The following is a 57,671-nucleotide window of genomic DNA, read 5'->3' on the forward strand; positions in this document are numbered from 1 at the left end:
CAATCTACGCCACGCCCGCACGCAGGAAATCGTGCAGGTGCACGATGCCGACCGGCTTGCCGGCATCCGTCACGATCAGCGTCGTGATCTTCGAGGAGTTGAGGATCTCCAGCGCCTCGCCGGCCAGCACGTCGCGGTCGATCGTCTTCGGGTTTTCTGTCATCACCTCGTCGACGGTAGCCGTCATCAGATCGGGCCCCATATGGCGGCGCAAATCGCCGTCGGTGACGATGCCGGCGAGGTATCCGCGCGCGTCGACGATGCCGACGCAGCCAAAGCCTTTCGACGTCATCTCGACCAGCGCCTCGGACATCTTGGTGCCGAGCGGCTTCAGCGGCACGGCGTCGCCGGAATGCATGAGGTCGCGGGTGTATTTCAAGAGCGCGCCGAGCTTGCCGCCCGGATGCAGCACGCTGAAATCGACGGACGTAAATCCGCGGCCTTCCAAGAGCGCGATCGCCAGTGCATCGCCAAGCGCCAGCATCATCAGCGAGGAGGTGGTGGGCGCGAGATTATGCGGGCAGGCCTCGCGCGCCTTCGGCAGCGTCAGCGCGACATCCGCGGCCTTGGCGAGCGAGGATTCCCGCTCCGCCGTCATCGCGATCACGGGAATGCGGAACCGCTTGGCATAGGTGATGAGGTTCTTCATCTCCGGTTGCTCGCCGGACCAGGACAGCGCCAGGATGACGTCATCAGGTGTGATCATGCCGAGGTCGCCATGGCTCGCTTCGGCGGCATGCACGAAGAACGCCGGTGTGCCGGTGGAGGCAAAGGTCGCGGCGATCTTGCGGCCGATATGGCCTGATTTACCGAGCCCGGTGACGATCAGGCGTCCCTTGGCATTCCGGATCAGGTCGGCGGCGGCGACGAAGGGCGCCCGGAGATCGGATTGCAGCGCCGCCGACAGCGCGGCGATCCCGCCGCCCTCTGCATCGAGCGTACGCAGGGCCGACTGAACGGCAGCGTCAGCGGAATCGGTGCCAGATGATTTTGCGATCAGCGGGTTCGGATTAGGCATGTCTGTCCCAGGAAGGAGCGCGCTTCGCGCCGAAGCCGTCCATAGCATGGCCGGCCCGAGGATGCGACGTGCGCGGCACGGCCCTCAACGGCTCATTAACCATAATTGTTTTAACTCCATTAACGACGTGCTCCCGCGAGCGCTCGGTGCGTATCAATCAAGTATCTGTTTTTGTTGAGGTATTTTCCAAGGTGGGGGCGGGGCAAGTAACGGGGCGGAACAGCCGCGCGCGCGTCTTTCGCGCAGCCTTGCCGTGCCTTGCGCTGATCGTGCTGACAGGAACCGCGGCACAGGCGCAAACCATCACGCCGGACCTGTTCAGCTCAAGGCGTACCAGCCGGATGACGTCGCCGGATTCGCCACTGCGCCGGACTGCGGCGGAGGCGAACGATCCGCTCAACAGCCCGAAGCTGCAGGACAACGACACGAACAAGCCTGCGCCGTCGCGGATCGGACAGATCCCGAAATACGGCCTGCCGGCCGCGAGCGGCGCAGCCGATTCCGGCTACGACTCGCTTAACCGCAAGCGCAAGAAACCGAGATACTATCCGGGGCAGGCGAAGCCGAAGCCGCCGGTCGGTCCCGGCAGTCCACCGCCGATTGCATCGAACACGCGGCTGCGGCTGTCGATTCCCCCATCGGACTCGGCGCACAAGACGCCTATCCCGCCGGCGATGGCCGGCACGGTGGTGGGACAGCCACCGCGCAAGCGCCTCAGGGTCGACGACGATCCGTTCGGCGCGGTCGGCGATTACGCCGGCAGTTTTCTGATCAAATCCGCGGTCGAATTTTCGGGTGGCTACGACACCAATCCCGGCCGGCTCGCAGCAGCGCAAGCCAAGCCGTTCTACGTGATCGCGCCGGAGTTCGTCGCGTTCTCCGACTGGGAACGCCACGCGCTGGTTGCCGAGCTTCGCGGCTCCTTTACCGGTTACGGCAGCAACCTCACGCCGAACGACGGCACGCCGCTGTCGGCACCGCTCGACATCGATCGGCCCAGCTTCATCGGCCATGTCGACGGCCGGCTCGACGTCAGCCGCGACACCAGGCTGACAGGGCAGGGGCGGTTGTTCGTCTCGACCGACAATCCCGGCAGCCCGAACGTGCAGGCGGGTCTCGCCAGATATCCGATCTACACCACGGTGGGTGCTACCCTCGGCGTCGATCAGAATTTCAACCGACTGCAGGTTTCCGCCGGCGCGACCGTCGACCGCACCGACTATACCAATTCGAAACTCACCGACGGCACTTCAACCACCAACGACGACCGCAACTTCAGCCAGTACGGCGGTGTCGGCCGGGTCAGCTATGACTTGAGGCCCGGCCTGAAGCCGTTCGTGGAAGTGCAGGGCGACAGCCGAGTGCACGACGTCAGGCTCGACCGCGCCGGCTTTGCGCGCGATTCCGCCGGCGGCTACGTCAAGGGCGGCACCAGCTTCGAATTCTCGCGGCTGTTGACCGGCGAAATCGGCGGCGGCTACGCCGCGCGCGACTATTCCGATCCGAGGCTCAATCGCCTCGAAGGCCTGCTGGTCTCGTCCTCGTTGGTCTGGACCGCGACGCCGCTGACCACGGCAAAATTCTATTCCGACACCACGATCACAGAAACCACGCTGCCGGGCACGTCGGGCGTGCTGACGCACATCTACACCGTCGAGGTCGACCACGACTTCCGCCGCTGGCTGACCGCGATCGGCAAGTTCACCTGGGGGGAGCTCGACTATCAGGGCAATCCCAGGCGCGACAAGATCTACACGGTGTCGGGCGAGGCGATCTACAAGATGAACCGCAACGTCTGGCTCAGGGGCACGCTGCGGCGCGACTGGCTGGATTCGAATTTGCCGGGGAATAGCACGGCATCGACGGTGGTGATGCTGGGGGTGAGGCTGCAGAATTGATGCTGCCGACACCCAAGCTCGTCATTGCCGGGCTTGACCGGCTTGACCGGCAATCCATCCCCTAGCTGATGGATGCCTGGATCAAGTCCGGGCATGACAGTGGGAACGCGGCCCGTTCCGCGTCTCACTACCGCGGCAGCGTCGTCGTCCCCATCAGGTACTGATCGATCGCACGAGCACACAGCCGCCCTTCGCGGATCGCCCACACCACCAGCGACTGCCCGCGGCGCATGTCGCCGGCGGAGAAGACGTTGGGCAGCGAGGTCTTGTAGTCGGACATGTTGGCGCGGACGTTGCCGCGCTGGTCGAGGTCGACGCCGAGCGTCTTCAGCATGCCCTCGTGCACGGGATGCACGAAGCCCATGGCAAGCAGCACGAGCTGGGCGTCGAGCTCGAATTCGGTGCCGGCGATCGGCTTGAACTTGTCGTCGACGTGCACGCAATGCAGCTTCTGCACCTTGCCGTCGACGCCGGAGAATTTCTGCGTCAGCACCGCGAATTCACGTTTGGCGCCTTCGGCCTGGCTCGACGAGGTCCGCATCTTCAAGGGCCAGTTCGGCCAGGTTAGCCCCTTGTTCTCGTGCTCGGGCGGCGCCGGCATGATTTCAAGCTGCGTGACAGATTTTGCGCCCTGCCGGAACGAGGTGCCGATGCAGTCGGAGCCGGTGTCGCCACCGCCGATCACGACGACATGCTTGCCTTCGGCGAGAATGTCCTTGTCATCGCCGAGCGGCTCGGAGGAGACACGGCGATTTTGTTGCGGCAGGAAATCCATCGCAAAATGGATGCCGTCGAGATCGCGGCCGGGGATCGGCAGGTCGCGGCCGGCTTCGGCGCCGCCGGTCAATGCCACCGCGTCATACTGGCTGAGCAGTTCGCGCGGATCGATCGCGCCCTCGGAAGTGCCGCCGACATGGACGCCGTAATGGAACGTCACGCCCTCGGCTTCCATCTGTGCCACCCGGCGGTCGATGATGTGCTTTTCCATCTTGAAGTCGGGAATGCCGTAGCGAAGCAAGCCGCCGGCCTTGGCGAATTTTTCGAAGACATGGACGTCGTGGCCGGCGCGGGCGAGCTGCTGCGCGGCTGCAAGGCCCGCGGGGCCGGAGCCGATGACCGCGACCTTCTTGCCGGTCTTGGCCGGGGCGATCTCGGGCTTCAGCCAGCCGTTTTCCCAGGCGCGATCCACGATGGCGCATTCGATGGTCTTGATGGTGACCGGATTGTTGTCGATGTTGAGCGTGCAGGAGGCCTCGCATGGCGCAGGGCAAATCCGGCCGGTGAATTCCGGAAAGTTGTTGGTCGAGTGCAGATTGCGCGAGGCTTCTTCCCAGTTGCCCTGGTAGACGAGGTCATTGAAGTCGGGGATCTGGTTGTTGACCGGGCAGCCCGGCGTGCCCGGCGCCACCGAGCCGGTGCCGTGGCAATAGGGAATGCCGCAGTTCATGCAGCGCGCGGCCTGGTCGCGCGTGTCCTTCTCGCTGAGCGGAATGACGAATTCGCGAAAATGCTTCACCCGCTCGGCGACCGGCGCATACTTGCGTTCATTCCGGTCGATCTCGAGAAAACCTGTGATCTTGCCCATTTAACCTGATGCCCCTGCATCTCTCATTCGTATCTGTCTGTTTCCGTCACCCTCCGTCATTGCGAGGAGCGTGAGCCGCGAAGCAATCCATGGTTCGGCTTGTGGCGCTATGGATTGCTTCGCTGCGCTCGCAATGACGGGCTCGTGTAACTAAGCCCCGATCGCGATTTTTGGTTCGGCGTCGGCGTTCGCCTTCATTTCCTTCAGTGCGCGGCGGTATTCCACCGGCATCACCTTGCGGAACTTCGGCAGCCAGGCCTTCCAGTCGGCGAGGATCACGGCGGCCTTTTTCGAGCCGGTCAGCTTGGCGTGGCGCGTGATCAGCACGTGCAGCCGCTCGACGTCGGAATCGAGCAGGTTCTGGAATACGTCGACCCGGCCATGCTGCTCGAGATCGCCGGCGTGGTGGTAGGTATTCTGGTTGATCATCTCTTCCGAGAGCACCGGCTCCAACTCCACCATCGCCATATTGCACAGCTTCTCGAAGTCGCCGGCCTCGTCCAGCACATAGGCGATGCCGCCCGACATGCCGGCCGCGAAGTTGCGCCCGGTCTTGCCCAGCACCACCACGATGCCGCCGGTCATGTATTCGCAGCAATGGTCGCCGGCGCCTTCGACGACGGCGATCGCGCCGGAGTTACGCACCGCAAAGCGCTCGCCGGCGATGCCGCGGAAATAGCATTCGCCCTCGATCGCGCCATACATCACCGTGTTGCCGACGATGATGGATTCTTCCGGCACGATGCCGGAATTCCTCGGCGGCTTGACGATGATGCGGCCGCCGGACAGGCCCTTGCCGACATAGTCGTTGCCTTCACCTTCGAGATCGAAGGTGACGCCGCGCGCCAGCCACGCGCCGAATGCCTGGCCCGCAGTGCCCTTCAGGCTGACGTGGATGGTGTCATGCGGCAGCCCGGCATGGCCGTAGATCTTGGCGACCTGACCCGACAGCATCGCGCCGGCGGAACGGTCGGTGTTGTTGATCTCCTCCTCGATCTTGACCGGCGCGCCGCGATCGAGCGCAGCCTGCGCCTTTTCGATCAGGCGGCGGTCGAGCACTTTCTCCAGATGATGGTTCTGGGCTTCGGCGTGATAGATCTTCTGGCCCTTCTCTTCCTTCTGCCGCACGAACAGCTTTGAGAAATCGAGCCCCCTGGCCTTCCAGTGCGCCACCAGCGTGGACTGGTCGAGCATCTGGGTCTGGCCGACCATCTCGTCGAACTTCTTGTAGCCGAGCTGCGCCATGATCTCGCGCACTTCCTCGGCAACGAAGAAGAAGTAGTTGATGACGTGCTCGGGCTGGCCGGTGAAGCGCTTGCGCAGCACCGGATCCTGCGTCGCGACGCCGACAGGGCAGGTGTTGAGATGGCACTTGCGCATCATGATGCAACCGGCCGCGATCAAAGGCGCGGTGGCGAACCCGAACTCGTCGGCGCCGAGCAGCGCGCCGATCACGACGTCCCGTCCGGTGCGGAAGCCGCCGTCGACCTGGACCACGATGCGGCTGCGCAGCCGCTCGCGCACCAGCGTCTGATGGGTTTCGGCAAGGCCGATTTCCCAAGGGCTGCCTGCATGCTTGATCGAGGTGAGGGGGGAGGCACCGGTGCCGCCCTCAAAACCTGCAATCGTCACGTGGTCGGCGCGCGCTTTCGCGACGCCCGCGGCCACCGTGCCGACGCCGATTTCGGAGACCAGCTTGACCGAGACCTGACCGTCCGGATTGACGTTCTTGAGGTCGTAGATGAGCTGCGCCAGATCCTCGATCGAATAGATGTCGTGATGCGGCGGCGGCGAAATCAGACCGACACCGGGCGTCGAATGCCGCACGCGCGCAATGGTCGCGTCGACCTTGTGGCCGGGCAACTGGCCGCCTTCGCCGGGCTTGGCGCCCTGCGCCATCTTGATCTGCATCATGTCGGAGTTGACGAGATATTCCGTCGTCACGCCGAAACGGCCCGAGGCGACCTGCTTAATCGCCGAGCGCATCGAATCGCCGTTCGGCATCGGCTTGAAGCGGTCGGCCTCTTCGCCGCCTTCGCCGGTGTTCGACTTGCCGCCGATCCGGTTCATCGCGATCGCCAGCGTGGTATGCGCTTCGCGCGAGATCGAGCCGAAGCTCATCGCGCCGGTGGCGAAACGCTTGACGATTTCGGCGGCCGGCTCGACCTGATCGAGCTTCACCGGCTTGCGCTTCTCGTCCTCGGCGGTCTTGAGACGGAACAACCCGCGCAGCGTCAATAGCCGCTCGGACTGCTCGTTGAGGATCTTGGCAAACGCGCGGTAGCGCTCCTGCGAGTTGCCGCGCACGGCATGCTGCAGCGCCGAGACGGACTCGGCCGTCCAGGCGTGGTCCTCGCCGCGGGTGCGGTAGGCGTATTCGCCGCCGACATCGAGCGCGGTCTTGTAGACCTGAGCGTCGCCGAACGCATCCGTATGGCGGCGCGCGGTTTCCTCGGCGATTTCGGCCAGTCCCACGCCTTCGATGCGGGTGTGGGTGCCGGCGAAATACTTCGCGACAAAGTCGGCCTTCAATCCGACGGCGTCGAAAATCTGCGCGCCGCAATAGGACTGATAGGTCGAGATGCCCATCTTGGACATCACCTTCAGCAGGCCCTTGCCGATCGACTTGATGTAGCGCTTGACGATCTCGTAGTCGTCGAGCGCGCCCGGCAGGCGGTCCTTCATCGCGATGATGGTTTCGAACGCCAGATATGGATTGATCGCCTCGGCGCCGTAACCGGCCAAGCACGCGAAATGATGCACTTCGCGCGGTTCGCCGGACTCGACCACGATGCCGACCGAGGTCCGCAAGCCCGTGCGGATCAGATGATGATGCACGGCGGCACAGGCGAGCAGCGAGGGGATCGGAATCCGATCCGTACCCGCCATGCGGTCCGACAGGATGATGATGTTGACGCCTTCGCGCACCGCACCTTCGGCACGCGCGCAGAGCTCATCGAGCACCTGCTCCATTCCCGCCGCGCCGAAGCCGGCATGGAAGGTGGTGTCGAGCGTGCGCGACTTGAAATGCGTGTCTGCGACGTCGGAGATCGAGCGGATCTTTTCCAGATCCGCATCGGTCAGGATCGGCTGGCGCACTTCGAGCCGCTTGGTCGAGGCCATGCCCTGCAGGTCGAACAGGTTCGGCCGCGGCCCGATGATCGAGACGAGGCTCATCACCAGTTCTTCGCGGATCGGATCGATCGGCGGGTTGGTGACCTGCGCAAAGTTCTGCTTGAAGTAGGTGAACAGCGGCTTCGGCCGGTCCGACAGCGCCGAGATCGGCGTGTCGTTGCCCATCGAGCCGGCAGCTTCCTCGCCGGTCGCCGCCATCGGCGTCATCAGGATGGTAATGTCTTCTTGGCTATAGCCGAACGCCTGCTGCCGGTCGAGCAGCGGCAGGTTCGAGCGGATGCCCTTGGTGGGCGCGTCAGGCAATTCCTCCAGCACCAGCTGGGTGCGATGCAGCCAGTCGCTGTAGGGATGGCTCTTGGCCAGCGTCGCCTTGATCTCGTCGTCGGGAATCAGGCGTCCCTGTTCGAGATCGACCAGCAGCATCTTGCCGGGCTGCAGCCGCCACTTGGTGACGATCTGGTCCTCGGGGATCTTCAGCACGCCCATTTCGGACGCCATCACGATGCGGTCGTCCTTGGTGACGAGATAGCGCGCCGGGCGAAGCCCGTTGCGGTCGAGGGTAGCGCCGATCTGACGGCCGTCGGTAAAGGCGATCGCGGCGGGGCCGTCCCACGGCTCCATCAGGGCGGCGTGATATTCGTAGAAGGCGCGGCGCTGCTCATCCATCAGGGGATTGCCGGCCCACGCTTCCGGAATCATCATCATCACCGCGTGCGGCAGCGAGTAGCCGCCCTGGACCAGGAATTCGAGCGCGTTGTCGAAGCAGGCGGTGTCGCTCTGGCCCTCGTAGGAGATCGGCCAGAGACGGCTGATGTCCTTGCCGTAGAGCTCCGAATGCACGGAAGCCTGGCGTGCGGCCATCCAGTTGACGTTGCCGCGCAGCGTGTTGATTTCGCCGTTGTGGGCGATCATCCGGTATGGATGCGCCAGCGACCAGGTCGGGAAGGTATTGGTCGAGAAGCGCTGATGCACCAGCGCCAGCGCGCTGTCGAAATCCGCTTCATGCAGGTCGGGATAGTACTTGCCGAGCTGGTCGGCGAGGAACATGCCCTTGTAGATCACGGTGCGGCACGACAGCGAAACCGGGTAATAGCCAGCAAGGCCGCGATCACGGCGCTGATAGATCGCCTGCGAGATCGACTTGCGCAGGATGTAGAGCCTGCGCTCGAACTCGTCCTCGGTCTTCGCCGTGCCGTTGCGGCCGATGAATACCTGCATGTGATAGGGCTCGGTCGGCTTGACGGTTTCGCCGAGCGAGGAGTTGTCGGACGGCACATCGCGCCAGCCGAGCAGCACGAGACCTTCTTCCTTGATCTGTTCGGCGATGATGCTCTGGATCACCTTCCGCCACGCCGTCTCCTTCGGCATGAACAGCGCGCCGATCGCATACTGGCCGGGCTCGGGCAGCTTGAAGCCGAGTGCGGCGGCCTTGCGGGCGAAGAAGGCATGCGGGATCTGCACCAGAATGCCGGCGCCGTCGCCGGCGCGCGGATCGGCGCCGACCGCGCCGCGATGCTCGAGGTTGCAGAGAATGTTGATCGCGTCGGAGACGATCTGATGCGACTTCTTGCCCTTGATGTTGGCGATGAAGCCGACGCCGCAGGAATCCTTCTCCATGCTGAGGTCGTACAGGCCCTCGGCCGGCGGGCGCCAGTCGTGCTCGCGCGCCGAATCTTCAAGCAAAGCGTCGGCCGGTTTCGAAGCCGCGGTCGCCGACAGGGTTTCTGCCACGAAATTTTCGCGCTCGAATTCCGAACCGCTCATCGCATTCCTCTCAAAAAGGCTAAGGGCCTCACCGCATCGTCGGCGCACCTTGGACGCTTGCGGCACCCACCGGGCCACCGCTCGTCCTCCGCGAGCCGCAATTTCTTAAATTCAGGCTTTCCCGTTCAACGTCCCTGAGGAACGGCCTTGCCTGCACTGCCCTGGAGCTCGTGGCGCCACGGTTTCGTTGCAATCCCCGTGCCGGGACAGCTCCGCAATTGAGACAGTGATACTGTCCTAACCTCGACCATGCCAAATTTTTCTTTACCACACAAGCGCGTGAAAGTCCTCGCCCGCATGCGGATCGGCCGCTCGGCGACGGGGAAAAAACCCGCGAGCCGGGCTTTGCGGCAGCGGCGCCCCGATCCGGCCCAAGGACTGCCGGATTTCGCCGTGAAATTCCAGTCTGGCTTGGCAGGCGAGAGCGTAAAAATGCTCCCGCCCAGGCCCGGTGGCTGCAGGGCTTACAGGAGCTTTCGGTGATGAAGTTGTTCACGGGATCTTTGGCGGCGGGAGTGGTCCTTCTGGCGGGCAGCGCGCAGGCGCAGATGCCCGGGCGTTACACGGCAGCATCGGATTTCGATACGCCTTATGCGGTGGCACCGCCCCCGGCTCCCGGACCGCAGTACGGATACGGCGCTGGCCCCGGCCTGTTGCCGTCGACAGAAGTCTATTCCGTGCTGCGCGACAACGGGTTCTCGCCGCTCGGCATCCCCAGGCTCCGCGGCTTCGTCTACACGATTGCGGTCATCGACCGCGGCGGCGAGGATGGCCGGCTGATGATCGACGCGCGCAACGGCCGGATTATCCGTTTCATGCCGGCCTACCGGATGGGTGACAATTACGACGAAGACCAGAGCGCGCTCGGCGGACCCTCCGCAGCTCCGCCGCCGCAGGCTCAAGCGCCCGACCAGGTCCAGGGCGCGCCGCGGCCGTCGCGGCCCGCCCGCGTTGCGAGCCGCACCGTGCCGATGCCGAAGGCCAATCCGCTCGCCTCCAAACCCTCTGCCGCGCCGCTCAAACAGGCGGCAGCGCCTGCGTCGAAGCCGGCCGAGGTGCCGGCAGCGCCCGCCCCGGTGACAACCGGATCCGTTGCAGCGAACCCCGCTCCGCAGATTGCGCCGACCCAGGATATGCCGAACGTACAGGGGCTCGAATGAAACACCGGTAGTCCGGATCGCGCTGCGCTCCATCCGGCTACCAACCTACGAACCGAAAACGCCCCGGTTTACCGGGGCGTTTCATTGCGGCGAGCTATTCGCGCTGGCCGGCGGCGGCCAGGATCAGGTCGGCGACCTTGTCGGGCTGCGAGACCAGCGACAGGTGGCCGGCCTCCAGCTCGACCGTCGTGGCATTCATCCGCTTGGCCAGAAACCGTTCGAGGTCGGGGTTGATCGTGTAGTCCTGCTTCGACACGGCGTACCAGCTCGGCTTGCTGCGCCAGGCGGCAGCGGTGGTGCGGCCGGCGAAGATGGAAGCCGCGGTCGGCCACTGCACGGCGTAGAGGACTTTGGCGGTCGTCGGATCGACCCCGTTGGCGAAATATTTCAGGAAGGCGTCCTCGGACAATTTGGTGAAGCCGTCATGCTCCTGCACGCCGGCGCGCGCGGGGCCTGCCGGAAACTTCTGCGAAAGCGCGACGAAATCCTCGCCCGCATCGGGCGCGCGCGCCGCGACGTAGACCAGCCCGGTGACCTTCGGGTCGGTGCCGACTTCACTGATCACGGTGCCACCCCAGGAATGCGCGACCAGCACCGTCGGGCCGTCCTGTTGCGCCAAAACGCGGCGTGTCTCGGCAACGGAATCTGCCAGCGAGGTCAGCGGATTCTGTACTGCGGTGACGTGAAGGCCCGCCGCCTGAAGCTTTGGGATGACCTGTGCCCAGCTCGATCCGTCGGCCCACGCACCGTGCACCAGTACGACGTTCTGCGCCTTGACGGGATCAGCGGCCAGCGCCGGCGCGGCTTGCGCGCCGAGCGATGCCGCAAGGACGCCGGCAACGATTGTCAGTGTTCGTAAGATGCTCATTGGTCTGCTCCATGATCGGCTTGATAAGCGGCTCGCCCGCTCCAGTTCGAAATTCGAGGAGAGCGACGGCATCGTTACACAACCTCACGGTGACGTGAGCCGTGCGAGGCCTGCAAAATTGCGGATCAGGGGTGCGCGCAAAAAAACGCCCCGGTTTCCCGGGGCGTTTTCGCGTTCAGCCAATACCGGCCGAAGCTTGAGATGCGTTATGCGGCGACCGAAGCGTCGACCACCTGCGGGGCCTTCGCACCCGAATTGATCGGAATGCTGCGCGGCTTCTTTGCCTCGGGAATCTCGCGGACGAGATCAACGTGGAGCAGGCCGTTCTCGAGCGAGGCATTCTTCACCTGCACGAAATCGGCAAGCTGGAAGATGCGCTCGAAGGCGCGCGCGGCGATGCCGCGGTAAAGCACTTCGGAAGTGTCCTTGCCGTTCTCGTTGGCGGATTTCTCGCCCTTGATCGTCAGCGTGTTTTCCTTCGCAACGATCGAAAGCTCGCCTTGCGAGAAGCCGGAGACCGCAACGCTGATGCGGTAGGCGTTCTCACCGGTGCGCTCGATATTGTAGGGCGGATAACCGGGGCTGCCGTCTGAGGTCACCTGATCGAGCAGGTTGAAGAAGCGGTCGAAGCCGACGGTGGAACGATAAAACGGGGTGAGATCGTAGGTACGCATAGATAGTCCTCCATTGAGCGACTGTTTCAGTTAACCCGCCCGCCATCGGGCCGGGCTTTAGTCTTCGTGCAGCCTGAGAGTTTTGGAGCCGTGGGTTTCGGTTCCGAAACACTGGTAGCGGCCTGCACAGAAATGATATGGGAGGGGTGAAACGGCGTTCAAGAGGGGTGAAATCAGCCTCTTTTCGGTGCCCCCCGCCTTGATTTCAAGCCCTTTTCACCTAGCCGGTTCCTCCTCATGACGCTTGTCTCGATCCCTGCCAACCCGGTTCCGGAGGACGTCGTCTCAGGCACCATCAAGACGCCCGACGGCGCGGAACTGCGGTTCGCGCGTTGGTCGCCGCCGGCTGGGCGCAAGGGCACGGTCTGCGTCTTCACCGGGCGCAGCGAGCCGATCGAGAAATATTTCGAGACGGTGCGGGATTTGCGCGATCGCGGATTCGCGGTGGCGATGATCGACTGGCGCGGCCAGGGGCATTCCTCGCGCCGCCTGCGCGACCCGCGCAAGGGCTATGTCCGCGACTTCTCCGATTTCGAGGTCGACGTCGAAACCTTCGTGCAGCAGGTGGTGCTGCCGGATTGCCCGCCGCCCTTTTTCGCGCTGGCGCATTCGATGGGCGGCGCGGTCATGCTGCGGATCGCGCATGCGGGCAAACGCTGGTTTGACCGCATGGTGCTGTCGGCGCCGATGATCGACCTGCCGGGGCGCAGGACCTCGTTTCCGACGCGGGCGTTGCTGCGGGGGATGCGGCTGATGGGGCAGGGCGGCCGCTACGTTCCCGGCGGCAGCGACGCGCTGACCGGAACGGAATCCTTCATCAACAACCCCTTCACCAGCGATCCCGTGCGCTACGCCCGCAACGCCGCGATCCTGGAAGAAGATCCGACGCTGGGCATCGGTTCGCCGACGGTGGCCTGGGCCGATACCGCGTTCAGGGCGATGCATACCTTCCGCGGCGTGAATTACCCGTCCGAAATCCGCCAGCCGATCCTGATGCTGGCCGCTAGCAACGACAGCATTGTTTCCACGGCCGCGATCGAGGAGTTCGCCTACCATCTGCGCGCCGGCTCGCATCTGGTGATCGCGGGCTCCAAGCACGAGATCCTGCAGGAACAGGACCGCTACCGCTCGCAATTCTGGGCGGCGTTCGACGCCTTCGTACCGGGCACGCCGCTGTTCAAATAGCGCAGCCGAAACTGTCATTGCCGGGCTTGACCCGGCAACCCATCGCCGCTTCGAACAAATCGGGGGTGTCCGCTGACGCGGACGATGGATACGCGGGTCAAGCCCGCGTATGAGACCGTTGTCTAGGCCGAGGCAGGCTTCGGCAACCGTGCCGTAATCCGCTCGGGCAGCCGCCGCTCGACGAACAGTGTTCGGACCTCGGCGACGCTGAGGTAGCGCGCCTCGCCTTCGCCCTTGCCGAGGATCTTCAGCAGCACAGGCCATTCGCCCTTCATCAGGAGTGGGTAGTACCAGTGCGCCGCACCGCCGTCGCGCTTGATATTGTCAGCCATGAAGGCGTTGATCTCTTTCGCCGTCAGCCCGCGCTCGATGCCCCCTGAAGGGTCCTTGCAGTCCTTGCCGAAGCTCGCGAGCCGTTCGACCTGCTCTTCGTGAACCTTCGCGTCGGCATCGAGAATGCGCGAACCGCCGCCATGCTTGTCGAGCGGGCCATTGCGCAGTTCGTCGAGCACGGCGCCCGAGGTCGCGCTCTTCAACACGCGCAGCGGTCCGAGCCCGTTGGCAATCACGGCAACCATCCAGGTTGCCAGCCGCACTTTCTTTTCGCCAAGGCCGGTTTGCCCGCTCGCGTCCCCGACGATTTCGGACAGTTTCGAAAGCGGCACGACGTGGCCGCCGACGTAACCATTGGCGACCAGCGCGCGCAAAAACGGACAGGGATTATTGGATGAAACGGTAATCTGCCCGGCAGGCGCAGCACCTAGGGCGGTGGCAATGCGATCGTCTGACATGGTTCAATCCTTAAAAGGGCGCCGAATATGAAAATGGCCCGTCCCCGACGTGGGGCGGATGACAGTTCTGAAAAGGGAATTCGGTGACGAACTACTTCAGCGTGTAGGAAAGTTTTGGCGGAATCCGACGCGGTGTCAACCGACCGGCTCACACACGCTCAGGAATCTGCGGCGAGCCTTGGCGAGGATTCGACCAGCGTCAATTTACCGAAGGGAAGGCCGGCCTTCACGAGGCCGTCGCGGAAATGGGCAATGTCGGCCGCCAGCTTCCAGTGAAAATTCCGCAAGTAGCGTTCGACGGTCAGGGTCGGGTAGTTGCTCAGCACAACGCCGGCCGCATTTGCCGCCTCGTCGGCGCGTCCCAATTGGGCGAGCGCTGCGGTCCGTATCGTGAGCGCCTGCAGATGATTGGGATTGGCGTACAGGGCCTCGCGCGCCCATGACAGCGAAGCGTCATATTGGCCGAGCAGGTAATGGCTGAACGCGTTGAACGTCTCAAATTGGTATCGGGGATCGCTGTTGCCGCGCTGTGCTGCCATCGTAAACAATTCGACGGCGGCCCGATGTTCGCCGCTGTAGAGATGACACGCGCCAAGTACGCCGCGGGCGCCCATGTCGTAGGGGTTGAGCCCGACCGCCCGTTTGGCGGCATCCATCGCCGCCTCGTAATGTCCTTCCAGCGCGTGCAGATAGGCGAGAATCTGAAACGCAAAGGACGAACGGGGATCGAGCCGGACGCTGCTCTCCGCGAGGCTCATTGCGCTGTCCCACACTTCGCGCGTGCCCTTGATCCACCCGAAATGGATAGCTTGGGTCAGGATGGTGGCGAGATAGGCGCGCGCAATCGACAGCGTCGGATCAAGCGCGATGGCTTCCTTGAACAGGCCGATCGAGGTTTCGAAATCGGCCTTGTTCTGCAGGTAATAGTGGGACAGACCCTTGAGGAACCGATCCCAGGCGGTGAGATCGTTCGATGTGGAGCGTGGCGGAGCGGACGCTTCCGCCCGGTAGATCTCGGCCGCGATCGCCGCGGACAGGCTGGTGGTCAGCTCGTCCTGCATGGCGAACAGGTCGCCGATGTCGCGGTCGAACCGGCCGGTCCATAATTGCTCGCCGGTCTCGGGCGCGATCAACTCGGCGGTGACGCGAATCTTGTTGGCGGCGCGGCGCACGGAGCCCTGGATCAGGTAGCTCGCGTCGATCTCGCGCGCGATCAGGCGCGTGCTCACATTCCTGCCTTTGAAGGAGAATGTCGAGTTGCGGCTCAGCACCCGATAGAAGGATTGCAGTGAAAGCGCGTGGATCAGGTCCTCGGTCAGCCCGTCAGAAAAATACTCGTCCGCGCTTTCGCTCAGATTCGCAAACGGCAGCACGCCCACGATCGCCGTCCGGTACTGGGCCGGAAGATTGGTGACCGATGTTTCGCTCGAGGCTTTGGGCGCAGCGCCGCTAGCGTCGGAGCCAGCGGGTTGCCAGGTCCAGACGTGGATCGGCTCGTCGATGTTCTTGAACCGGTGCGGGCCGGCGTCGACCAGCACGACGTTGAGGCGTTTGCCGGCCTCATGGCAGGCCTTGCCCGAAACCGCCACGCCGCCGGGGGCGGCGACCGATTCGAGGCGGACGGCGATGTTGACGTCGTCGCCGAACACCTCGTCCTCGTCGGCCATCACGTCGCCCATGTGGATGCCCATGCGGAACTGCATGGATCGATCGGCGGGCAGATGCTCGTTTCGCTCGGCCATCACCATCTGCATCGCGATCGCAGCCTCGATGGCGCCGACGATTGAGGGAAATTCAAGGAGGAAACCGTCGCCGGTGTTCTTCACCAGGCGGCCGCCATGATTGAGGATGATCGGGTAGATCGCGGTGCGATGGGCCTTGAACGTGGCGTGCGTCCCCGCCTCGTCGGCCCCCATCATGCGGGAATAGCCGGCGACGTCAGCGCAGACGATGGCTGCCAGGCGTCTCTCCATCTCCCCACTATATCCCCAACGGCGCCGGAGTGCGCAGGATAACCACTACGCGGTCATTCGAACGATTCCAATGTTTATAAAATATGCGCGATCTGGTGGAAGCCCGATTTGCTCATGACAGTACTGCAATCCTCCAAAGATCGGCGTATGTGCAAACAGGGCTGAGGGGACAGCAGGGGAACCGGTCAGACGATGGCAGCGACGCTCGGCATTCACGAACTCTGGCTGTTTATCCTTTCCGGGCTGCTGCTCAACGTCACCCCGGGGCCGGATACGGCCTATATTATCGGCCGCAGCATCCAGTTCGGATGGCGCGGCGGGGCAGCGGCGGCGACCGGGATCAGCGTCGGCTGCCTCGTTCACGTGTTCGGCGCCGCCATCGGCCTGTCGGCGCTGTTGATGGCGTCATCTGCTGCCTTCACGGTGCTGAAATGGGCCGGGGCCGCCTATCTGTTGTTCACAGGCGTCCAGATGCTGCTGTCGCGCGTGCACCCGCTGGTGGAGGCGGCCGTGGAGGGCAACGAGACGTCGCTTTCCCGCGTGTTCTGGCAGGGCGCGCTGACTAACGTGCTCAATCCGAAAGTGGCGCTGTTCTTTCTGGCCTTCCTGCCGCAATTCGTGGCCGCGGACTCTGGCCACAAGACGCTGGCCTTCCTGGTACTGGGCCTGATCTTCATCACCAGCGGCACGTTGTGGTGCTTCGGCATCGCGGCCTTCGCGGCCAGGGCCGCCGGCCGCATCCGCCAATCGGCCGGCGCGATGGCCTGGGTCAACCGGGCTCTCGGCGGCCTGTTCGTCTATCTCGGCATCCGCGTCGCGATGCTGGAGGCCCGCTAGGTTCGGCTATCCGCCTGTCCAGGGAATTCCTTCACAGGGAATTTGCTGGCTTTTCCTGCTTGGCTTCGAGGGAAGTTACGACATCAGTTTCACAAGCGCATTGCTGGCGAGGTAGAGGCCGAGAACAATCATGCCGATCTGGAACCAGCGCCGAAAGATATCCGGCTGCAGCCGGGTCCGCAGCGCCTGTCCGATAAACATGCCGGCAAAGGACGCCGCCATGGCGACGGCGCCCGGCAGTGCGGTTGCGGCCGTCACTAGACCGGCGCCGGTGAGGTTGAGGCCGAGCGCCAGGGTCGCGACCGTGAAGAACACGCCCAACGCCTGGATCAGTTCTTCCTTTTCCATCCCGATCGCCTGCAGGAACGGCACCGACGGAATGACCTGCACGCCGGTTGCCGCCGAAATCATGCCGGTGATCAGCCCGACGATGCCGCCGACCCATTTTTCGTTTTGCCGGGCAACAGTGAGATTAAATTTACTCAGGCCGATAATGGCATTGATCGCCAGCAGCAGGCCGAGCGCGATCGTGGCGTAGCGCGCATAGGGTCCGGTCAGCGACCCCGCGTTCAGCCAGACGCCCGCGGCCGTACCAGTCAGCAACGGCCATAGCCGTCGGAAAATATCCCGCAAGTAAGGACCGCCGAAAGTTTGCCAGATGTTGGTGACGATCGCCGGCACGATGACGATGGCGATCGCCTGGGCCGGCGGCATCGACACCGCAAGCAGGCCCATCGACACCGTCGGCAGGCCGAGCCCGAGTGCACCCTTCACGAAGCCCGCGAGCAGGAAGGTGGCGGTGACGAGGAGAAGCAGGGAATCCAACATGGCCGGACCTTGACCCATCGACGCATCGGGCACAATCTGGAGGTTACGGAGACAGCCTTCGGTCCAAACGAAGGCTGAGCGCTCCTCGTCATTGCGAGGAGCGAAGCGACGAAGCAATCCATTCTTTCTTGCTGTGGCGGCATGGATTGCTTCGCTTCGCTCGCAATGACGATCTCAGCGCAGATCACGTCCAAGGAACCCCGATGCGTTTCGATCTGGTCGATCTTCAGCTCTTCGTCGCCGTGGCCGAGACGCGCAGCATCACCAATGGCGCGCAGCGGGTTCATCTGGCGCTGGCGTCGGCGAGCGCGCGGATCAAGGGGCTGGAAGAAGCACTTGGGGTTGCGCTGCTGACGCGCGGCCGGCGCGGCGTCGATCTGACGCCGGCCGGCGAGAGCCTGCTCGATCATGCGAGGGTCGTGCTTCACAATGTCGAGGCAATGCGCGGCGATCTGGCCGCCTTTGCCCGCGGCGCGAAGGCCACCGTCCGCTTCCTCGCCAACACGTCGGGGCTTTCGGAATACCTGCCGAAGGCATTGGCTGCCTTCCTGGCCGCACATCCTAACATTTCCATCGACGTCGAGGAGCGCGAAAGCGCCGAAATCGCCCGCGCCATCGTAACTGGCGCTGCCGATCTCGGGCTCGCCGCCGAGCACGCGCTTGCAGACAATATCGAACGGAGCCCGTTCAGCGAAGACCGTCTGGTGCTGGTCGCCGCGCGGGACGACGAACTTGCGAACCGGCGGCAGGTCGATTTCAGCGAAGTGGTGGAACGCGAATTCGTCGGCCTGATCGGTTCGATCGCGCTGCACGCCCATATTAGCGGACATGCGGCCCGTCTCGGCGCGCGCCTGCGCTTTCGTGCACGGCTGAACAGCTTCGATGCGATCGGCCAGATGGTCGCCGCCGGCATCGGGATTGGCGTGATGCCTGAAGTGGCGGCAAAACGATGCGCGCGATCAATGAAGATCAATGTCATCAGGATCAGGGATTCCTGGGCCAACCGGAAACTCGTGATCTGCGCGCGGAGTTTTCGCGCGCTGCCCAAGCCCGCGCAGCAACTGGCGGAGCACCTCCGCAAATCTACGCCACGCTGAACATGTGAGGGAGAGCGAAAATGCTGAAGGTCTGGCGACGCCGCAGGTGTGCTTTAAAGCGAACTACGAGTCTGGCGGAGCATGAAGGCCAATACTTTCAAGTCGGCCTGACAAACGGATTGGAGTCTAGTTTAAGTAGATTACGAGTCCCCGGCGTCCGACGTCGTCGAATTCTGAGTCCCGTCAGTGCGGTCGGTTTTGCCGCATTCCGGACAAAGGGACTCGCAGGTCACTGAAGTGCGAATAGGCGACATCGCCCTTCCGCGATCTCAGGAATAGGAATAGGCTATTTGCGCCCGTTCGCATCGGATTACCGCCGCGGAGGGACTGCAATGAAACTTCCCCACCGAAGGCAGTTTCTGCATTTGGCTGCGGCCACTGCCGCGCTACCGGCGCTCTCGACCATCGCGCGAGCGCAAGCCTATCCGACGCGGCCGGTGCGCATCATCGTCGGCTTTCCCGCTGGCGGCTCGGGGGACTTTCACGCTCGTCTAATGGGTCAGTGGTTATCGGAGCGGCTCGGCCAGCAATTCGTCGTCGACAACCGGCCGGGTGCCGGCGGCAATATTGGCACAGAGGCAGTCGTCCGTGCACCGGCCGACGGCTATACGCTCCTCTTGGCCTTAACACCGAACGCAATCAACGCAACGCTCTACGACAGGCTTAACTTCAACTTCATCCGGGACATTGCACCGGTTGCCGGGATCGTGCATGGGCCCCAAGTCATGGTGATGCATCCTGCTCATCCCACCAGAACCGTTCCGGACTTCATCGCCTACGCCAAGGCCAATCCCGGCAAGATCAACATGGCGTCGGGCGGCGTCGGGACGCCGGGCCATCTGGCCGGCGAGCTGTTCAAGATCATGACTGGCGTCAACTTAATTCACGTGCCCTATCGCGGCGAAGGACCTGCCCTTACCGACGCGATTAGTGGGCAGTTCGAGCTAATGTTCGTCAGCGGGAGCCCATCGCTTGAGTTCATCCGGGCTGGTAAACTGCGAGCCCTTGCGGTGACCACCGCAACGCGGTCGCCGGCGCTGCCGGACGTGCCGACCATTGCCGAAACGGTCCCCGGATATGAGGTGACCGTGTGGGCGGGGATGGGTGCGCCGAAGGGCACACCGTCCGAGATCATTCACAAGCTCAACGATCATATCAATGCGGGACTAGCAAGCCCCGGTATCAAGGCGCGATACGCCGATCTGGGCCTTACGCCTCTTGTTTTCTCGCCATCTGACTTCGGAAAATTCGTCGCTGACGACACGCAAAGGTGGGCGAAGGTGATCCGCGCGGCCAACATCAAGCTGGAGTAATTTCGACCCGCCGATATTTCATAGCGGCCAACAACGGAAGTCGCGCTTATTCGATCATCTTGTCCCAACGGGCGAGCATCTTTCTGCGATGGTCATTCGGGCAGCCCGGCTTGCCGCAATCCTTCTTCATATCGCGCGACATCGTCGGCCGGCCAAGGGCCCAGCACGGCTTTAAGAGTGGAAACACGTAGCGCAGGATTCAGTTGCCGCAGCCGAGCCATTGCCTGATGTGCTTGCTCCGGCCGCCCGGCCATTGCATTGCTTGCGGCGGCGACCCGCAATCCAGGTTGATGGTCCGGATTGTCCTGCAATACCATTGCCGCCCACGATGCCGCTTCGTCATAGCGGCCCAGGAGGAAATGGGCAAACGCGGTCCCGGCCCGCATTCCGCTCACCCGCGGATCAAGTGGGCTCAGGCGCATGGCACGTGCGAAGCGCCCGATCGCCGGTTCCTGCTCGCCAAGAAAGGTTTTTACCCAGCCGCCGCAAAACCATGCCTCGGCCGAATTGGAATTGAGCACAAGCGCGCGATCGATTAAGCCGGCCCCTGCCTCGAGATCGCGAACAACAAACGCCAACGCCCATCCGCTCGCGGCGAGCGCGATCGCGTCATCCTTGCCCAACTCAACCGCCCGCTGGGCGAGCCTCTTCACTTCGGCAATCTCGTTCGCTGTGTCTGAAAACCAGCCATTGGTCTTGGCTATGACGTAGCAAAGGGCGGCACGACCGTAGGCCGACGCAAAATCCGGATCGAGCTCGATCGCGCGGTTGAACAGGCGCAATGCCTCGTCGTTCGCTTGCCGGTTGGCAGACTGATAAAACCTGGCCAAACCGCGCAAATAGAGCGTATAGGCGTCGAGGCTCTCGGTCGGCTTGCGCTTGGCACGCTCGATCTCGGCTTTTTCCATCGCGGGCGCGATCGCCCCGACAACGCTCTCGGTCACCTGGTCCTGCAGATCGAAGACGTCGCCGAGCCCACCATCAAACCGTTCTGCCCAAAGATGTGCCCCGGTGGCGGTATCGACAAGCTGTCCTGTGATGCGGACTCGGTTTGCCGCTTTGCGGACGCTCCCTTCCAACACGTAGCGCACCCCAAGCTCGCGCCCGACCTGCTTCACGTCGACGGCGCGCCCCTTGTAGGTGAAGCTCGAGTTGCGGGCGATGACGAACAGCGCCTTGAAATGAGACAGCGCCGTGATGATGTCATCGACCATGCCGTCGGCAAAATATTCCTGTTCCGGATCGGAGCTGAGGTTGGTGAAGGGGAGAACGGCGATCGAGGGTTTATTGGGCAGAGCAAGGGTCTCATCAACAGGCCAGCGGTTCGGCACGGCTGGCACGGCGCGACCGTATGGGACGCGCCAGACCCGCATCGGTTCGGCGATATTCTTCAAGGATTGCGAACCCAAATCCTCAAACGTTACATCTACCTTGCCACGAATTTGCCGACGTGCGTCGTCCGAAATGCTGATACCGCCCGGCTCTGCGATCCCTTCTAGACGCACCGCAATATTGACGCCGTCGCCAAAGATATCGTTCTCTTCGATAATGATATCACCGACGTGAATGCCAATGCGGAGTTCGATCCGCTTGTCCTGCGGCACGTCGATATTTTGTTCGGCCATGCCGCGTTGAATTTCGTCGGCACATCGGACCGCGTCGACCACGCTGGCGAACTCGGCAATAGCGCCGTCCCCGGTATTCTTGACGACACGACCGTGATGCTGCGCGATTTTGGGATCGAAAAGCGTCCTTCTAAGCGCTTTCAGTCGCGCCAGCGTGCCTTCTTCGTCTATCCCTATTAAGCGGCAAGAGCCTGCGACATCCGCCGCCAGAATAGCCGCCAGTCGTCGCTCTACGTGCGCGCTGCTCAAGATGGTCCCCCGTACTGGGGAAATCGAATGGTTATATAGCACGATTGTGGGTCGATGTCCGGCTACGCCCAAGGTCCGAAATGGGTCAAAACGCGACTTGCGTTCTACGTCGGCTTCCTGGGCGGGACCGGACGTTCGCGGCGAGCGGGCGGGTGACGCCGGCGCCGCAACGTTCTGGTGGACTCGTTATTGCCTTAAACCGACTCGTTTCTGCTCTTAGGGCACAGCAGGGGAATTGCGTGGACGCCTGCTTGATGCCTGACAGGGACGCCGGGCGTCATTTGCCCGTGGCAAGGCCGGCGGCCTTGATGACGCGCGCCCACTTCTGGGTCTCCGCTCCGATGTAGTTGCGAAAATGCCCCGGCGTGTCGCCGGCGACCGTCAGGCCCTGATCGGCGAGCTTCTGCTTCACCTGCGGGTCGTTCATCGCCTCGTTGGCGAGGCGGTTCAGGGTGGCGACGATCGGCTCGGGCGTCCCGCCCGGCGCGACCATGCCGTACCAGTTTTCGATCAGCAACTCCGGCATGCCGACCTCCGCGGTGGTCGGCACGTCAGGCGAGGTGGGCGCGCGTTTCGGAGCACCAAGCGCAATCGGGCGCAGGGTGCCGGCCTTGATATGCGGCAGCAGCACCGGCAAATCGAGGAAGGCCATCTGCACCTGCTGGCCGAGCAGATCGTTCACTGCTGGCGCAGCGCCCCGGTAGGGCACGTGCACAATGTCGATGCTGGCCGTCAGCTTGAGCAGTTCACCGGCAAGATGCGGCAAGCCACCGACGCCGGCGGATGCGAAATTGAGTTTCCCCGGCTGGGCCTTGGCGAGCGCGATCAACTCCTTCATGTCGCGGGCGGGCACGTTGCTGGCGACGACAAGCATTTCCGGCACCGTGGTCACCAGCGTGACGGGCGCGAAATCTTTCGTCACGTCGTAGGGCACCTTTTCCATCGTCGGGTTGATGACCAGCGCGCTCGCGCTCACGATGCCGATCGTGTAGCCGTCGGCGGCTGCCTTTGCGACCGCATCGGTACCGAGCACGCCGGCCTGGCCGCCGCGATTGTCGATCACGACCGGCTGCTTTGCGATTTCCGACATGCGCTGGCCGACCAGGCGCGCGATGATGTCGTTGGGGCCGCCGGGTGGGAACGGCACAATCAGCTTGATCGGTTTGCTTGGGAAATCCTGCGCTGCCGCCACGGCGGGCAGCAGCACGGACAATCCGGTAAGAAGCACGCGAAGAGCCTTCATCAAAGCCTCCGGTAACTTTTGTCACGGCCGGGCCAGCGCGATATCGCGCTGGATGTTTCGGTTATTTCACGGCTTTAGAGCGTGATGACTTTTCTTCGAATCGTCATCCCGCTCTACTTCTTTGATTTGAGCATGATCTTTCCGGAAAACCGGTACCCACTTTTCCGGATCATGCTCTGGTGCAGCAATAGACAGGGACGCGGCGGTCCGCGCCGTGATGCTCACTTCGTCGTCACGACGCCCGCGTCCTTGATCACCTTCGCCCACTTCTTGATTTCGCTGTCGATGAAGCCGCGGAAATGTTCCGGCGTGTCGCCGACCAGCGTCGCGCCCTGGGCTGCGAGCTTTTCCTTCACCGTCGGATCGGCCATCGCTTCTGTCGTGATCTTGTGCAAGGCCGCGACGATCGCCGGCGGGGTGGCGGCGGGCGCCACCATGCCGTACCAGTTCTCGATGATCATGCCGGGCATTCCGGCTTCGGCGGTGGTCGGTACCTCGATTGCGGTCGGCGCCCGCTCGGGGGCGCCGACCGCGATCGGCCGCAGGGCGCCGGCCTTGATCTGCGGCAGCAGCACCGGCAGATCGAGGAACGTCATCTGCACCTGCTGTCCGAGCAGATCGTTCACCGCCGGCGCGGCGCCGCGATAGGGAACGTGCACGATGTCGATGTTGGCCGTCAGCTTGAGCAGTTCGCCCGCCAAATGCGGCAGGCTGCCGGGACCGGACGAGGCGAAATTCAGTTTCCCCGGCTGCGCCCTGGCGAGCGCGATCAGTTCTTTCATGTCCTTGGCGGGGACGTTGGTCGCGACCACCAGCATCTCGGGGACGGTGGCGACCAGCGTCACCGGCGCGAAATCCCTAAGCGTATCGTAGGCGACCCTTTCCATGCTCGGGCTGATGGCGAGCGCGCCCGCGCTCGAAATCGCGATGGTGTAACCGTCGGGGGCTGCCTTTGCGACCGCGTCGGTGCCGAGCACGCCGCCCTGGCCGCCACGGTTGTCGATCAGCACCGGCTGCTTGGTAATCTCGGACATGCGCTGGCCGATCACGCGCGCGATGATATCATTGGGGCCGCCGGCCGGGAAAGGCACGATCAGCTTGATCGGTTTTGCGGGGAAATCCTGCGCCGAGGCCAAGGCTGGCAACAATACCGGTAACAACAGTAGCGTCAGTCCGGCAAGCAGCCTGCTCAGAAGTCTCATGAATACTCCCCAGATCCGCATCTACGGTGCGCGTTGGCGGTCATCGTACGCGATGAACCGCTCGATGCAAGATCCGGTCGGTCGGCTGCAGCGGAAGCCAAGCCTCGTCAAAGCAGCAGTTCGTCGGTACGCGCGAGCCTGACCGATCGCTGCGTGATCAAATGGCTCCAGACCCAATTGTGGTGACGAATGACGCTCGCGGCGTCGAGGTGGGGGCGGTCATTCAAGGTGTGGGCATCGGTCACCACGACGACGTCGTGATGATTTGAAACGGCCGATCGGACGGTCGCGTCGACGCAAAGGTCGGTTGCCCATCCCGTGATGAATACGCGCTCCGGCGCAATTTCCTTCAGGCGCGCCGCGAGGTCGGTGCCGACGAAGGGATCGTTCAGGGTCTTGCGTATGACGATGTCGGCAGGCGCGCGATTGAGCTCTGGCAGAAGCGCCCAGCCCGGCGTGCCCGGCACGAAATCGTCTTCCGCACCACTGCAATGCTGCAGGAAAATCACCAGGCCGGACTGTTTGCGTACCTTCACGGCGAGCCGGTTGATGCGTTCGATGACGCCGCGCAGATCGTACTTTGGCTTCCCATTGAGGAGCCCGACCTGCATATCGACGACGATCAATGCATCCATCGGGGCTCCTTGTGGCTGCGCCTCTAGCCGTTCAAGAGCTTCAGCGCCGCCTCGTGCACGCGGGCATCGCCGGCGGCGATGATGCGGCCGCCGCTCTGGGCCGGCTTGCCTTCCCAATTGGTGACGATGCCGCCGGCGCCGGTGACGATCGGGATCAATGCCGCGATGTCATAGGGCTTGAGCTCGGTCTCGACCACGAGGTCGAGATGGCCGGCCGCCAGCATGCAGTAGGAATAGCAGTCGCCGCCATAGCGCGACAGCTTTACCGAACTCTCGACCCGGCCGAAGATCTCGCGGTCGGCGGCGTTCATCAGCAGCGGACTGGTGGTGAAAGAGGTCGCTTCCTTCAGCGAAGCGCAGCGCCGCGCCGTCAGCCGCCGCTCACCGGACGGCCCAGAATAATGCGCCGAGCCGCTATCGCCGGAAAAGCGCTCGCCGATATAGGGCTGGTGCATCATGCCGAATACCGGCGTGCCCTTGTGCAACAGCGCGATCAGGGTGCCCCAGATCGGAAATCCCGCGATGAAGGATTTGGTGCCGTCGATCGGATCGAGCACCCAGACATATTCGGCATCCTCGCGCTCGTTGCCGAATTCCTCGCCGACGATGCCGTGCTGGGGAAAGTTCGCCTTGATCAGGCGGCGCATCACAGCTTCGGCGGCACGGTCGGCTTCGGTGACTGGATCGAAATCGCTCGCGCTCTTGTTGTCGATGGAGAGCGAGGTCCGGAAGAACGGCAGGATGGTCTCGCCAGACGCGGTCGCGAGGCGGCCGATGAAGGCTGTGAAATCGATGACCGTCACGGCTATCCCTTACCGGAATGAAAATACCGCCTCTTGCCTAGCTCAATCCGCGCTGCCGCGCACGACCAGCGGCGCGTTATCCCATTCGTCCTGAGGTATCGGCTTTCGAATCGGCTTTCGACTAGGCTTCGTTTAAGGGTGGATTTTTGGTTAGTCCCGCTATCACGAAGTTGCGAGTTTTGGCATACCAGCACTGCACGAAGGCGGTGGCTTAGCGGGGGCTTCCATATAAGTCATTGATTTTACTTTACTTAAACCTCATCCGTTGGAAGTGTTGCCGATCTGCCAGCTTGTTCCACTTTGGACGGCAGCGAACCAAAAACCCTTGCGTTTTGTGCAGCGCGGCCGCATATTGTTGCGGTGCGGTAGCGCCTCGCGCTATCGCTGCCCTCCTTGGGCGTTTCCTCCCTAGACTTGGGCCGCTTGTTCATTCAAGCGGCCCTTTTTTCTTTTGCCCCCGCTGAGCATGTTCAGTCCCGATGCGATTCAGGACAGCGCATCATTAGCATCAGGCGGTGGCTTCTTTGCATGGGGTTGATTTCGAGATTTTTCATTTGGCCCTGCAGTCCTCCGCCCGTGGCGCGTCCAGGACGCGCGTGAACGCGTTGGCGGAGACGTTGCGGCTGATCGGTCTGGCCTCTACTCCGCGGCCGCCTGGAATGGGCCGAGATCGCCGAGCGGCACCTGTGCCAGCGCTTCCGCCAGCGCGGCAAAATCGGTGGCCATTTGCGCAAAGCGCGGGCCGCGCTCGCGCCGCCGCTCGTCCATATAGATCGCGCGGTTGAGCTCGAGCTGCACGGTGTGCAATCCGCTGGCCGGGTTGCCGTAATGCTCGGTAATGAAGCCGCCGGCATAGGGCTTGTTGCGGCCGATCGAATAGCCGAGCCCGCTCATGATTTCCTCGACGACATCGGCCAAAAGGCTCGCGCAACTGGTGCCGTAGCGGTCGCCGATCACGATGTCGGGCCGCCGCGGCTCGTCGCGCGAGACGCCCACCGACGGCATCGAATGGCAATCCACCAGGATCACGGTCCCGAACGCCTGATGGGCCTTATTGATCAGCCGCCGCAGCGCCCGATGATACGGCTTGTAAAGCGCCTCGATCCGCCCCAGCGCGTCGTCGACGGAAAGCCGCTCGCGGTAGATCTCCTGCCCGTCGCCGACCACGCGCGGAATGGTGCCGAGGCCGCCGGCAACCCGCATCGAGCGCGTATTGGCAAAGCTCGGCAGGCGTCCGGTGAACATCCGCGGATCGAGCTCATAGGGCTCGCGGTTCACGTCGACATAGGAGCGGGGGAAATTGACCCGCACCGTCGGAAAGCCGCGTTCGCTCAGGTCCCCGATCAACTCGTCCATGAACGAATCCTCGGAACGGCGCAGCGCGGCGAGGTCGATCCGGCAGGCGTTGAGGAATTCGAGCGGATAGACCGAGCCGGAATGAGGCGAGTTGAAGATGATCGGCGCCCGCCAGTGCGCCGGCTCCACGATCTCGAACGGGGGCGACAGCTCGCCATCAAACTGGGTCATCGTCGGGCGCCGTCCCTTGAATGTCCGCTTTCCCTTGGGCCGATCGATCATGCGACCGATTCTGCCGAAGGGCAGGGCTTTGTAAGGATGTATTGTCCGTAATCGTAATCATTCTGCCAAGCGAAAAAAGCCGCCATTCTCCTGGAAGGTGTCGCAAACGCCTGAAAAGCGCCGCCTTGATCGATCCTGGTACATACCGCTACATAAATAGCGCTGCCCGCGATCGCCAAGACGCCGTTACCTTTCACCCGAAATTTACCCTCTGTCGGGCTTAGTGGGCGGAATGATCCTCCAAGCCGGAAGCGACGACCGACCGCCATGCACAAGATCCTGCTCGCCGAAGACGACAACGACATGCGACGCTTCCTGGTCAAGGCGCTGGAAAACGCCGGATTTCAGGTCTCACCCCACGACAACGGCATGTCGGCCTATCAGCGGCTGCGCGAGGAGCCGTTCGAGATGCTGCTGACCGACATCGTGATGCCGGAAATGGACGGCATCGAGCTGGCGCGCCGCGCCTCGGAACTCGACCCCGACATCAAGATCATGTTCATCACCGGGTTTGCCGCCGTGGCGCTGAACTCCGATTCGGAAGCCCCGAAGAACGCCAAGGTGCTGGCCAAGCCCGTTCACCTCCGCGAACTGGTCAGCGAAGTGAACAAGATGCTGGCGGCCTGATTCGGCCGCCTTTTTGGTCCGAAACACTCCGGAAATTACGTCCAAGCATCCTTGCGGGGGCGCTTTGGAGCCGATATACGGACCCCACCCAATACGAATAAAGCTGGAGCGGGATGACTGGTCATTCCATTTCCAGGGCGCGTAGCTCAGCGGGAGAGCACTACCTTGACATGGTAGGGGTCACAGGTTCGATCCCTGTCGCGCCCACCAGCCTTCGCTTGCTTCGCAAGCTACGGCTCGGCAAGCCACACTCAGTCCTATCGTAGCGAAGCAAGCGAAGGCTGCCGCGGCGTAGCCCGAAGGGCGGAGCCGGGCTCCATCGGTAATGCTCATTCGCAAGCTACGGCTCGGCAAGCCACACTCAGCGCTATCGTAGCGAAGCAGGCGAAGGCTGCCGCGGCGTAGCCCGAAGGGCGGAGCCGGGCTCGCGCCGCAAATCCCGCATCGCTCACACCGGCAACCCGGCCCCGAGCAGGCCGGCCTGATGACGCGCGCGGTCAGCTTCGTGCTTATAGTGCTGGGTGGCGAGATAGGCGGCCACCGAGAAACCCGGTTCGAGCTTGACGACCTCTGCGGCATGGGCCGCGGCGGCAACGGCGTCGCCCATCTGCGCGAAGATGGCGGCGAGGAAGGCGTGATGCGTGAAGTCGGGCCGCGTGATCCGCGCGAAGGCTTCGGCGGCCTCCGCGTATTTTTCAGCGCAGTAGAGGGCGCGGCCGAGGTGATTCCAAAAGCGCTCGGGGTGGTAGGGGTTGAGGCGCATCGCCTTCCTGATCCAGTCGATGCCTTCCTCGGGCCGGCCCAGCCAGGTCAGAAACTCGCCTTGCTGGACCACGACAAGGTCGTAATTGGGATTGAGGGCCAGCGCGCGCTCCTGGTGGTAGGCGGCGCTATCGTGATCGTCGCGGGTCAGGTTCACCGCGGCCAGGATGCGGTGAACGTCGCTGTCATTGTCATCGAGCGCCAGCGCAAGCTGCAACTCGGCAGCTACCTGCTGGAAGGTAGCGTCGCGATCTTCGCACCATCCGTAGACCCAGGTCTGGCCCAGCACGCACGCCTTCCAGGCATGGGCATGCGCATAGTTCGGATCGAGCGCGATGGCGCGGTCGAGCAGAATCTGTGCCTCGGCGTTGGCTTCCCGCTGCGAGCGGTGATGCAGCACCTTGGCGGCCAGGACGCATTCATAGGCCGCCATGTTGTCGGTCCGCTTGCGCTTCGCGCGTTCATGCGTGGCCGCCTCGACGCGGCCGGGCAGGGTGGCAACGATCGCGCCGGTCACCTCGTCCTGGATCGCGAAGATATCCTCGAGCTTGCGGTCGTAGCGTTCGGCCCAGACGTGCCGGTCGGTTTGCGCGTCGATCAGCTGTACGGTGACGCGGACGCGATCACCGACCTTGCGCACGCTTCCCTCGAGCACATATTCGACGTCAAGCTCGCGGGCAATTTCCTGTACCTTCACCGCCTTGCCCTTGTGCACGAAGGTCGAGTTGCGCGAGATGACGAGAAGGTCGCGGAAGCGCGACAGCTCGGTGATGATGTCCTCGGTAAGGCCGTCGGCAAAGAATTCCTGCTCCGGATCGCCGCTCATATTGACCAGCGGCAGCACCGCGATGGACGGCTTTCTGGTCGTGATTGTCGCCGCCGCGCCGTCATCGGCGCTCATTGGCGTCTTGGCTGCTTCTGACTCGAATCGCACCCGAAACACGTGGATCGGGCGGGTGATGTTCTTGACGTTCTGGTTGCCGAGATCCTCGAAGGCGATGTCGTCGAGCCGGTCGCCGACCTGATCGCGCACGGCGCCGGAGACGCAGATGCCGCCGGGATCGGCGAGCACCTCGAGACGCGCCGCGACGTTGACGCCGTCGCCGAAGATGTCGTTCTCCTCGATGATGATGTCGCCCAGATTGATGCCGATGCGGAACTGGATCCACCTGGCCGGCGACACGTCGGCATTGCGCCGCGCCATCCGGCGTTGGATCTCGGCGGCGCACGACACCGCGTCCACAACGCTGTGGAATTCCACCAGCATGCCATCGCCGGTGGTCTTGATGATGCGGCCGCGGTTCTTGGCAATCGAGGGATCGATCAGCTCGAGCCGATGGGTCTTGAGGCGTGCGAGTGTCCCCGCCTCGTCGACCTCCATCAGCCGGCTGTAGCCGACCATGTCGGCGGCAAGGACCGCAGCGAGTCTTCGCTCGGGTGAGGACGCTTCCATTTTCGCCTCGCTGACAGGCAGTCTAGCAGATTTGCCGCGCCGGCCAAGGTTGCTTATCGGATGACCGCAGAGCCGCGGTTCAATCTGAAGCAGTAAAGGTCTCAGTCCGGCAACTACCCGTCTCCGGCAGGACGAATAGCGTTGCGAGAACGGCAGGCGAATTAAGCGCCGCGAACTTTTCCCGCGTACTGAGAAAGCCCGTCGCATCCTCGAACGTTTCCGCATCTTCGATTCTGGCGCGAGCGATCGCCAGATTCGCATCGACCTCACCGCGCTTCCTGGGTTTTGGAGCGGACAGGTTGTTCAGATGGGCCTCGCGCAAGCCGGCGTTGTGGCGCAGTTCGTGCAGCGGGCAGGCGAGGGGCGAATGCGGCGCGTTGGCGAGCTCATTGGCCCTCTGCAGGACGCGCGGCGGCGCAGTCTGCTCGGGCGTTTTGAACAGTCGCGAAGCTCGGTGCGAGCCAGCGGATGACGACAGCATGGCAATCGGAACAGCCAGCAGCAGGCCGAGGATCACCGGCGTCATCCAGAGCAGCAGCGGCAGCGACACGGCATAGGCACTGATGGCCATGACGACGCCAATCAACGTCGGCACCGAATAGGTGCTGACGATGTCGCGGTGCGAGACCGCGCCGTCGTCGCGACGCTGAACCTGCCATCCCGCATCGCGCCCGAACAGGATCTCGGCAACGGCGGACGACTGGAAGATCATCATGATGGGCGCGGTCAGGCCCGAAAGGACGGTCTCGGCGATGATGCCCGCGAACACAACGAGGCTGCCGCCGAACTTCCTTCGCGCGTCGCCATTCCCAAGCAGCGCGATGAAGGCCAGCAGCTTTGGCGCGATCAGCATGCCCATCGTGCCGACGAATACCCATGCCGCCAGGATCGGGTCCTGCGCCGGCCAGGTCGGAAACAGCGAATATCCTTTCGGGAAGTATTCGGGCCGGACGAATTGCGCCTGCAGCGATACCAGAATTCCAAACACCAGAAAGATCAGCCAGAGCGGCGCGGTGAGATATGATCCAATTCCGGTAAGCAAATGAAGCCGCGATACCCAGTGAAAGCCGCGGGTCGGCAACAGCGCCAGATGCTGCAGATTGCCCTGGCACCAGCGCCGGTCGCGTGCGGCAAAATCCGAAAGCGTGGGCGGAGATTCTTCGTAACTGCCTGAAAGCGTCGGCGCCATGTGAATCGCCCAGCCGCCGCGCCGCATCAGCGCCGCCTCGATGAAGTCGTGGCTCAGAACATGCCCGCCGAACGGCTTGCGTCCCCCGAGTTCGGGCAGCCCCGCATATTGCGCAAAGGCCCGGACCCGAATGATCGCGTTATGTCCCCAGTAATTGCCTTCGGAGCCGTGCCACCATGCAATCCCTGCGGCCAGCATCGGGCCGTACAGCCTTCCTGCGAACTGCTGCCATCGCGCAAACAGCGATCTTGCATTGACGATAACCGGCAGCGTCTGAATCAGCGCGACCTTGGGATGCGCCTCCATCGCGGCGACGAGCCTGACGATGGTGTCGCCAGTCATCAAGCTGTCGGCGTCGAGGATCAGCATGCTCTCATAGCCGGCGCCGAACCGCTTCACCCAGTCCTCGATATTGCCTGATTTGCGCGCGGTGTTCTCGGGGCGATGACGATAGAAGATCGCAGCCGCGTGGCCGAGGTCCTGTCGAAGTCCAAGAAAACATTTTTCTTCGGCGATCCAGGTCGCGGGATCGGTGGTGTCGCTCAGCACAAACCAGTCGAACTGCGAGCTGCACCCGGTTTCCTCGACCGACTCATAGATCGCGCGCAGTCTTGCCAGCACGCGATAGGGATCCTCATTGTAGGTCGGCAGCAGCATCGCGGTCCGGCTGTGGATCGCCGGCAGCGGAGCGTCGGGGTCGATGCCGAGCTCGTTTTTCTTCCTCGCCAGCAGCACGAAGAAGCCGGCAAGCGCCGACATGAAGGAAAAGGCGATCCAGGCAAACAGCAGCACGAACAGTACGAGGATGATCGATTCCAGGACCGTGACGCCACCGACCTGGAGAACCCTGTACATCTCGTAACAGCCTGCCGCAGTCAGGATTGCGGTGCCGGTCAGAATGAAGCCGCGCCGGGTCCACATCGGTGCAAAGTCTGGCGCCGGCGGTGGTTCGAACCGCCGCAATGGCTGCACCGCCATATCGATCGGCGCTTCCTTGGGAAGGAATTCGTTCAGCGGGATATCGCCGGACCCGGACGCTCCACCGGCTTTCGCTAAGGTGTCCATCGGTAAACCCAGATTTCCGATATCGCCTCATTGTCCTGCATGAGCGACGCGCGGAGTTCGACTGGGTTCTTTTCCTTCAACAGTTCGAAGCTCAACCGCCAGCCGCCGGTCGCCGGATTTGGCTGGGTGACGATGTTCTGGATCTTGGCCTTCTCGGCCGTTACGACGCCGCGCAGCTTTTTCGGATCGACGGATTTCAGTTTCTCGCCGGTCACGTCGAGCACGAAGATCGTGGCGTTGTCGCCTCTCGCGCCGACGCCGGTTCGGGAAAATCGCGCCAGCGAAGTGGGCTTTGGCGCATCCGGTCCCCAGTGCAAACGATAGGTGTAGGTGTGTTCGCCCTTGGCCGGCAACGGAGCTTTGGGAAGCCAGAACGACGCGATGTTGTCGTGAATCTCTTCCTTGGTCGGGATTTCGAGCAGCTTGACCGCGCCTTCGCCCCAATCGCCGATCGGCTCCGCCCAGAGGCTTGGCCGCCGTTCGAAATTGGATTCCAGGTCCTGAAAGGCGGAAAAGTCCCTCTGGCGCTGCATCAGGCCGAAGCCGCGCGGGTTCAGATCGGAAAACGAGGAAACCTGCAGATCGCTCGGATTATGCAGCGGCCGCCAAAGCTCCTCGCCGCGGCCGTTGAAGACGGCAAGGCCATCTGAATCGTGAACTGCGGGTCGGAAGTCCTCGACGTCCTTGCGGTCGTTCGGCCCAAAGAAGAACATGCTGGTCATCGGCGCGAGGCCGGCATGATCCAGATCCACGCGCGGATAGATCGCCATTTCAACATCGAACACCGTGGTCTCGCCGGGCCGGATGGTGAAACGATAGGCCGCGGCGGCGCTCTCGCTGTCGAGCAGCGCGTGCACGACGATGGAATTGGCGCCTGCCGCCGGCTTCTCGATCCAGAACGTCTTGAAAAATGGAAACTCCTCGCCTTTGGCTTCGCCGGTGTTGATCGAAAGACCGCGTGCCGAAAGTCCGTAGAGTTGGCCCTTGGCCACGGCGCGGAAATAGCTCGCGCCGAGAAACACACATACCTCGTCATAATAGTCGGGCTTGTTGATCGGCGCATGCAGCCGGAAGCCGGCAAAGCCGAGGTCTACCGCCGGGCCCGGCGGCGCCAGATCGCCGAACGAAAACAGTTCAGGCTGGTAGGGGATTTTCGCCGCCTGGCCGTCCTTCACCTCGAAAATGTCGACCCTGGTCTTGTAGAAAAAACCGCGATGGAAGAACTGCGCCTCGAAAGGCAACTTTTCGCCGTGCCAGAGCGCGCGCTCCGGCAAGAACCGGATCGCGCGATAATGATCGTAGTCGATATTGGCGAGATTGTCGGGCAGCTTCTCGCTGGGCGCCTTGTACGGCTTGCTGGCGAGATCGCGTGCCGTTTGCCGGACGATGGATCGATCGAACGGCGCCGGCTGGGCTTGTGCGGCAGACAGAAGCCTGGGCGCCACGCCGGTCACCAACGGTAACGCGGAAGCGGCGAGGAAATCCCTTCGATTCACTAAACAACCTCGCGATTACTGACAACGACCCTCGGCAACGCAGTGCACACCGGACGGTTCCGCGCTTCGGAACAGAACTGCCGTTTTTCCCGGCTGCCTAGAATCCGGTCATGCGGACCGTGCTAGCTTCGCAATGTGTGACTTATCCGTGCGACCACGTCGTCCCACTGGCGCTTTTCCGCGACGGGATAATTGATGAGCACGCAGTTCATGCTGCCGTTGCCGCGGTTGCAGCGGTTGTACCAGATCCGATCGTTGCGAATGCTGGACACGACAAAGAAATCAGATGTGATCCGCTTGTAGATGATGCCGGCAGGCGGCCGCTTCTTGGCCAGGAATGCGGCGGGCGAATAGTTCTCGGGATTCGGGACGGACTGCACCGTCAGATCGGCGCGGCGGTCTTCGGTGAAGAACCGTCGCCCGGTTCCGCCTTCAGGCGGCCCGGCATCGCTGGTGAAGATCGAAACCGGCATGTCGACGCTGGTCCCGGTGCTTGGGATCACGTATCGGCGCCATTCGGTGTCGCCGGCAACGGCGAGCGCCGGGAGGATCAATAGGACGAGAGCAGCAGACAAGCGCTGTGGACGCATTGAACGATCTCCGGTTCGATTCGAGACAATCGAATCGATCGATGTTCGTTCCAGCTCCGGACGTTTCTAGGACTCAGCATTTTCGCTGATGTGCTTGCCCGCAATATACCCGAACGTCAGCGCCGGCCCCAGCGTGATGCCGGCGCCGGGATAGTTGCCGCCCATGATGCTCGCCATGTCGTTGCCGGCGGCATAGAGGCCCGCGATCGGCTGGCCGTGTTCGTCCAGCGCCCGCGCGTGTTCGTCGGTCCTGATGCCGGCATAGGTGCCGAGATCGCCGATCACCATCTTGATCGCATAAAACGGTCCGTCCTTGATTGGCGCGACGCAGGGGTTCGGGCCGTGCAGCGCATCGCCCTGGTAGCGGTTATAGGCGCGCGAGCCTTTGCCGAAGGCGGGATCGCGGCCTTCCGCGGCTGAGGCGTTGAACTCGGCGATCGTTGCCTCGAGCCCTTGTCGATCGATGCCGGTGCGGTCGGCGAGTTCGGCGAGCGTCGCGCCGCGCTTGAGATAGCCGGTTGCGAGATGATGGCGCAGCGGCATCGGAAACGGCGGCACGCAGCCGAGGCCATATTTTCGCAACGCGCGATGATCGCACAACAGATACGCCGTGATCTCTTCGCCGGGCTTCGCCGCCTTCACCATCGCCTGCACGAAATCGTGGTAGGAATTGCCTTCATTGGCAAAGCGCCTGCCGTCGCGCATCACGGCGATGACGCCGGGTTTGGCGCGGTCGATGAAATGCGGCATCACGCCCTTGCTGCCATCCTTGCGCTCGGTGATCGAGACCGGAACCCAGGCCGCGGCATTCGGCAAATTGTCCTCGATACGGCCGCCCGCGGCTTCCGCCAGCCGCAGTCCATCGCCGGTGTTGCCGGCAGGACCCGGCGAGAAATGTTCGGTGCCCTCGGGCGCATGCGGGAACTTCGTCTTGCGCCTTGCGACGTCGTGCGGGAAGCCGCCGCAGGCCAGCACGACGCCGCGCTTGGCGTTGATACGGATCAGCTTGCCGTGGCGTTCGACGACCGCGCCGCGCACTGCGCCGTCCTCGACGATCAGTTCGTGCACCGGCGATGACAGCCACAGCGGAATTTTCAGGTCGAAAGCCGATTTGGCGAGGCGGCCTGCGAGCGCATTGCCGTTGGTCAACGTCATGCCGCGGCCATGGCGCAGCACGTCCATCGCATGCTTCGACAGGCGCTTCGCCACATAGATCGCCGAGGTCAGCGATTTGGTCGCGCGCATGAAATGGATGATTTCCTTACCGGAGCCCAACATCATGCCGAACACGGTGAGTTCGGGCAGTGGACTGCCGAGATCCTTGATGTGCTCGCCCAGTTCGCGGCCGTCGAACGGCCGCGTCACCATCGAGCGGCCGCCCTGCGCGCCGCCGGGCGCTTCGGCATGATAATCCGGAAAGGTCAGCGGCATGTCGAACCGCACAGCCGTCTTGCTCGTGAAGAAATCGACCGCCTTCGGCCCTTCGGAAAGAAACGCATCGACGCGCGCGGCGTCAAAACTGTTGCCGGCCTCATGCCGCAGATAGGTCCGCGCCTGGTCGGGGCTCTCGGTGATGCCCCAGTCGCGCGCCAGCGAGGTGCCGGGAATCCAGAGCCAGCCGCCGGAGCGCGCGGTGGTGCCGCCGAAGCGCAGCTCCTTTTCGACAACGAGGACATTGAGGCCGTGATGCCCCGCGGTGACTGCCGCCGACATCCCGGCGCAGCCCGAGCCCACCACCAGCGCGTCGCATTCGTAAGTTTCTTGTTCGGTACCGGCCACGCGATCCGCCTCGCTCGATGTTCTTGGGCGGACATTTGGGTGGGGATCGATTGACCTGTCAATCGCGCGGTTTCTTCCCTTCTCCCCTTGTGGGAGAAGGTGGCGCGAAGCGCCGGATGAGGGGTTCTCTCCGCGGAGCGTCGGCGCAAGCCGAGCTGATCACTGCATCGTCGGCCGCGCGGCCTCGACCTCGATCCGCGCCGAACTTGCGACTCCATCCGCGCAATGACCGTTCAAAGACAACGGACCGCGCGATATCATTTGTTTAGCCGCGTTCAAAGCGAATGTGCAGCGCGCCCTTCATCAAGGGATTTCCTTTACAAAATTCTTCCCAAACCGAGTCAGCTGATCGATTTGGCCATAGATGGTTTAGCAGATGAATATGGGGCCCGCCTGCCCAGTGATTTCTGTGTCTAGCTTGGTCACGATTATCAAAATAGAAAAAATGCCATGCACGTTCGTTCCAAAACAAATGCCCGGAAAGCATCCGCCGTTCTTCGAACGTGGCGTAAACCTTGTTGGCTGTTCTTTGCGCGGCTGGCGTGAATCGACCGACACCGTTCGCTGCAAGCGCCGCAAGGTCGGAATCCGACAAGGTTAGATGTTCTGGAACAAATTGGCGATGGTGCGATGCGTGCAGGAATGGAGCTTCTGCTGATGACCGGCACCACATGATGAGGTCTGCAAGGTCTCGCTTACACACTGTCGAATCCCGGCAATGCTTCTTCAAATCACGCAGCTTATTGATCGTGAAGATTGCGAGGAGACTATCAATGCTGGACACGGGTCTAAGATTCCGCCGCTAATCGTCAAACCGATTGTCGCGAGGTATGTCGCCACGATTCGCTCGCTCGACAAGCTGGAGGAATTGCTTAATGGCCTCCTCCACGATGTCGTCATCCTTCAGAAGCTGTTGTTTCGTGTCGGCATCTGCCCATCGCAGATTGCGGTTGAAGTCGAGCTGCGGCCTAAAAGTGCGCCGCGATAGCTCGCGCGGCTCTCGCGTGTTGAAGTATCGTTCGCCCGGCAGGAAGAGGCGATTGCCTAGGCTACGCAGTCTTAGTTCGACATCTTCAATTACGTTTGTGAAATGCTGTGTCCAGTGCGCGTGAAGCGATATGCCATCATAACGAACAACGCACTCGCTATCCCGGATTTGCGCGTCGACTGTGTAGCTGATGCTGTCGCCGACCTCGCGCGCCTTTCGCACGATTTCGTTTAGCAGTGCATTCACCTGCGGTTTGGCTGTCTGATTGATGAACGGATGATCTCGGAAGAACCGCTTCTCGTCATGGCGCAGCTCAGCTTCTGCCCTAATCCGCTTTGCGATAATCAGCGGATTCGGCTTTGAGATTTCGCCACCGTTCTCTTGGACGCGCGCCTTGATGGCCCCGACAAGCTCCTCGATTGGGTAATCCTGATTGCTGAATCGGATGTGCGTGTTCGGTAACCAAACAGGCCGCGGGCTTGTCTTATCGAGGGTGACGAACAGCAGCGAATTCCATCCTTTCGCGAGGCATCGGTCCTTGATCGCCGTCTCTTCTACGCGCGTCCACGGTGTTTCACCCCACGGCTGGCGGAACAGGATGACTACCACCCTCGATTCGAGAAACGGTGTGCGCATCGATTCGAGGCCGTCGGTCCCTGCGAGTTCTTCCTGCTGCCGGGGGAAGAAGAACAACTTGAGTGTCTGCTCCAGCCGCGCGTGAAGCTCAGCGGCAAACGGTTCATCCTTGGCGAGGAATGAAATCGCAACGTCTAGTGAGGGGTCCATAAAACACAACCACAGTAGCCGAATCGGGAGCCTATACGGTGGCACAATGCAGGGTAGTGCTACGAGGGATTGAGGCGTTTCTCCCGCTTATTCACAGAGGGGAGCAATGGCACCTCTCGCGGATCGGCGAGAGGTGGTCGATTCCGCTGTGCCAGCAACACGGTAGCTACTTTTTACACCAGCCATACACCAACGCACTTAGCCGTTGATATCACGCCATTATTTCGGACAAGCACTTTCCCACAAGGGAAGAAGGGAAGGGCGCCGCCTCAATTTCCCGTCTCGAACGAGCAACTGGCGCCGCCGCCGGCCTTCTGCCTGATCTCGGCAGGATCGAGCGTGCAGTTGAGCTTCGAGAGGCTTTCGAACACCGATCCGGCTGCGCCGTCGGGCGGAGCGCCGGCCATGGCTTCGGTCGCAAAGATTTCGCTGGCCCGGCGTCCGGTGATGGTTTGCTTGGCGCCCTTGAACGTCAGTTCGCAGGAGCGTGGTGATATCGACATTGCTGACCCGGCAGACGATCTTGTCCGCGGTGACGGATATTTTCTTGGCGTAACGCACGCCGCTCTGTCCGACGAAAAATGCGCTGACGGCTTCCCGCTCATCCGCGGTCAGCAGCGGCGAATATAGCGCCACGACGCCGGCAAGCGCGAGCGCGGCCTGTCCGTTGGCCGTTGCCGGGGCGGCCGATGCGGTGGATGCGCCGGCGGTAAGAAGCGCGACGGCGAGAATCGCCAGCCTGCCGGATTTCATTTTCATCTCTTTAGCTGATACGCGCGCGCGTTCCGTAGCACAGAAGGCGAGCTTCGCCATTGGCGAATATTTCGTGTCGCGAACGGCTGGCTCGATGCGCTGTGCAGTTCGGGCAAGGCGGCCCCCTCAGTAAAGCGCTTGCGCCTCCCCTGCATCGGCGGCACAGTTGCGGACGCGACGCCAAGATCGCCGAGACGAAAACCCGAGGAAGCTCCATGGCGGCCACGCGGATCGACTGCGATATTCATCCCGCGGTGGGCGGAACCCGTACCACGCTGCTGCCCTATCTCGACGACCACTGGAAAGAGCAGGTGGTCAGCCGCGCCATCGACGGCCTCGATCTCAACTCCTATCCCCCCAACATGCCGTTCTCGGGCCGCGCCGATTGGCGGCCGGCCAATGGTAAGCCGGGCAGCGAACTCGCGATGGTGCAGCGCGGCGCGTTCGACCAGTTTGGTTCGAGCCATGCGATCTGCAACGTCGTCTACGGCGCGCAGGCGGTGTTCGATTCCTATATGGCGGCCGGCTTCTGCAAGGCGATCAATGACTGGATCGCGGCCGAATGGCTGTCGAAGGATTCAAGGCTGAGCGCCTCGATCGTGGTGCCAATACAGGCGCCTGACCTGGCAGTGGAAGAAATCGAGCGAAGAGCCAGCGACAATCGCTTCGTGTCCGTGCTGGTGCTTTCGCAGGGCGAAACGCTGCTCGGACGCCGGCATTACTGGCCGGTGTGGCAGGCTGCCGAGAAACACAAGCTCCCGGTCGCGATCCACGCCGGCAGCGCCTATCGTACTGCGCCGAGTTCGATCGGCTGGCCGTCCTATCGCTATGAATATTATCTGGCGGAAGCGCAGGCATTTCAGGCCCAGATACTGAGCCTGATCTATGAAGGCGTGTTCGGTAAATTTCCCGATCTCAAGATCGTGCTGATGGAGTCAGGCGTGAGCTGGCTGCCGGCCTTCATGTGGCGCGCCAACAAGACCTGGCGCGGGGTCCGCGTCGAGGTGCCGTGGGTCGAGCGCCAGCCGGCGTCGATCATCCGCGACCATATCCGCGTCACCATGCAGCCGTTCGACGGCCCGCCGGATGCCGCAGGCGTTGCCGACGTGATCGAGCAGATCGGCTCCGACAAGATGTTCCTGTTTGCGTCCGACTATCCGCATTGGCAGTTCGACGGCGACGATCCGATGCCGCCGCATCTGCCGGCGAGTATCGTTTCGCGCATGTGTGCCGACAACCCGTTAGAAACCTTTCCGCGGTTGAAGCTCGCCGCATGGAATTTCAATACCGAAGGAGGATCGCATGAGTGACGTCATCGACCGCCCCATCCTTGCTGAGGAGGAAGCCGCCAAGAGCCGGCTGCGCATCATCGATTGCGACGTTCACCCGAGCATCCATGCGCATGGCGACCTCGATCAGTTCCTGTCGAAACGCTGGCAGGAGCATTTGCGCACCTACGGCAGCCATCTGCGTACGCCCTATATCGGCACCACGCCGTATCCGCGCTCCTCGCCGCTGATCGCGCGCCGCGACGCGTGGCCGCCGACCGGCGGGCCGCCTGGTTCGGATCTCGATTTCATGCGCAAGCAGCATCTCGATCCGCTCAATGTCGAGTACGGTATTTTGCAGGTGCTTGATCTCTTCATCTTCTCGCAGCAGAACCTCGAATTTGGCGCTGCGATCCAGCGTGCCATCAACGACTGGCAGCTCGCGTTCTGGTCCGACCGCGATCCGCGGCTGAAGGCCTCGATCCTCGCCGGGCAGGACGATACCCAGTTCGCGATCGCCGAGATCGAACGCTGCGCAAAAATCGGCCGCTATGTGCAGATCAATGTCTGCCCACGCGCCAACGAGCCGCTCGGCCGCCGCCGTTACTGGCCGATCTATGCGCGAGCGCAGGAGCTCGGCCTGCCGCTCGGTATTCACGTCGGCGGCTATGGCGGGCATGCGCCGACCGGCGGCGGCTGGCCGTCCTATTATGTCGAGGAGCACCAGTCGAACGCGCATACCATGGCGGCGCAGCTCACCAGCCTCGTGCTCGAAGGTGTCCCCGAGCGCTTCCCTGACCTCAAGATCGTGTTCATCGAGGGCGGTTTTGGTTGGATTCCATCCGCCACCTGGCGGATGGATCGGCACTTCGAAGCCTTCCGCAGCGAGGTGCCGCATCTGAAGCGCCGGCCGTCCGAATACGTGAAGGAGCATTTCTGGTTCACGACGCAGCCGATCGATGAGCCCGATGAAGGCAAGCATCTGCGCTCGCTGATCGAGTGGGTCGGCGCCGACCGTCTGCTGTTCTCGTCGGACTATCCGCACTGGGATTTCGACGACCCGCGCTACGCCTTCAAGACGCCGCTGAGCGAGACCGAGCGCCGGAAAATCTTCAACGGTAACGCGCGTGCGCTCTACAAGCTCTGAGCGACGACAAGGATAACATGGCCCGCCACATCGTCGCCCGCACGTCAGATATCCCGCCCGGCGGCAACAAGGTGTTTGGCGTCGACGGCCGCGACATTGTCGTGTTCCACGTCAATGGCGAATTCTTCGCGCTGCTCAATCGCTGCCCGCATGAAGGTGCGCCGCTGGAAAAGGCCGCCTGCGTGGCACGGCTGACCTCGCCGGAGCCCGGCATCTACCAGCGCTCCCGCGTCGGCGAACTCTTGCGCTGTCCGTGGCATGGCTGGGAATTCGACATGCGCAACGGGCAATCGTACTTCGATCCGAAGCGGGTGAAGGTCCGCTCCTATCCGGTCGCAATCGAAAGCGGTGAAAAACTGCAGAAGGGACCTTATGTGGCCGAGACGTTTCCGGTGCACGTCGAGGACAGCTACATCATTATCGAGACCTGAGCTGCCTGCCATGGTTCGCCGGGCAGCTCCCACCACGTCGTCCCGGCCTTGAGCCGGGACCCATAACCACCGCTGCCGGCGATAGATAGAGCTGTGACCCCCATCGTGCCGGAAGTCTGACGCGGCTATGGGTCCCGTGTCGCACTTCGCTTGCCCGGGACGACGGTGGAAGCCAGCCCATCGACCATCGCACGCACGATGGATGCAATTTCCTTCCGCAATGCCTCGACCGGCACCGCGATCAATTTCTGTTCGAGCCCGAGCAGCACCATGCCGTGCGCGGCGGAGAACAGACTGCGTGCCGTCACGCCGAGTTCGGCCGGCGTTCGCTGGGGAAGGAGCTCGGCGAGCGGACGGTAGATATGCCGGAACAGATCCATCTGTTCGCTGATCGCCCATTCCGGAACAGGCTTGCCTGGTGCCATCCGGTGTTCGAACAGCGCGCGCCACAGTTCGAGATTTTCAGCGGCGAAGTCGCAATAGGCCACGGCAATTCGAACGAGTGTCTCCCGCGGTGAGGCCGGGCCATTGCTTTCTGCTGCGGTGAGGGAAGCATCCAGCCTGGAAAGCGTCCGCGACCCCACCCGCAGGATGAGTTCGTCCAGGTCATCGACGAGATTGTAGACCGCACCGTTGGCGACCCCGATTTCCCGCGCCAGCTCCCGTGTCTTCAGGCCCGCCAATCCTCGTGCGGCAATGCTTCTTTCCGCCGCCAGGATCAGTTCTTCCCGTAATTTTGCTCGTCTTTCCAGCGTCTTAGACATTATTTACCAATTTCTTGAGCGTTGCTCAAAATAGTTCTTGAGCAGTGCTCACGTTGGTGCTACAACAAATTCATGAGCATCGCTCATAACACAGGGAGCTACCAATGTTCAAAACTGTTTTGACGCTCTTCCGGGGCAGCGTGGCTGCCGCGGGGGAAGAACTGGAAGACCGCTCGGCGCTTCTCATTCTCGACCAGCAGATGCGCGATGCGGCGGCGGCCGTTGAACGTTCCAAGCGCACGCTGGCGCTGGCGATCGCAGGCGACCAGCAGGAAGGCCGCCGTCTGAACGCCACCAATGCCCGGATCGCCGATCTTGAAGTTCGCGCCACTGCCGCGCTCGATGGTGGCCGGGAAGATCTCGCCCGCGAGGCGGCGCAGTCGATCGCCAATCTCGAGGCCGACCGCGACGCCGCGATGACCGCGCGAACCCTGTTCGCTTCGGAAATCGCCCGCCTCAAGCGTCATGTCGCCAATGCCGAGGCGCGGATCACCGAACTCGATCGCGGCCGTCGTATCGCCCGCGCGTCGGAAGCGGTTCGCGCGCTGCGCCGGGGCGGCATCGAAGCCGCGCGTCCCTACGAATCCACGCTGCCGGAAGCGGAGAACACGCTGAAGCGTCTGCGCGAACGGCAGATCGAGGCTCAGGCTGCCGCCGATGCCCTGATCGAACTCGATGCCGCCAGCGGACCGCAAGCGACCGCCGAGAAACTCGCCGAACAGGGCTTTGGCCCTCGGCTCAAATCAACCGCGGACGACGTGCTCGCGCGGCTGAACGCAAAACGCACGCAGGCTGCCTGAAACTGACCTCGATCGATTAAACCCATATCAAACAGGAAATTATCATGAACCAGAACGTCCAACCCCACAGCGGTGCCTGGGTTACCTTCACCTATGTTTCGTTTTCCGCCTCGGCCTTCATGGTCGCTGTCGGTGTGTTCTTCCTGCCGCTCGATCTCTGGATCAAGGGCTATCTGGCGATGGGCATCGTCATGCTCGTCCAGTCCTGCGTCACCCTGACCAAGACCGTTCGCGACATGCACGAGAGCGGCAAGATGGTGAACCGCATCGAGGATGCCAAGGCAGAGCGGCTGCTGATGGAAGTTTCCAAGGCCGCCTGATTCGAAAGGCTGCTTAGTTTCCAAGGCCGCGTAACCTGTGACGCGGTGCTGGCGAAGGCGGACGGCGGGTGTTTCAGCATCCGCCGTCCGTCGGCGGCCATAGCGCCATATTCGCTGCCCGGCATGATTCAGAAATCGCTGCAGTCCGGCCTCGCGTCGGAAGACTGAAGAAGAAAGGATCGACGTCAATGAAACGAACCGTGACGTTTCTTCTGCTGGGCCCCTCGCTGGTCGCGCTTGCGGTGTCGATGGTTGTTGCTGCCATCGCGGGTCAGATCGACGATGGCTTCATTGCAGTATGTGCGATTGCGTCTTTTCTGCTCACCTTGCCTGTATCGTCGATCACCGGGCTCGTGGACGGGTATCTTGCACGGGGCTTGCCGACGCTCTTGAGAGCGCTCCTGACCGCAGCCTTCGGCACGACGATTGCCATCGGCCTGGTTCTCGCCTTGTTCACGATCATGTTCTCATCGGCAGTGCCGCCAGAGGTCATGAATGGAGCCCTCTGCGCGGGCTTCTTCTTGCTGCTGCCGATGGGCTTGTGCTCGCTCTTGTCGGATGATGATGGCAACCGGCGACAACATTTGATTGAACCGGCCTGCGCGTGAAGATGGGATGCGAGGGCCGCGTAACCTGTGACGCGCGACGCCAGCGAGCGCGGACGGATGTCTCAGCATCCGCTTTTCGCTCGCAGCTAGAGGGCCCTATCCGCCCCACGGTTCCTTGTCATGAATCATTTGACGCCGCCGCTCAATGCGTCATTTACCCTTTCACAACCTGAGGGCGACTGGCTCATGGCTCATTAACTGGCGCGGGCGCAGAAATGCCCGGCGGATTAGGTTGCGGCGTGGCTTCGCGAAGCGCATGCTGTCCGTCTGAGACCGATATTTCATCGCATAATCTCATTTGCAGGATGGCGCCATGAATCAGAATATCCAACACCACAGCAACGCCTGGGTCACCTTCACCTATGCTTCGTTCGGCACCTCGGCGTTCCTGGTCGCGATCGGCGTGTACTTTCTCCCCGTCGACCTCTGGATCAAGGGCTATCTCGCGATGGGCATCGTGATGCTCGTTCAGTCCTGCGTCACCCTGACCAAGACCGTGCGTGACGTTCATGAGAGCAGCCGCTTTGTGAACCGCATCGAGGATGCCAAGGCCGAACGGCTGCTGATGGAAGTTTCAAAGGCTTCGTAATTTCCAAGGCTTCGTATTTTCCAAGACTCCGTAATTTCCAAGGCTCCGTAATTTCCAAGGCCTCGTAACCTGTGGCGAGGTCGTGGCGAAGGCAGGCGGCGGATGCTTCGGCATTCGCCGTTTGCCTGCCTTGCAGAATGTTTGACCTCACCAACACATCGTTTACCTTCCCGCCACCGTAACGTGTCGCACTCATGGCTCCTTAACGGGCCCGGCGCACAAATCCGGACCGAGTGCGGGCAAGTGGCATGGCGTTTATCTCGAGCGGCAATTCAGCAATCCGTCATGCCTTTGGGCAGACCTTAGGGCAGGTCCGCTCCGCGGCCGGACGCCTCGGCGGCTATGGCGTGTTCTGGCTGAAGGCGCTGCGCCAGCCGACCATCGACCTCACCATTCGCACCCATGCCGGGCTGATCACGCGCATTGTCGAAACCCCCGGCCTATCGCTTTCGGAAGCCGAACTCGGCGAACTGGTAGCGCAATTGCGCGTCGTGGCCGCCAAAACGCTGCCTGAGGAAAGCCTCACCTACGGCATTTTCTCCGGCGACCGCGAACGGTTGGCACGGGCCATCGTCACGCTGATCTCCGAGGAAGCGACCGGACGGCCGATCGCCTTCAACGCGTTGTCGGTGATGGAGGTCGAACTCGATGGCGAACCTGCGGAGGTCACCCATCTCGGCCTCGTCATGGTCGATCCCGACGAGCGCGGGCGGGGGCTGTCCTGGGTTCTCTATGGCCTGACGGCGCTGGTCCTCTTTGTCCGTGACGGGCTGCGTCCGAAATGGATTTCGAACGTCACCCAGGTGCCGTCAGTGGTCGGCATGGTCAGCCAGACCTTTTCGGATGTCTTTCCGTCGCCGCACCCGGACGCACGCCAGAGCTTTGCCCATCTGCAGCTGGCTCGTGGCATCATGTCGCGTCACCGCGCCGTGTTCGGCGTGGGTGAGGAAGCCGGCTTCGATGAAGCCAGATTCGTCATCACCAACGCCTATACCGGTGGATCGGACGCGCTCAAGAAGACATTCGAAGCCGCGCCAAAACATCGCGATGAGCAGTACAACGCGTTTTGCGCGCGCGAGCTGGACTACGCCAGGGGCGACGACGTCCTGCAGCTCGGCCGCATCGATCTCGCTGGCGCGCGCCGCTATCTCCTGAGCGAAGTGCCCTCCGGTTCGCTGCCGGCACTGCTTGCCACCGGCACCGCGCTGGCCCTCCAGCGGCTGGTGCTTCCCGCCGTTCACTGGATGGATGATACGCGGCCCTTCGGCATCTTGCGGCCGCGGACATCCGGAAATGGGGGCGGCCCATGACGCCGGGAATGATCGCCGATTCCATCGTCAACCTGTGCGGCGCGATCGGCCTTGGCGTCGCCATGGCCACGCTCTACCGGCGCGATCCCAGGAGCCCGCTGACCCGGCGCCTGCTGGTCGCGCTTGGCATCATCGCGCTGCTGTTCCTCGTGCGCGGGACGGCGTGGTGGAGCGGCAGCGGGGTGCTCGACAACCTGTCGACGATTCCGGCCGCGCTGATCCCGCTTGGCGCCTTGCTCGTCACCGAAGGGATCCTGCGGCGTCATGCCCCGCGCCCGGCCAAGATCGCCATTTTGACAGGCGGCATCGCGCTCGGTCTCGCCGGCGCTGTCGGATCGGAGCGTCTTGCGGCGCCCTTTGCCTTCCTGCTCGCCTTGTTCCAGCTCGGCGGCTTTGCGATCTGCGCCTGGCTGCTGGCTGTGCGCGATCGGACCACGCTGATGGCGTCCGAGAATCGCAGCATCGGTCGCCTCGCCGTGGGCGCCGTCCTCGTCATTCCCTTCATCGTCACCGATTTCAGGGTGCTGATGCCGGATATCCCGGTCCGGCTTGGGGCACTGGGGGCATTGCTCGTCGTCACCGCGATCCTGATCGCCGAGCGTGGCGCGGAGACGCAGCGGCAGGCGCTTCTGATGACGGCGCTGCGACTGTCGAGTTCGGCACTTCTCGGTATCGCCGCCGCGTTTGTCGCGCCGGATGCCGATGCGGCGCAGGTCATGCGATTTTGCGCGATTGCGATCGCCGGTGTTCTCACCATCGGGCTGATGGTGGACGCGCTGCGCGCGCACTTCGAATCGCAGGTGCCCGGCGTCCTTAATTCGGTCGCTGCATCACCAGCCAGAACGCGTGACGCGCTGATCGCGGAACTCGCGCGTCACCCGTTGTTCGAGAGCGCCCGACGCTATCGCGAGAGCGAACTCAGGGCCTACGATCCCGCGCTGCTGCGCGATTTCCTGTCGAGCGTGCGGGTGCTGCGCCGCCCCGACGCGCCGTGGGGCCTGTCATTGTCCGATCCAGCGGTTGAGCGCATCGTGTCGCTATTGGCTGCCAGCAGCGCGACACATCTCATCGTCCTGTCGCACGATCCGATCGACGTCATCGCGTTGGCGGTTCCCGTGATTTCGGCCGATCCGGCCACGGAAACGGCGCTGGCCCTGGTGCGGCGCCTGCTGGCGCTGACGCCGGAGACCATCTGACATTCCGTCACGCAAATTTTCTTGCCCGGCTTACGAAATACATCGTGACTGTGATAAGACCGCGGCCGTAACGGTTCATGACAGGGCAGGCCGATGTCGAAGCAAGCGATGCGTGAGGAGGCCGAACGCCTGATCCGCGAGACGATGGAAAAGAAGGCCCTCGTCGTCAAGCAGGGCAACACTCGGATCGAGGCGGTCTGCGGCAAATGCGGCGCGCCGAACCGCGTCCAGGCGGAAAAGGGCGCCACCCGCGTCAAATACGTCTGCAAGCAATGCGGCGACAAGCAGGTGACGCTGTAGATGATCTTGTAGGGTGGGCAAAGCCACCGGGTCGCGCGAATGCGCGCCCGATGACAGGCTCCGCGTGCCCACCATTCCTTGCGGAGTGCGTGATGGTGGGCACGGCGCAAGTGCGCCTTTGCCCACCCTTCTGTAACGGGCCTCGATTAGTCAATCCCTTTTGCGTTGTCCGCTCGCCGGGGTCTCGCTTCTGTACGGGGTCGGCGCAGGGCCGCCACCTGATGGGGTTGGAAGAGGATAGGTCGACCAATCTACGTTGAGCGTGCTCACGAGGGCAACCTGGTGGGCAACGGCCTGACCTGATCCATCGTCCCGGCGAAGGGACTTCGCTTCGAGAAGGCCTGGTGTCGTGACCCGCCCGAAAACGGTTGCGTCTCTCCTGTCAGGCTGCCGTCGCAGCGGCGTTAAAGGGGGTTCCGTCGGCGAGCATGCGATGCATGATCACCGCGAGCCGGCGCGCCAGCGCCACCTTGGCTTTGCTGATGCCGGCGCGCTTTTTGATCCGCATGGCCCAGCTCTTCAATTGCGAACAGCCTTTGACCGGCTTGGTCAGCATGACGTTGGCGGCCTCGTAAAGCGCCGTGCGCACCGAGGCGTCACCGATCTTGCTGATCCGGCCGGTGTAGTCGGTCTCGCCGGATTGGTGCTTCTTCGGGGTCAACCCGAAATGGGCTCCTGCCTGCTTCGACGATTTGAACCGGGTTGGATCGTCGATGGCGCTGGCATAGGTCAGCGCCACGATCGGGCCGACCGCCGGGACCGACGTCAGCAGCCGCGCCTGCATGTCAGACCGCACCATCCTGCAGGTCTGCTTCTCGAAAGCTGCGAACTCGGTCCGCAGCACCGCCCGCACCGCCAGCAGCGCCTTGGCGATCATCTGCAGGTGCGGGTGGCCGTCCACGAGTTCCTCGATCCGTCCCGCGAACTTCTGCCCGGTCGTCTTGCCAACCTTCAGGCCAAAACCGCGCAGGATCCCGCGCAGGCTGTTCTCCACGTCGAGAAGCTTCGATTGCACCAGCTTGCGCGCCGTCAGCAGCGATCGGGTCTCTTGCGCACTGATCGATTTGCAGTGGACCGGTCGGAACCAGCCCAGCCGCATCAGTTGCGCAATCCCTCGCGCGTCGTTGCGATCCGACTTGACCGGCATCGCCTCAAACGCCTTCCGCACGTGCCGCGTCTCCAGCAGCTCAACGGCGAGGCCGGCGGCCTTCATCCCCGCAAACAGCCATTGCGACAGCGGCCCGGCCTCCAGCCCGATCCGCTCAAACTCAAAGCCAGACGACCGGAACCAGGCGATCAGCGCCTCCGGCTCGCTGGCCACCCTGGCCTCGCGCAAAATCTTGCCGCTTGCGTCAACAACACACACGCTCGAGCATTCCAATGACACGTCGATTCCGGCATAGTAGTTCATGGTCGTCTCTCCTCGATGTTTGGAGCGAGGCTCATCCCTCGACTCCGTCACACCATCAATGTGAGGGACGACCGCCCGCCCTCCAAGCAAGCCGCGCGCAGCGCGCCATCAAATAGCGCCGTAGCAAGCGCGGCTTGCTTGGAGGGCAGACCCGGGCCCGTTACCCCATCTACGTTCCCTTCACGAACCGCGCGAACGCCTCCGCATAATCCGGATGCCAGCGCGACAGCGCGGGACGATTTTCCACGATGTCGCCGGCGGCCCACAGCATGCGCCGTTCGTCGAGCGGCCGTGGCACGTCATTGTCCGGGCACAGGATGTAGAAATCGCCGGCCTCGATGCGCGCGATCATGAAGTCGACGGTCTGCTCCGCCGTCCAGGCGCCTGGTGGCTTCTCGGTACGGCCGCGCGCGGTCAGCGCGGTGAAGACGTGACCGGGGATCATCAGATGCGCTGATATCTTGCAGCCCGGCATGTTGCGCAACTCGTGCTGCAGCGCCTCCGTCTGCGCCTTCACGCCGGCCTTCGAGACGTTGTAGGCGGGATTGCCGGGCGGCGTCGTGATGCCCTGCTTGGAGCCGGTGTTGATGATGAGGCCGGGCCGGCCGCGTTCGATCATGTGAGGTGCAAACGCCTGGGTGCCGTTGATGACGCCCCACAAATTGACCGCGAGAATGCGCTGCCAGTTCTCCAGCGGGCCAAAACTGTTGCTGTCGGGGCCGATGCCGGCATTGTTCATCAGGATATCGGTGCCGCCGAACCGCTTGTGCACGGCGGCTTCCAGTCCCGCGAGGTCGTCGAAGCGGCTGACGTCGACCGACGCCGTCATGATATCGGCAACGCCGCCCTTTGCGACGGATGCCAGCTTGGCGGCCGCCTCGGCGAGCCGGTCAGCCCCGATATCAGCGATGCAGACCTTCATGCCGATGGCGGCGAAACGCGTGGCGGCGGCAAGCCCGATGCCGGACGCGCCTCCGGTGATCACGGCAACATTGTTCGGCGACATGGCGGGATGGGACATGCAGAGTTTCCTGGACAGCTTGGGGTGACCTCAGCGCGTCCAGTTATCGCATACTTTCCGTCTGTTATCAGCCCGCGCGTTTCTTTGCCCGGCCGATATCGGATTGCAATGCCTGCAATTCCTTGCGCGCCGCGCTTGTGGCGGTGCGCTCGATCCTGCGGTAACGCGCGACCAGCGAGAGGCCGAATGGCGTCAGCACCGCGCCGCCGCCGTTCCTGCCGCCGGTCTGTCGTTCCACCGCGGCCTGCCGGCAGATACGGTTGATCTCGTCGACCAGATCCCAGGCGCGCTTGTAGGACATTTCCATGGCTCGGCCGGCGGCGGAAATCGACCCGCTTCGATGGATCGTTTCGAGCAACTCGATCTTGCCGGGACCGATACGTCCCCCTGCGTCGATATCGATGCGGACGCTGAGCGAAGGGTGGGCCTTGCCGTTCGATTTCTGCATGGAAGATGTGCTCACTCGCTTCGAGGCTACACGTTGCGTCTCAAACCTTTTACGAACAAGCTGAAGCGGCTACATATCCGTATCAACACGGGGTTCTGGAAGAGACATGAATTATCCATCGTTGTTTTCGCCGCTCAAGGTCGGTCCCTATCAGCTCACTCATCGTCTCGTGCTGGCGCCGTTGACGCGGATGCGGGCGGCGAAGCCGAGCCTCGCGCCGCGGCCGCTGAATGCGGAATATTATGCGCAGCGCGCGACGCCGGGCGGGTTGCTGATCGCCGAAGCCTCGCCGGTTACGGAAACAGGCTTCGGCAGCCCCGGCGTGCCCGGCATCTATACCGAGCAGCAGATCGCGGGCTGGCGCGAAGTGGTCGATGCCGTACACGCCAGGGGCGGCGTGATCTTCCTGCAGCTATGGCATGTCGGGCGCGTCTCGCATTCCTCGTTCCAGCCGGGCGGGGCGTTGCCGGTCGCGCCATCGGCGGTGCCGATTGCCGACTTGAAGACCGGGACCGCTGACGGCAAGGCGGTGCCCTATGAAACGCCGCGGGCGCTCGAGACGTCGGAGATTCCCGGCGTGGTCGATGCCTATCGGCAGGCGGCGAAGAATGCGCTTGCGGCCGGCTTCGACGGCGTCGAGGTGCACGGCGCCAACGGCTATTTGATCGAGCAATTCCTGCAGTCGCACACCAATTTGCGCACCGACCGGTACGGCGGCTCGATTCCGAATCGCGTGCGCTTCCTGATGGAAGTGACGCAGGCGGTGGTGGACGTGTGGGGCGCCGACCGCGTCGGCGTGCGGCTGTCACCTTATGGCGTCGCCAATGGCAGCGGCGAGCCGGACCCGATGCCGCTCTACACATATGCGGTCGAACAGCTCAATCCGCTTGGCCTGGCCTACCTGCATTTCATCGAGCCGCGCTCCTCCGGCGCCGGCCGTGCCGAGGTCAACCATCAGAACGTGCCGTCGGCGATGGTGCTGTTCCGCCCGATCTGGAAGGGCGTCCTGATCGCGGCCGGCGGCTTCACAGGCGAGACCGCGGACGCGGCGATCGGGGAAGGGCATGCCGACGCGGTCGCATTCGGCCGCATCTTCATTTCCAATCCGGACCTGCCGCGCCGCCTGCAGCGCGGCTTCCCGCTGACGCCCTACAACCGCGCGACGTTCTATGGCGGCGACGTGGTCGGCTATACGGACTACCCGGAGCACAACGAACTGGAGCAGGCGTAAATAGCTACATGATCGCCGAGAGGGCTCGCCATGTTTCCGGAAGAAGAAGCGGAAAAGAAAAAAACCAAAGCCGTCGCGCTCGGCAAGCCCGCCGCCGGCCAATGCCTGTGCGGCAAGGTCGCCTTCGAGATTGATGTGCCCGCGCGCTGGGCCTGGCACGATCATTCGCCGTCGAGCCGCCGCGCGCACGGCGCGGCCTATGCGACCTACGTCGGAAGCTGGCGCAAGCGTTTTCGTATCACCAAGGGCAAGACCAGCCTCACGCACTATGAGGACGAGGCCACCAAAACCGCGCGAAGTTTCTGCTCGAACTGCGGCACGCCGATTATCTATGAACGCCCGCGTTCGCCGCACATGGTCAATATCCCCCGTGCGCTGTTTTCGGGCCGCACCGGGCGGCAACCGCTCTATCACATCGCGATCGAGGAATTGCAGGAATGGGCCTACACCGGCGAACCGCTGGTGCCGCTGAAGGGATATCCGGGGGTAGTCTGGCAGCGTTCGAAAAAGAAGAAGCGCGCCGATCGTGAGGGGATGGTCTAGAGCAGGATGAGATTAGGTTGGGCCGTGACGACCGACCATCTCGTGCCCTGGACGCAAGCGACCTGAGCGCTGCGAGCCGGGACCAGTCTACTTTGCATGGGGTTGTTTTCGCGATTTTGTGTCTGGGCCCTGCGCAGGGCAGCCATGACCTCGCTCCATTGCGCGCGCCGTTCAAGTTTGATCATCTGCCTCCATCCTGCAAGTCAACGAACCGGCGGGCGAGAGGAAATATGAAAAACAAAATCACCGGCCGCTCCGCATTCCTTGCATTGCTGAAAGACGAGGGCATCACCCACCTGTTCGGCAATCCCGGCACCACCGAACTGCCCATCATGCACGCGCTGAAGGACCATCCCGACCTCACCTACGTGATGGCGATGCAGGAGAGCCTCGTCGTCGCCATGGCCGACGGTTTCAGCCGCGCCTCGGGCAAGCTCGTCGCCTGCAACGTCCACGTCGCGCCCGGCCTCGGCAACGCGATGGGTTCGCTCTACAACGCAAGCTTCACCGGCACGCCCCTGATCCTGACCGCAGGCCAGCAGGAACAGGGCCACGGCCTGACCGAGCCGGTGCTCTACGGCCCGCTGGTGCAGATGGCGCAGCCGCTGGTGAAATGGGCCGTCGAGGTGACGCGTCTGGAGGACCTTCCGCGCATCGTGCGCCGCGCCGCCAAGATCGCGACCACACCGCCGACCGGGCCGGTATTCATCTCACTGCCGGGCGATATTCTCAACGCCGAGGCCGGCATCGATCTCGGCCGCTCCACCCGGATCGATACCCGCGTCAAGCCGTCTGAGGAATCGCTGCAGGCGCTGACCGCGCGCATCCTGAAAGCGGAGCGGCCCGTGATCATCGTCGGCGACGAGATCGTCAAGAGCGATGCATTGCAGGAGGCCGCTCAACTCGCGGAAACGCTGGGCTGTCCGGCGTATCAGTCCTCAACGCCCTATGGCGCGCATTTCCTGTCCGAAAGCCCGTGCTTCATGGGCGCACTGGCGCGCATCCAGAAGATTGCCCGCAAGACGCTTGCGCCTTTCGACCTCATCATCGCGCTCGGCGGCGATCCGCTGCGGATGTCGGTCTATAGCGAAACCGATCCGCTGCCGGACGGGCTTTCGATCGTGCAGGTCGGCCTGGTCGATCACGATCTCGCCAGGAATTACGGCGCCGAGATCGTGCTCAAGGCCGACGTGAGGGAAACCCTGCGCGCGCTGGTGGCGGCGCTGAAGGCTGCGGGCGGTGGTACGCTCGAGACGCGCGCGAAGCAGGGATTGGCCGCGCTGGCGTCTAAGAACTGGACAGCCAGGCGCAAGCCGCTGGTCGAGCAGATATCGAAACACGCAAGTACCTCGCCGATCGATCCCGACTGGCTGGCGCTGCAGGTGGTCGAGGCAATGCCCGACAATGCGATCCTGGTCGACGAGGGGCTGACGTCATCGCGGCAGATGATCGCGTTGCGCCCGCATCGCGACCGCTACGGCTATCACGCGCTGGCCTCGGGTGGCATCGGCTGGGGACTGCCGGCGTCCGTCGGCGTCAGCCTCGCCAATCCGCAGCGACCGGTGGTGTGTTACTCCGGCGACGGCAGTTCGATGTATTCGATCCAGTCGCTGTGGACGGCGGCAAATCACAAGCTGCCGCTGACATTCGTGATCGTCAACAATGGCGGCTACCGCATCATCAAGCAGCGGCTGCTCGCCTTCCATGGCGATGATCATTATGTCGGCATGGATTTCATCGATCCGCCGGTGGACTTTACCGGCATGGCGAAATCGCTCGGACTCGAGGCGACACGGGTCACCGATCCCTCGCAGTTGAAGTCGGTATTGTCATCCGCGTTCAGCCGCCCCGGCGCGAAGCTAATCGAAGTTGTCGTGAGCAATTCGGTGAATTGACTATTCCGTCATTCCGGGGCGATGCGAAGCATCGAACCCGGAAGCTCGAGATTCCGGGTCTGGTCCTTCGGACCATCCCGGAATGACGCGGCAACTACCCCGCCGCTTTCGCCGCAAGGTGCGGCCGATACCGGCTCGCCGGATGCTGCTCCGTCAGCCGTGCTCGTCCCGCGCCGAACAGTTTTTCGCGCAGCGTTCCTTCCACATACGCGCTCTTGTATCTCCCGCGCCGAGTCAGCTCTGGCACCAGCATGTCGGCGATATCCTCGAAATCGCCGGGTGAGGTCGCGAACGCAACATTGAGGCCATCGACATCGGTCTGCTCGAACCAGGCCTCGATATCGTCGGCGACCTTCTCCGGCGTTCCGACTACGACGGGGCCGGCGCCGCCGATGCCGACATGTTCGACGACCTCACGCACGGTCCAGACCCTGTCAGGATCGGCACGCGTGACGTTGTCGAGCGCGGTGCGTCCGGCGTCGTTCTGGATGTGGCGTACCTGCTGGTCGAGGTCGTAGCCCGAGAAATCGATACCCATCCAGCCCGACATCAAGGTCAATGCGCCCTCGGCGGCGATGTGCGCGCGATAGTCGGCGTACTTTGCTTTTGCCTCTGCCTCGGTGCGGCCGAGAATGATCGTCATCATGGAGAACATCAGGATCTCGGCCGGGTTGCGCCCGATCTCCTTCGCCAGCGCGCGGATCGCTGCCACGCGTGGGCCGATGATCTTGGCCGACGGGCCCGACATGAACACGCATTCGGCGTGCTGGGCGGCAAACTGCCGTCCGCGCGGCGAGGTGCCGGCCTGGTACAGCACTGGCGTGCGCTGCGGCGACGGCTCGCTCAAGTGGATCGCATTGAGCCGGTAGTTCGTGCCCTCATGCGCGATGCGATGTACCTTGGAAGGATCTGCAAAGATGCCGCGCGCCCGGTCGCGCAGCACAGCGTCATCCTCCCAGCTTCCTTCCCAAAGCTTGTAGACCAGCTCCATATACTCATCCGCGATATCGTAGCGGTCGTCATGCGCGGTCTGCTTGTCCTTACCGGCGCCGCGGGCGGCCGAATCGAGATAGCCGGTCACCACATTCCAGCCGATCCGCCCCTCAGTCAGGTGATCGAGCGTCGACATCCGTCGCGCGAACGGATAGGGCGGCTCGAAGGAGAGATTGCTGGTGACGCCGAAGCCGAGATTCTGCGTTACCGACGCCATCGCCGGGATCAGCATCAGCGGCTCGTTGGCCGGTGTCTGCGCGGCGTTGCGCAACGCCGCATCGTGGCTGTTGCCATAGACGTCGTAGACGCCGAGCACGTCGGCGAGAAACAGCCCGTCGAACCGGCCGCGCTCCAGCGTCCTCGCCAGATCGAGCCAGTAGGGCAGGCGGTTGTAGCCGAGGGTGCGGTCGCGCGGATGGGTCCAGAGCCCCGGCGATTGATGCGCGACGCAGTTCATGGCGAACGCATTGAGCCGGATTTGCTTTGTCATGACGCGAGGACCCTGGAATGCGCGCAGAGTTCCCTGCGCATTCGCCCGATTATATGCCGGGCTATTGCCTGAAATTGTTGCATCCTTGCCGCTTTTAGCAAGGCCCATTCTGCAGGCCGTGCCACTTCCAGCGGGCGGCTTATCCCGATAGGTTGCGGCTCCCTACGAGCGTGAACAAAGGAAACGAATATGGCTGATAGAGCCGACGCGATTGCGCGGGTACGCGAGCATCTCCATTCCGGCGCATTTCTCGCCGAGCTCGGCCGCAGGGTCGGTTATCGGACCGAAAGCCAGAACCCCGGCAGCGGCGAGGCGTTGCGCGCCTATCTTGTCGATGACCTCCAGCCCGCCTTCGCCGCGCTGGACTTCTCCACCCGCCTGATCGAATCGCCGACCGGCAAGGGTCCGTATCTGCTGGCTGACTATCGCGAGGATGCCTCGCTGCCGACCGTGCTCACCTATGGTCACGGCGACGTCGTCGACGGCATGGACGGCGAATGGCGCGACAATCTCGATCCCTGGAAAACCACGACCAAAGGCGAGCGCGTCTATGGCCGCGGCACCGCCGACAACAAGGGCCAGCACAGCATCAATCTCGCGGCCTTGCGCGCCGTGCGCGAGACCCGAGGCGGCAAGCTCGGCTTCAACGCCAAATTCATCATCGAGACCGGCGAGGAGATCGGCTCGCCCGATCTGCGGCAGGTGTGCGAAGCCCACCGGGAGGAGCTGAAGGCGGATCTGTTCCTGGCATCCGACGGGCCGCGATTGTCGGCCGATCGGCCGACCATTTTCCTCGGCTGCCGCGGCGGCAACCGCATCCATCTCGATGTCAATCTGCGCGAGGGTGGCCACCATTCGGGCAATTGGGGCGGCGTGCTCGCCAACCCGGCGACGATACTTTGCAACGCCATCGCGAGCCTGGTCGACGGCAAGGGGCGGATGAAGCTCGACGCGCTCAAGCCGCCGCGGATTTCGAACGCCGTCCGCGCCGCGCTCGCGGACGTGAAGATCGAGCCGACCGCCGACGAGCCGGCACTGGCGTCCGACTGGGGCGAGGAAGGATTGTCGCCGGCGGAGCGGTTGTTTGCCTGGAATACACTGGAAGTCCTGGCGATGTCGTCCGGCAATGTCGAGAAGCCGGCCAACGCCATTCCCGGCCGCGCCAATGCCGTGCTGCAGCTCCGCTTCGTCGTCGGCACCCGATATGAAGAGGTCGTCGATGCCGTGCGCACGCATTTGCATGCCAACGGTTTTTCGATGGTGGAGGTCAGCGGCGCGCAGCGCTTCGCCGCCTCGCGTACCGATGTCGACAGCCCCTGGGTGAACTGGACGGCGGACTCGATCCGCAAGACCACCGGCAAGGCGCCAGCGATCCTGCCGAATTTCGGCGGCTCGCTGCCCAACGACGTGTTCGCCGAAGGGCTGGGGCTGCCGACGATCTGGGTGCCGCACTCCTATCCCGGCTGCTCGCAGCATGCGCCGGACGAACACATTCTGCTGCCCGTGACCGAAGAAGCGCTCGCCATCATGGCGGGGCTGTTCTGGGATCTCGGCGAGAAGACGCGGGCGTTCTAGCTGCGGCTCACGCCCCTTCGTCCAGAGCGACCATCTCGCGTTTCTTGCGCAGCGCGGGCAGCAGCGGCGCGACCAGCAGCACCAACGCGAACAACAGGCAGGCGGCCGAGATCGGCCGCTGCACGAAGGTCATGAGATCGCCCTGCGACAGGATCAGCGATTTACGCAGATTATTCTCCAGCATCGGCCCCAGCACGAACGCCAGCACCAGCGGCGCCGGCTCATAGCCGAGCTTGCGCATGAAATAGCCGATCACGCCGAACGCGATCATCACATAGACGTCGAACACATTGTTGCTGGAGCAATAGACGCCGATGACGGTGAACAGGATGATCAGCGGGAACAGGATATTGTAGGGCAATTTGAGGAGCTGCACCCACAT

The 57,671-nt window shown here is 63.0% G+C and carries 48 protein-coding genes, 1 tRNA gene and 1 pseudogene (1 of these 50 running past the window's edge); 22 read left to right on the forward strand and 28 right to left on the reverse strand.

What is annotated here, in order from left to right; genetic code table 11:
- Window positions 1-4: 4 nt before the first annotated feature.
- A complete protein-coding gene (locus V1288_RS16505) occupies window positions 5-1,018 on the reverse strand; it encodes a KpsF/GutQ family sugar-phosphate isomerase (RefSeq protein WP_334358038.1) in 1,014 nt (337 codons plus the stop codon).
- Window positions 1,019-1,209: 191 nt separating this feature from the next.
- Here V1288_RS16505 and V1288_RS16510 point away from each other — a divergent pair, with 191 nt between their 5' ends.
- Window positions 1,210-2,916: an outer membrane beta-barrel protein gene (locus V1288_RS16510; RefSeq protein WP_334361328.1), complete on the forward strand. Its 1,707-nt coding sequence runs from the start codon at window positions 1,210-1,212 to the stop codon at window positions 2,914-2,916.
- 127 nt (window positions 2,917-3,043) lie between these two features.
- On the opposite strand, the gene V1288_RS16515 is transcribed toward V1288_RS16510, so the two are convergent.
- Both V1288_RS16515 and gltB read right to left on the reverse strand, forming a co-directional pair.
- The gene (locus tag V1288_RS16515; protein ID WP_334358039.1) at window positions 3,044-4,501 is read right to left on the reverse strand and encodes a glutamate synthase subunit beta; all 1,458 of its coding nucleotides are present in this window, start codon (window positions 4,499-4,501) and stop codon (window positions 3,044-3,046) included.
- A gap of 150 nt (window positions 4,502-4,651) precedes the next feature.
- Entirely contained in the window at window positions 4,652-9,400 is a 4,749-nt protein-coding gene (gene gltB / locus V1288_RS16520; protein ID WP_334358040.1) for a glutamate synthase large subunit, read from the reverse strand.
- Window positions 9,401-9,882: 482 nt separating this feature from the next.
- Between gltB and V1288_RS16525 the strand changes: the two genes are divergently transcribed.
- Window positions 9,883-10,560 carry a hypothetical protein gene (locus V1288_RS16525; protein ID WP_334361329.1) on the forward strand — a complete coding sequence of 226 codons (678 nt, stop codon included), beginning with the start codon at window positions 9,883-9,885 and terminating at the stop codon, window positions 10,558-10,560.
- 94 nt (window positions 10,561-10,654) lie between these two features.
- Here V1288_RS16525 and V1288_RS16530 read toward each other — a convergent pair whose 3' ends face one another.
- Together V1288_RS16530 and V1288_RS16535 are read right to left on the reverse strand one after the other, a co-directional pair.
- Entirely contained in the window at window positions 10,655-11,428 is a 774-nt protein-coding gene (locus tag V1288_RS16530; RefSeq protein WP_334358041.1) for an alpha/beta fold hydrolase, read from the reverse strand.
- 206 nt (window positions 11,429-11,634) lie between these two features.
- Window positions 11,635-12,102, reverse strand: coding sequence for an Hsp20 family protein (locus V1288_RS16535; protein ID WP_334358042.1), 468 nt, complete (start codon window positions 12,100-12,102; stop codon window positions 11,635-11,637).
- Window positions 12,103-12,339: 237 nt separating this feature from the next.
- On the opposite strand from V1288_RS16535, the gene V1288_RS16540 reads away from it, so the two are divergent.
- Window positions 12,340-13,287, forward strand: coding sequence for an alpha/beta hydrolase (locus tag V1288_RS16540; RefSeq protein ID WP_334358043.1), 948 nt, complete (start codon window positions 12,340-12,342; stop codon window positions 13,285-13,287).
- Between the two features lie 128 nt (window positions 13,288-13,415).
- Here the strand turns inward: V1288_RS16540 and V1288_RS16545 are convergent.
- Window positions 13,416-14,078 (reverse strand): annotated as a pseudogene (locus V1288_RS16545) (di-heme-cytochrome C peroxidase); the annotation flags it as partial.
- Window positions 14,079-14,236: 158 nt separating this feature from the next.
- Window positions 14,237-16,051 carry an adenylate/guanylate cyclase domain-containing protein gene (locus tag V1288_RS16550; RefSeq protein ID WP_334358045.1) on the reverse strand — a complete coding sequence of 605 codons (1,815 nt, stop codon included), beginning with the start codon at window positions 16,049-16,051 and terminating at the stop codon, window positions 14,237-14,239.
- 192 nt (window positions 16,052-16,243) lie between these two features.
- Between V1288_RS16550 and V1288_RS16555 the strand changes: the two genes are divergently transcribed.
- Window positions 16,244-16,888 carry a LysE family translocator gene (locus V1288_RS16555; RefSeq protein WP_334358046.1) on the forward strand — a complete coding sequence of 215 codons (645 nt, stop codon included), beginning with the start codon at window positions 16,244-16,246 and terminating at the stop codon, window positions 16,886-16,888.
- Between the two features lie 75 nt (window positions 16,889-16,963).
- On the opposite strand, the gene V1288_RS16560 is transcribed toward V1288_RS16555, so the two are convergent.
- Entirely contained in the window at window positions 16,964-17,716 is a 753-nt protein-coding gene (locus V1288_RS16560) for a sulfite exporter TauE/SafE family protein (protein ID WP_334358047.1), read from the reverse strand.
- A gap of 203 nt (window positions 17,717-17,919) precedes the next feature.
- On the opposite strand from V1288_RS16560, the gene V1288_RS16565 reads away from it, so the two are divergent.
- Both V1288_RS16565 and V1288_RS16570 read left to right on the forward strand, forming a co-directional pair.
- Window positions 17,920-18,813, forward strand: coding sequence for a LysR substrate-binding domain-containing protein (locus V1288_RS16565; RefSeq protein WP_334358048.1), 894 nt, complete (start codon window positions 17,920-17,922; stop codon window positions 18,811-18,813).
- Between the two features lie 332 nt (window positions 18,814-19,145).
- Window positions 19,146-20,126: a Bug family tripartite tricarboxylate transporter substrate binding protein gene (locus V1288_RS16570; protein ID WP_417021153.1), complete on the forward strand. Its 981-nt coding sequence runs from the start codon at window positions 19,146-19,148 to the stop codon at window positions 20,124-20,126.
- Window positions 20,127-20,218: 92 nt separating this feature from the next.
- Here V1288_RS16570 and V1288_RS16575 read toward each other — a convergent pair whose 3' ends face one another.
- From V1288_RS16575 to V1288_RS16600, 6 genes are all read right to left on the reverse strand, one after another.
- The gene (locus tag V1288_RS16575) at window positions 20,219-22,000 is read right to left on the reverse strand and encodes an adenylate/guanylate cyclase domain-containing protein (protein ID WP_334358050.1); all 1,782 of its coding nucleotides are present in this window, start codon (window positions 21,998-22,000) and stop codon (window positions 20,219-20,221) included.
- 277 nt (window positions 22,001-22,277) lie between these two features.
- On the reverse strand, window positions 22,278-23,243 hold the full coding sequence (locus V1288_RS16580) for a Bug family tripartite tricarboxylate transporter substrate binding protein (protein WP_334358051.1): 966 nt from the start codon (window positions 23,241-23,243) through the stop codon (window positions 22,278-22,280).
- A 221-nt stretch (window positions 23,244-23,464) separates the two neighbouring features.
- Window positions 23,465-24,445 (reverse strand): Bug family tripartite tricarboxylate transporter substrate binding protein, encoded by a 981-nt coding sequence (locus V1288_RS16585; protein WP_334358052.1) that lies wholly within the window; start codon window positions 24,443-24,445, stop codon window positions 23,465-23,467.
- A gap of 107 nt (window positions 24,446-24,552) precedes the next feature.
- Window positions 24,553-25,071, reverse strand: a complete 519-nt coding sequence (locus V1288_RS16590; RefSeq protein ID WP_334358053.1) for an isochorismatase family protein — start codon at window positions 25,069-25,071, stop codon at window positions 24,553-24,555.
- A 32-nt stretch (window positions 25,072-25,103) separates the two neighbouring features.
- Window positions 25,104-25,883 carry a histidinol-phosphatase gene (gene hisN, locus V1288_RS16595; protein WP_334358054.1) on the reverse strand — a complete coding sequence of 260 codons (780 nt, stop codon included), beginning with the start codon at window positions 25,881-25,883 and terminating at the stop codon, window positions 25,104-25,106.
- A 639-nt stretch (window positions 25,884-26,522) separates the two neighbouring features.
- The gene (locus V1288_RS16600) at window positions 26,523-27,410 is read right to left on the reverse strand and encodes an N-formylglutamate amidohydrolase (protein WP_334358055.1); all 888 of its coding nucleotides are present in this window, start codon (window positions 27,408-27,410) and stop codon (window positions 26,523-26,525) included.
- A 318-nt stretch (window positions 27,411-27,728) separates the two neighbouring features.
- Here V1288_RS16600 and cpdR point away from each other — a divergent pair, with 318 nt between their 5' ends.
- Window positions 27,729-28,088 (forward strand): cell cycle two-component system response regulator CpdR, encoded by a 360-nt coding sequence (gene cpdR / locus V1288_RS16605; protein WP_027539837.1) that lies wholly within the window; start codon window positions 27,729-27,731, stop codon window positions 28,086-28,088.
- 135 nt (window positions 28,089-28,223) lie between these two features.
- Window positions 28,224-28,298, forward strand: a tRNA-Val gene (locus tag V1288_RS16610).
- A gap of 238 nt (window positions 28,299-28,536) precedes the next feature.
- Here the strand turns inward: V1288_RS16610 and V1288_RS16615 are convergent.
- The 8 genes from V1288_RS16615 to V1288_RS16650 form a co-directional block, all read right to left on the reverse strand.
- Entirely contained in the window at window positions 28,537-30,303 is a 1,767-nt protein-coding gene (locus tag V1288_RS16615; RefSeq protein ID WP_334358056.1) for an adenylate/guanylate cyclase domain-containing protein, read from the reverse strand.
- A 79-nt stretch (window positions 30,304-30,382) separates the two neighbouring features.
- On the reverse strand, window positions 30,383-32,557 hold the full coding sequence (gene mdoH, locus V1288_RS16620; RefSeq protein ID WP_334358057.1) for a glucans biosynthesis glucosyltransferase MdoH: 2,175 nt from the start codon (window positions 32,555-32,557) through the stop codon (window positions 30,383-30,385).
- Complete coding sequence (locus V1288_RS16625; protein ID WP_334358058.1) at window positions 32,545-34,053, reverse strand: glucan biosynthesis protein G; 1,509 nt, start codon at window positions 34,051-34,053, stop codon at window positions 32,545-32,547. Before V1288_RS16625 ends, mdoH begins: the two co-directional genes overlap by 13 nt.
- 122 nt (window positions 34,054-34,175) lie before the next feature.
- Window positions 34,176-34,643, reverse strand: a complete 468-nt coding sequence (locus V1288_RS16630) for a hypothetical protein (protein WP_334358059.1) — start codon at window positions 34,641-34,643, stop codon at window positions 34,176-34,178.
- A gap of 66 nt (window positions 34,644-34,709) precedes the next feature.
- Window positions 34,710-36,422, reverse strand: coding sequence for an FAD-dependent oxidoreductase (locus V1288_RS16635; RefSeq protein ID WP_334358060.1), 1,713 nt, complete (start codon window positions 36,420-36,422; stop codon window positions 34,710-34,712).
- A 265-nt stretch (window positions 36,423-36,687) separates the two neighbouring features.
- A complete protein-coding gene (locus V1288_RS16640) occupies window positions 36,688-37,206 on the reverse strand; it encodes a hypothetical protein (protein WP_334358061.1) in 519 nt (172 codons plus the stop codon).
- Window positions 37,207-37,224: 18 nt separating this feature from the next.
- Window positions 37,225-38,196, reverse strand: coding sequence for a TIR domain-containing protein (locus tag V1288_RS16645; protein ID WP_334358062.1), 972 nt, complete (start codon window positions 38,194-38,196; stop codon window positions 37,225-37,227).
- Window positions 38,197-38,415: 219 nt separating this feature from the next.
- Window positions 38,416-39,009, reverse strand: coding sequence for a hypothetical protein (locus V1288_RS16650; protein WP_334358063.1), 594 nt, complete (start codon window positions 39,007-39,009; stop codon window positions 38,416-38,418).
- 155 nt (window positions 39,010-39,164) lie between these two features.
- Here V1288_RS16650 and V1288_RS16655 point away from each other — a divergent pair, with 155 nt between their 5' ends.
- Genes V1288_RS16655 through V1288_RS16665 form a run of 3 tightly spaced genes read left to right on the forward strand, consistent with a single transcriptional unit; the run spans window position 39,165 to window position 41,795 of the window.
- Window positions 39,165-40,259, forward strand: a complete 1,095-nt coding sequence (locus V1288_RS16655) for an amidohydrolase family protein (RefSeq protein ID WP_334358064.1) — start codon at window positions 39,165-39,167, stop codon at window positions 40,257-40,259.
- Window positions 40,252-41,364, forward strand: coding sequence for an amidohydrolase family protein (locus V1288_RS16660; RefSeq protein ID WP_334358065.1), 1,113 nt, complete (start codon window positions 40,252-40,254; stop codon window positions 41,362-41,364). The genes V1288_RS16655 and V1288_RS16660 overlap by 8 nt, the downstream gene beginning before the upstream one ends.
- Window positions 41,365-41,381: 17 nt before the next feature.
- Complete coding sequence (locus tag V1288_RS16665; protein ID WP_334358066.1) at window positions 41,382-41,795, forward strand: Rieske (2Fe-2S) protein; 414 nt, start codon at window positions 41,382-41,384, stop codon at window positions 41,793-41,795.
- Between the two features lie 125 nt (window positions 41,796-41,920).
- On the opposite strand, the gene V1288_RS16670 is transcribed toward V1288_RS16665, so the two are convergent.
- On the reverse strand, window positions 41,921-42,559 hold the full coding sequence (locus tag V1288_RS16670) for a TetR/AcrR family transcriptional regulator (protein ID WP_334358067.1): 639 nt from the start codon (window positions 42,557-42,559) through the stop codon (window positions 41,921-41,923).
- Window positions 42,560-42,663: 104 nt separating this feature from the next.
- Between V1288_RS16670 and V1288_RS16675 the strand changes: the two genes are divergently transcribed.
- From V1288_RS16675 to V1288_RS16705, 7 genes are all read left to right on the forward strand, one after another.
- Complete coding sequence (locus tag V1288_RS16675) at window positions 42,664-43,359, forward strand: PspA/IM30 family protein (protein WP_334358068.1); 696 nt, start codon at window positions 42,664-42,666, stop codon at window positions 43,357-43,359.
- Window positions 43,360-43,403: 44 nt separating this feature from the next.
- Window positions 43,404-43,679: a YiaA/YiaB family inner membrane protein gene (locus tag V1288_RS16680; RefSeq protein WP_247781242.1), complete on the forward strand. Its 276-nt coding sequence runs from the start codon at window positions 43,404-43,406 to the stop codon at window positions 43,677-43,679.
- A 188-nt stretch (window positions 43,680-43,867) separates the two neighbouring features.
- Entirely contained in the window at window positions 43,868-44,287 is a 420-nt protein-coding gene (locus V1288_RS16685; protein WP_334358069.1) for a hypothetical protein, read from the forward strand.
- A gap of 313 nt (window positions 44,288-44,600) precedes the next feature.
- On the forward strand, window positions 44,601-44,876 hold the full coding sequence (locus V1288_RS16690) for a YiaA/YiaB family inner membrane protein (RefSeq protein ID WP_334358070.1): 276 nt from the start codon (window positions 44,601-44,603) through the stop codon (window positions 44,874-44,876).
- A 248-nt stretch (window positions 44,877-45,124) separates the two neighbouring features.
- A complete protein-coding gene (locus tag V1288_RS16695; RefSeq protein WP_334358071.1) occupies window positions 45,125-46,186 on the forward strand; it encodes a hypothetical protein in 1,062 nt (353 codons plus the stop codon).
- The gene (locus tag V1288_RS16700) at window positions 46,183-47,382 is read left to right on the forward strand and encodes a hypothetical protein (RefSeq protein ID WP_334358072.1); all 1,200 of its coding nucleotides are present in this window, start codon (window positions 46,183-46,185) and stop codon (window positions 47,380-47,382) included. The genes V1288_RS16695 and V1288_RS16700 overlap by 4 nt, the downstream gene beginning before the upstream one ends.
- 93 nt (window positions 47,383-47,475) lie before the next feature.
- Entirely contained in the window at window positions 47,476-47,682 is a 207-nt protein-coding gene (locus V1288_RS16705) for a hypothetical protein (protein WP_108519872.1), read from the forward strand.
- A 382-nt stretch (window positions 47,683-48,064) separates the two neighbouring features.
- On the opposite strand, the gene V1288_RS16710 is transcribed toward V1288_RS16705, so the two are convergent.
- The 3 genes from V1288_RS16710 to V1288_RS16720 all read right to left on the reverse strand — a co-directional run bounded on the left by V1288_RS16710 (window position 48,065) and on the right by V1288_RS16720 (window position 50,562).
- Complete coding sequence (locus V1288_RS16710) at window positions 48,065-49,093, reverse strand: IS110 family transposase (protein WP_334356129.1); 1,029 nt, start codon at window positions 49,091-49,093, stop codon at window positions 48,065-48,067.
- Between the two features lie 169 nt (window positions 49,094-49,262).
- Window positions 49,263-50,114 carry an SDR family NAD(P)-dependent oxidoreductase gene (locus V1288_RS16715; RefSeq protein ID WP_334358073.1) on the reverse strand — a complete coding sequence of 284 codons (852 nt, stop codon included), beginning with the start codon at window positions 50,112-50,114 and terminating at the stop codon, window positions 49,263-49,265.
- A gap of 67 nt (window positions 50,115-50,181) precedes the next feature.
- Window positions 50,182-50,562, reverse strand: coding sequence for a winged helix-turn-helix domain-containing protein (locus tag V1288_RS16720; protein ID WP_334358074.1), 381 nt, complete (start codon window positions 50,560-50,562; stop codon window positions 50,182-50,184).
- 106 nt (window positions 50,563-50,668) lie between these two features.
- Here V1288_RS16720 and V1288_RS16725 point away from each other — a divergent pair, with 106 nt between their 5' ends.
- The 3 genes from V1288_RS16725 (at window position 50,669) to V1288_RS16735 (ending at window position 54,231) form a co-directional block, all read left to right on the forward strand.
- Window positions 50,669-51,793 carry an alkene reductase gene (locus tag V1288_RS16725; RefSeq protein WP_334358075.1) on the forward strand — a complete coding sequence of 375 codons (1,125 nt, stop codon included), beginning with the start codon at window positions 50,669-50,671 and terminating at the stop codon, window positions 51,791-51,793.
- Window positions 51,794-51,823: 30 nt separating this feature from the next.
- Window positions 51,824-52,336: a GFA family protein gene (locus tag V1288_RS16730; protein WP_334358076.1), complete on the forward strand. Its 513-nt coding sequence runs from the start codon at window positions 51,824-51,826 to the stop codon at window positions 52,334-52,336.
- A 230-nt stretch (window positions 52,337-52,566) separates the two neighbouring features.
- A complete protein-coding gene (locus V1288_RS16735; protein WP_334358077.1) occupies window positions 52,567-54,231 on the forward strand; it encodes a thiamine pyrophosphate-binding protein in 1,665 nt (554 codons plus the stop codon).
- Window positions 54,232-54,325: 94 nt separating this feature from the next.
- On the opposite strand, the gene V1288_RS16740 is transcribed toward V1288_RS16735, so the two are convergent.
- On the reverse strand, window positions 54,326-55,714 hold the full coding sequence (locus tag V1288_RS16740; RefSeq protein WP_334358078.1) for an LLM class flavin-dependent oxidoreductase: 1,389 nt from the start codon (window positions 55,712-55,714) through the stop codon (window positions 54,326-54,328).
- A 189-nt stretch (window positions 55,715-55,903) separates the two neighbouring features.
- On the opposite strand from V1288_RS16740, the gene V1288_RS16745 reads away from it, so the two are divergent.
- Window positions 55,904-57,289, forward strand: coding sequence for a M20 family metallopeptidase (locus V1288_RS16745; protein WP_334358079.1), 1,386 nt, complete (start codon window positions 55,904-55,906; stop codon window positions 57,287-57,289).
- Window positions 57,290-57,296: 7 nt separating this feature from the next.
- Here the strand turns inward: V1288_RS16745 and V1288_RS16750 are convergent, their stop codons facing one another.
- Window positions 57,297-57,671 carry the end of a tripartite tricarboxylate transporter permease gene (locus V1288_RS16750; RefSeq protein ID WP_334358080.1) on the reverse strand. The gene runs 1,134 nt beyond the window's last position, so only the last 375 of its 1,509 coding nucleotides appear in the window; the start codon falls outside the window, past its right edge; the stop codon is at window positions 57,297-57,299.

The sequence above is a fragment of the Bradyrhizobium sp. AZCC 2176 genome (assembly GCF_036924645.1).
Lineage (GTDB): Bacteria > Pseudomonadota > Alphaproteobacteria > Rhizobiales > Xanthobacteraceae > Bradyrhizobium.

Excerpts from the sequence above, each read along its gene's own strand:
- V1288_RS16535 (WP_334358042.1), bottom strand. The coding sequence starts at position 12,102 with ATGCGTACCTACGATCTCACCCCGTTTTATCGTTCCACCGTCGGCTTC.
- V1288_RS16645 (WP_334358062.1), bottom strand. The coding sequence starts at position 38,196 with ATGGACCCCTCACTAGACGTTGCGATTTCATTCCTCGCCAAGGATGAA.
- V1288_RS16505 (WP_334358038.1), bottom strand. The coding sequence starts at position 1,018 with ATGCCTAATCCGAACCCGCTGATCGCAAAATCATCTGGCACCGATTCC.
- V1288_RS16550 (WP_334358045.1), bottom strand. The coding sequence starts at position 16,051 with ATGGAGAGACGCCTGGCAGCCATCGTCTGCGCTGACGTCGCCGGCTAT.
- V1288_RS16655 (WP_334358064.1), top strand. The coding sequence starts at position 39,165 with ATGGCGGCCACGCGGATCGACTGCGATATTCATCCCGCGGTGGGCGGA.
- V1288_RS16695 (WP_334358071.1), top strand. The coding sequence starts at position 45,125 with ATGGCGTTTATCTCGAGCGGCAATTCAGCAATCCGTCATGCCTTTGGG.
- V1288_RS16690 (WP_334358070.1), top strand. The coding sequence starts at position 44,601 with ATGAATCAGAATATCCAACACCACAGCAACGCCTGGGTCACCTTCACC.
- V1288_RS16675 (WP_334358068.1), top strand. The coding sequence starts at position 42,664 with ATGTTCAAAACTGTTTTGACGCTCTTCCGGGGCAGCGTGGCTGCCGCG.
- V1288_RS16705 (WP_108519872.1), top strand. The coding sequence starts at position 47,476 with ATGTCGAAGCAAGCGATGCGTGAGGAGGCCGAACGCCTGATCCGCGAG.
- V1288_RS16565 (WP_334358048.1), top strand. The coding sequence starts at position 17,920 with ATGCGTTTCGATCTGGTCGATCTTCAGCTCTTCGTCGCCGTGGCCGAG.
- V1288_RS16735 (WP_334358077.1), top strand. The coding sequence starts at position 52,567 with ATGAAAAACAAAATCACCGGCCGCTCCGCATTCCTTGCATTGCTGAAA.
- V1288_RS16710 (WP_334356129.1), bottom strand. The coding sequence starts at position 49,093 with ATGAACTACTATGCCGGAATCGACGTGTCATTGGAATGCTCGAGCGTG.
- V1288_RS16715 (WP_334358073.1), bottom strand. The coding sequence starts at position 50,114 with ATGTCCCATCCCGCCATGTCGCCGAACAATGTTGCCGTGATCACCGGA.
- mdoH (WP_334358057.1), bottom strand. The coding sequence starts at position 32,557 with ATGGACACCTTAGCGAAAGCCGGTGGAGCGTCCGGGTCCGGCGATATC.
- V1288_RS16670 (WP_334358067.1), bottom strand. The coding sequence starts at position 42,559 with ATGTCTAAGACGCTGGAAAGACGAGCAAAATTACGGGAAGAACTGATC.
- V1288_RS16580 (WP_334358051.1), bottom strand. The coding sequence starts at position 23,243 with ATGAAGGCTCTTCGCGTGCTTCTTACCGGATTGTCCGTGCTGCTGCCC.
- V1288_RS16665 (WP_334358066.1), top strand. The coding sequence starts at position 41,382 with ATGGCCCGCCACATCGTCGCCCGCACGTCAGATATCCCGCCCGGCGGC.
- V1288_RS16540 (WP_334358043.1), top strand. The coding sequence starts at position 12,340 with ATGACGCTTGTCTCGATCCCTGCCAACCCGGTTCCGGAGGACGTCGTC.
- V1288_RS16560 (WP_334358047.1), bottom strand. The coding sequence starts at position 17,716 with ATGTTGGATTCCCTGCTTCTCCTCGTCACCGCCACCTTCCTGCTCGCG.
- V1288_RS16685 (WP_334358069.1), top strand. The coding sequence starts at position 43,868 with ATGAAACGAACCGTGACGTTTCTTCTGCTGGGCCCCTCGCTGGTCGCG.
- V1288_RS16585 (WP_334358052.1), bottom strand. The coding sequence starts at position 24,445 with ATGAGACTTCTGAGCAGGCTGCTTGCCGGACTGACGCTACTGTTGTTA.
- V1288_RS16660 (WP_334358065.1), top strand. The coding sequence starts at position 40,252 with ATGAGTGACGTCATCGACCGCCCCATCCTTGCTGAGGAGGAAGCCGCC.
- V1288_RS16745 (WP_334358079.1), top strand. The coding sequence starts at position 55,904 with ATGGCTGATAGAGCCGACGCGATTGCGCGGGTACGCGAGCATCTCCAT.
- V1288_RS16515 (WP_334358039.1), bottom strand. The coding sequence starts at position 4,501 with ATGGGCAAGATCACAGGTTTTCTCGAGATCGACCGGAATGAACGCAAG.
- V1288_RS16700 (WP_334358072.1), top strand. The coding sequence starts at position 46,183 with ATGACGCCGGGAATGATCGCCGATTCCATCGTCAACCTGTGCGGCGCG.
- V1288_RS16740 (WP_334358078.1), bottom strand. The coding sequence starts at position 55,714 with ATGACAAAGCAAATCCGGCTCAATGCGTTCGCCATGAACTGCGTCGCG.
- V1288_RS16570 (WP_417021153.1), top strand. The coding sequence starts at position 19,146 with ATGAAACTTCCCCACCGAAGGCAGTTTCTGCATTTGGCTGCGGCCACT.
- V1288_RS16530 (WP_334358041.1), bottom strand. The coding sequence starts at position 11,428 with ATGAGCATCTTACGAACACTGACAATCGTTGCCGGCGTCCTTGCGGCA.
- gltB (WP_334358040.1), bottom strand. The coding sequence starts at position 9,400 with ATGAGCGGTTCGGAATTCGAGCGCGAAAATTTCGTGGCAGAAACCCTG.
- V1288_RS16680 (WP_247781242.1), top strand. The coding sequence starts at position 43,404 with ATGAACCAGAACGTCCAACCCCACAGCGGTGCCTGGGTTACCTTCACC.
- V1288_RS16720 (WP_334358074.1), bottom strand. The coding sequence starts at position 50,562 with ATGCAGAAATCGAACGGCAAGGCCCACCCTTCGCTCAGCGTCCGCATC.
- V1288_RS16730 (WP_334358076.1), top strand. The coding sequence starts at position 51,824 with ATGTTTCCGGAAGAAGAAGCGGAAAAGAAAAAAACCAAAGCCGTCGCG.
- V1288_RS16650 (WP_334358063.1), bottom strand. The coding sequence starts at position 39,009 with ATGGCGAAGCTCGCCTTCTGTGCTACGGAACGCGCGCGCGTATCAGCT.
- V1288_RS16725 (WP_334358075.1), top strand. The coding sequence starts at position 50,669 with ATGAATTATCCATCGTTGTTTTCGCCGCTCAAGGTCGGTCCCTATCAG.
- V1288_RS16630 (WP_334358059.1), bottom strand. The coding sequence starts at position 34,643 with ATGCGTCCACAGCGCTTGTCTGCTGCTCTCGTCCTATTGATCCTCCCG.
- cpdR (WP_027539837.1), top strand. The coding sequence starts at position 27,729 with ATGCACAAGATCCTGCTCGCCGAAGACGACAACGACATGCGACGCTTC.
- V1288_RS16525 (WP_334361329.1), top strand. The coding sequence starts at position 9,883 with ATGAAGTTGTTCACGGGATCTTTGGCGGCGGGAGTGGTCCTTCTGGCG.
- V1288_RS16615 (WP_334358056.1), bottom strand. The coding sequence starts at position 30,303 with ATGGAAGCGTCCTCACCCGAGCGAAGACTCGCTGCGGTCCTTGCCGCC.
- V1288_RS16555 (WP_334358046.1), top strand. The coding sequence starts at position 16,244 with ATGGCAGCGACGCTCGGCATTCACGAACTCTGGCTGTTTATCCTTTCC.
- V1288_RS16600 (WP_334358055.1), bottom strand. The coding sequence starts at position 27,410 with ATGACCCAGTTTGATGGCGAGCTGTCGCCCCCGTTCGAGATCGTGGAG.